General features: G+C 64.5%; 60 protein-coding genes (2 of these 60 only partly in view). 32 read left to right on the plus strand and 28 right to left on the minus strand.

Going from position 1 to position 54,563, the window contains the following annotated elements:
* Window positions 1-487, plus strand: partial view of a 2OG-Fe(II) oxygenase gene (locus KUW62_RS04990; RefSeq protein ID WP_224814416.1) — the 3' portion only. Its footprint begins 293 nt before the window's first position; only the last 487 of its 780 coding nucleotides appear in the window; its start codon lies beyond the left edge, outside the window; it ends in the stop codon at window positions 485-487.
* 252 nt (window positions 488-739) lie between these two features.
* Complete coding sequence (locus KUW62_RS19065; protein WP_370632846.1) at window positions 740-883, plus strand: hypothetical protein; 144 nt, start codon at window positions 740-742, stop codon at window positions 881-883.
* A 1-nt stretch (window position 884) separates the two neighbouring features.
* Here the strand turns inward: KUW62_RS19065 and gap are convergent, their stop codons facing one another.
* Window positions 885-1,889 (minus strand): type I glyceraldehyde-3-phosphate dehydrogenase, encoded by a 1,005-nt coding sequence (gene gap, locus KUW62_RS05000; RefSeq protein WP_224814417.1) that lies wholly within the window; start codon window positions 1,887-1,889, stop codon window positions 885-887.
* A 213-nt stretch (window positions 1,890-2,102) separates the two neighbouring features.
* Between gap and KUW62_RS05005 the strand changes: the two genes are divergently transcribed.
* The gene (locus KUW62_RS05005) at window positions 2,103-3,077 is read left to right on the plus strand and encodes a DUF808 domain-containing protein (RefSeq protein WP_224814418.1); all 975 of its coding nucleotides are present in this window, start codon (window positions 2,103-2,105) and stop codon (window positions 3,075-3,077) included.
* A gap of 308 nt (window positions 3,078-3,385) precedes the next feature.
* On the opposite strand, the gene tkt is transcribed toward KUW62_RS05005, so the two are convergent.
* Complete coding sequence (tkt, locus tag KUW62_RS05010; RefSeq protein WP_224817036.1) at window positions 3,386-5,404, minus strand: transketolase; 2,019 nt, start codon at window positions 5,402-5,404, stop codon at window positions 3,386-3,388.
* A gap of 308 nt (window positions 5,405-5,712) precedes the next feature.
* Here tkt and KUW62_RS05015 point away from each other — a divergent pair, with 308 nt between their 5' ends.
* Both KUW62_RS05015 and KUW62_RS05020 read left to right on the plus strand, forming a co-directional pair.
* A complete protein-coding gene (locus tag KUW62_RS05015; RefSeq protein ID WP_224814419.1) occupies window positions 5,713-6,579 on the plus strand; it encodes a hypothetical protein in 867 nt (288 codons plus the stop codon).
* Window positions 6,572-6,979, plus strand: coding sequence for a cell division protein ZapA (locus tag KUW62_RS05020; RefSeq protein WP_224814420.1), 408 nt, complete (start codon window positions 6,572-6,574; stop codon window positions 6,977-6,979). Before KUW62_RS05015 ends, KUW62_RS05020 begins: the two co-directional genes overlap by 8 nt.
* Window positions 6,980-7,027: 48 nt before the next feature.
* Here the strand turns inward: KUW62_RS05020 and KUW62_RS05025 are convergent, their stop codons facing one another.
* Complete coding sequence (locus KUW62_RS05025; RefSeq protein WP_224814421.1) at window positions 7,028-7,705, minus strand: SDR family oxidoreductase; 678 nt, start codon at window positions 7,703-7,705, stop codon at window positions 7,028-7,030.
* A gap of 136 nt (window positions 7,706-7,841) precedes the next feature.
* On the opposite strand from KUW62_RS05025, the gene KUW62_RS05030 reads away from it, so the two are divergent.
* Together KUW62_RS05030 and KUW62_RS05035 are read left to right on the plus strand one after the other, a co-directional pair.
* Window positions 7,842-8,444, plus strand: coding sequence for a biotin transporter BioY (locus tag KUW62_RS05030; RefSeq protein WP_224814422.1), 603 nt, complete (start codon window positions 7,842-7,844; stop codon window positions 8,442-8,444).
* 92 nt (window positions 8,445-8,536) lie between these two features.
* Window positions 8,537-9,109 carry a hypothetical protein gene (locus KUW62_RS05035; RefSeq protein ID WP_224814423.1) on the plus strand — a complete coding sequence of 191 codons (573 nt, stop codon included), beginning with the start codon at window positions 8,537-8,539 and terminating at the stop codon, window positions 9,107-9,109.
* Window positions 9,110-9,115: 6 nt separating this feature from the next.
* Here the strand turns inward: KUW62_RS05035 and KUW62_RS05040 are convergent, their stop codons facing one another.
* Window positions 9,116-9,730 carry a DUF2199 domain-containing protein gene (locus KUW62_RS05040; protein ID WP_224814424.1) on the minus strand — a complete coding sequence of 205 codons (615 nt, stop codon included), beginning with the start codon at window positions 9,728-9,730 and terminating at the stop codon, window positions 9,116-9,118.
* Entirely contained in the window at window positions 9,727-11,205 is a 1,479-nt protein-coding gene (gene purF / locus KUW62_RS05045; RefSeq protein ID WP_224814425.1) for an amidophosphoribosyltransferase, read from the minus strand. The genes KUW62_RS05040 and purF overlap by 4 nt, the downstream gene beginning before the upstream one ends.
* A 160-nt stretch (window positions 11,206-11,365) precedes the next feature.
* On the opposite strand from purF, the gene KUW62_RS05050 reads away from it, so the two are divergent.
* Window positions 11,366-11,821 (plus strand): hypothetical protein, encoded by a 456-nt coding sequence (locus KUW62_RS05050; RefSeq protein WP_224814426.1) that lies wholly within the window; start codon window positions 11,366-11,368, stop codon window positions 11,819-11,821.
* A 5-nt stretch (window positions 11,822-11,826) separates the two neighbouring features.
* Here KUW62_RS05050 and KUW62_RS05055 read toward each other — a convergent pair whose 3' ends face one another.
* Entirely contained in the window at window positions 11,827-12,033 is a 207-nt protein-coding gene (locus tag KUW62_RS05055) for a hypothetical protein (protein WP_224814427.1), read from the minus strand.
* Window positions 12,034-12,190: 157 nt separating this feature from the next.
* On the opposite strand from KUW62_RS05055, the gene KUW62_RS05060 reads away from it, so the two are divergent.
* Complete coding sequence (locus KUW62_RS05060; RefSeq protein ID WP_224814428.1) at window positions 12,191-13,363, plus strand: alpha/beta fold hydrolase; 1,173 nt, start codon at window positions 12,191-12,193, stop codon at window positions 13,361-13,363.
* A gap of 3 nt (window positions 13,364-13,366) precedes the next feature.
* Here KUW62_RS05060 and KUW62_RS05065 read toward each other — a convergent pair whose 3' ends face one another.
* The 12 genes from KUW62_RS05065 to pyrC form a co-directional block, all read right to left on the minus strand.
* A complete protein-coding gene (locus KUW62_RS05065; protein ID WP_224814429.1) occupies window positions 13,367-13,945 on the minus strand; it encodes a CvpA family protein in 579 nt (192 codons plus the stop codon).
* 36 nt (window positions 13,946-13,981) lie between these two features.
* Window positions 13,982-15,349 (minus strand): DNA repair protein RadA, encoded by a 1,368-nt coding sequence (gene radA / locus KUW62_RS05070; RefSeq protein WP_224814430.1) that lies wholly within the window; start codon window positions 15,347-15,349, stop codon window positions 13,982-13,984.
* A gap of 105 nt (window positions 15,350-15,454) precedes the next feature.
* Window positions 15,455-15,904, minus strand: coding sequence for a paraquat-inducible protein A (locus KUW62_RS05075; RefSeq protein WP_224814431.1), 450 nt, complete (start codon window positions 15,902-15,904; stop codon window positions 15,455-15,457).
* Window positions 15,905-15,965: 61 nt separating this feature from the next.
* Window positions 15,966-16,334: a hypothetical protein gene (locus KUW62_RS05080; protein WP_224814432.1), complete on the minus strand. Its 369-nt coding sequence runs from the start codon at window positions 16,332-16,334 to the stop codon at window positions 15,966-15,968.
* 14 nt (window positions 16,335-16,348) lie between these two features.
* Window positions 16,349-16,783 (minus strand): hypothetical protein, encoded by a 435-nt coding sequence (locus KUW62_RS05085; RefSeq protein WP_224814433.1) that lies wholly within the window; start codon window positions 16,781-16,783, stop codon window positions 16,349-16,351.
* A gap of 51 nt (window positions 16,784-16,834) precedes the next feature.
* Window positions 16,835-17,581: an ABC transporter ATP-binding protein gene (locus KUW62_RS05090; RefSeq protein ID WP_224814434.1), complete on the minus strand. Its 747-nt coding sequence runs from the start codon at window positions 17,579-17,581 to the stop codon at window positions 16,835-16,837.
* A 112-nt stretch (window positions 17,582-17,693) separates the two neighbouring features.
* Window positions 17,694-18,476 (minus strand): ABC transporter permease, encoded by a 783-nt coding sequence (locus KUW62_RS05095; RefSeq protein ID WP_224814435.1) that lies wholly within the window; start codon window positions 18,474-18,476, stop codon window positions 17,694-17,696.
* Window positions 18,473-19,504, minus strand: a complete 1,032-nt coding sequence (alr, locus tag KUW62_RS05100) for an alanine racemase (protein WP_224814436.1) — start codon at window positions 19,502-19,504, stop codon at window positions 18,473-18,475. The genes KUW62_RS05095 and alr overlap by 4 nt, the downstream gene beginning before the upstream one ends.
* A gap of 54 nt (window positions 19,505-19,558) precedes the next feature.
* Entirely contained in the window at window positions 19,559-19,966 is a 408-nt protein-coding gene (locus KUW62_RS05105) for a VOC family protein (RefSeq protein WP_224814437.1), read from the minus strand.
* Window positions 19,967-20,014: 48 nt separating this feature from the next.
* Window positions 20,015-21,520, minus strand: a complete 1,506-nt coding sequence (locus KUW62_RS05110; RefSeq protein ID WP_224814438.1) for a replicative DNA helicase — start codon at window positions 21,518-21,520, stop codon at window positions 20,015-20,017.
* Window positions 21,521-21,807: 287 nt separating this feature from the next.
* The gene (locus KUW62_RS05115; protein ID WP_224817037.1) at window positions 21,808-22,488 is read right to left on the minus strand and encodes an orotate phosphoribosyltransferase; all 681 of its coding nucleotides are present in this window, start codon (window positions 22,486-22,488) and stop codon (window positions 21,808-21,810) included.
* An 80-nt stretch (window positions 22,489-22,568) separates the two neighbouring features.
* Window positions 22,569-23,612, minus strand: a complete 1,044-nt coding sequence (gene pyrC / locus KUW62_RS05120) for a dihydroorotase (protein WP_224814439.1) — start codon at window positions 23,610-23,612, stop codon at window positions 22,569-22,571.
* A gap of 281 nt (window positions 23,613-23,893) precedes the next feature.
* Here pyrC and KUW62_RS05125 point away from each other — a divergent pair, with 281 nt between their 5' ends.
* The 10 genes from KUW62_RS05125 to ureG all read left to right on the plus strand — a co-directional run bounded on the left by KUW62_RS05125 (window position 23,894) and on the right by ureG (window position 30,843).
* On the plus strand, window positions 23,894-24,697 hold the full coding sequence (locus tag KUW62_RS05125; protein WP_224814440.1) for an urease accessory protein UreD: 804 nt from the start codon (window positions 23,894-23,896) through the stop codon (window positions 24,695-24,697).
* Window positions 24,698-24,705: 8 nt separating this feature from the next.
* Window positions 24,706-25,023: an urease subunit gamma gene (locus KUW62_RS05130; RefSeq protein WP_224814441.1), complete on the plus strand. Its 318-nt coding sequence runs from the start codon at window positions 24,706-24,708 to the stop codon at window positions 25,021-25,023.
* Window positions 25,020-25,325, plus strand: a complete 306-nt coding sequence (locus KUW62_RS05135; RefSeq protein ID WP_224814442.1) for an urease subunit beta — start codon at window positions 25,020-25,022, stop codon at window positions 25,323-25,325. Before KUW62_RS05130 ends, KUW62_RS05135 begins: the two co-directional genes overlap by 4 nt.
* The gene (locus tag KUW62_RS05140; protein WP_224814443.1) at window positions 25,322-25,684 is read left to right on the plus strand and encodes a lysozyme inhibitor LprI family protein; all 363 of its coding nucleotides are present in this window, start codon (window positions 25,322-25,324) and stop codon (window positions 25,682-25,684) included. The genes KUW62_RS05135 and KUW62_RS05140 overlap by 4 nt, the downstream gene beginning before the upstream one ends.
* Window positions 25,685-25,719: 35 nt before the next feature.
* Window positions 25,720-26,535: a cyclase family protein gene (locus tag KUW62_RS05145; protein ID WP_224814444.1), complete on the plus strand. Its 816-nt coding sequence runs from the start codon at window positions 25,720-25,722 to the stop codon at window positions 26,533-26,535.
* Window positions 26,535-26,930: a carboxymuconolactone decarboxylase family protein gene (locus KUW62_RS05150; RefSeq protein WP_224814445.1), complete on the plus strand. Its 396-nt coding sequence runs from the start codon at window positions 26,535-26,537 to the stop codon at window positions 26,928-26,930. Before KUW62_RS05145 ends, KUW62_RS05150 begins: the two co-directional genes overlap by 1 nt.
* A gap of 321 nt (window positions 26,931-27,251) precedes the next feature.
* A complete protein-coding gene (ureC, locus tag KUW62_RS05155; RefSeq protein ID WP_224814446.1) occupies window positions 27,252-28,961 on the plus strand; it encodes an urease subunit alpha in 1,710 nt (569 codons plus the stop codon).
* A gap of 34 nt (window positions 28,962-28,995) precedes the next feature.
* Entirely contained in the window at window positions 28,996-29,454 is a 459-nt protein-coding gene (locus KUW62_RS05160; protein ID WP_224814447.1) for an urease accessory protein UreE, read from the plus strand.
* Window positions 29,451-30,092: an urease accessory protein UreF gene (locus KUW62_RS05165; protein WP_224814448.1), complete on the plus strand. Its 642-nt coding sequence runs from the start codon at window positions 29,451-29,453 to the stop codon at window positions 30,090-30,092. Before KUW62_RS05160 ends, KUW62_RS05165 begins: the two co-directional genes overlap by 4 nt.
* A 136-nt stretch (window positions 30,093-30,228) precedes the next feature.
* Window positions 30,229-30,843 (plus strand): urease accessory protein UreG, encoded by a 615-nt coding sequence (gene ureG / locus KUW62_RS05170; protein ID WP_224814449.1) that lies wholly within the window; start codon window positions 30,229-30,231, stop codon window positions 30,841-30,843.
* On the opposite strand, the gene KUW62_RS05175 is transcribed toward ureG, so the two are convergent.
* Window positions 30,840-31,700 (minus strand): hypothetical protein, encoded by an 861-nt coding sequence (locus KUW62_RS05175; RefSeq protein WP_224814450.1) that lies wholly within the window; start codon window positions 31,698-31,700, stop codon window positions 30,840-30,842. The two genes, ureG and KUW62_RS05175, sit on opposite strands and share 4 nt — an antisense overlap.
* A 196-nt stretch (window positions 31,701-31,896) precedes the next feature.
* Between KUW62_RS05175 and KUW62_RS05180 the strand changes: the two genes are divergently transcribed.
* From KUW62_RS05180 to KUW62_RS05225, 10 genes are all read left to right on the plus strand, one after another.
* Complete coding sequence (locus KUW62_RS05180; RefSeq protein WP_224814451.1) at window positions 31,897-32,826, plus strand: MoxR family ATPase; 930 nt, start codon at window positions 31,897-31,899, stop codon at window positions 32,824-32,826.
* 177 nt (window positions 32,827-33,003) lie between these two features.
* Complete coding sequence (locus KUW62_RS05185) at window positions 33,004-33,936, plus strand: hypothetical protein (RefSeq protein ID WP_224814452.1); 933 nt, start codon at window positions 33,004-33,006, stop codon at window positions 33,934-33,936.
* A 72-nt stretch (window positions 33,937-34,008) separates the two neighbouring features.
* Window positions 34,009-35,268: a VWA domain-containing protein gene (locus KUW62_RS05190; protein ID WP_224814453.1), complete on the plus strand. Its 1,260-nt coding sequence runs from the start codon at window positions 34,009-34,011 to the stop codon at window positions 35,266-35,268.
* 98 nt (window positions 35,269-35,366) lie between these two features.
* Complete coding sequence (locus KUW62_RS05195) at window positions 35,367-37,196, plus strand: OmpA family protein (RefSeq protein ID WP_224814454.1); 1,830 nt, start codon at window positions 35,367-35,369, stop codon at window positions 37,194-37,196.
* 124 nt (window positions 37,197-37,320) lie between these two features.
* On the plus strand, window positions 37,321-38,280 hold the full coding sequence (locus KUW62_RS05200; protein WP_224814455.1) for an XdhC family protein: 960 nt from the start codon (window positions 37,321-37,323) through the stop codon (window positions 38,278-38,280).
* Window positions 38,277-39,266 (plus strand): molybdopterin-binding protein, encoded by a 990-nt coding sequence (locus tag KUW62_RS05205; protein WP_224814456.1) that lies wholly within the window; start codon window positions 38,277-38,279, stop codon window positions 39,264-39,266. The genes KUW62_RS05200 and KUW62_RS05205 overlap by 4 nt, the downstream gene beginning before the upstream one ends.
* A gap of 165 nt (window positions 39,267-39,431) precedes the next feature.
* Entirely contained in the window at window positions 39,432-39,917 is a 486-nt protein-coding gene (locus KUW62_RS05210) for a (2Fe-2S)-binding protein (RefSeq protein WP_224814457.1), read from the plus strand.
* A 136-nt stretch (window positions 39,918-40,053) separates the two neighbouring features.
* Entirely contained in the window at window positions 40,054-42,420 is a 2,367-nt protein-coding gene (locus KUW62_RS05215) for a xanthine dehydrogenase family protein molybdopterin-binding subunit (RefSeq protein WP_224814458.1), read from the plus strand.
* Window positions 42,421-42,504: 84 nt separating this feature from the next.
* A complete protein-coding gene (locus KUW62_RS05220) occupies window positions 42,505-43,290 on the plus strand; it encodes a xanthine dehydrogenase family protein subunit M (RefSeq protein ID WP_224814459.1) in 786 nt (261 codons plus the stop codon).
* Between the two features lie 70 nt (window positions 43,291-43,360).
* Complete coding sequence (locus KUW62_RS05225) at window positions 43,361-43,906, plus strand: sugar O-acetyltransferase (RefSeq protein ID WP_224814460.1); 546 nt, start codon at window positions 43,361-43,363, stop codon at window positions 43,904-43,906.
* A gap of 74 nt (window positions 43,907-43,980) precedes the next feature.
* Here the strand turns inward: KUW62_RS05225 and infC are convergent, their stop codons facing one another.
* On the minus strand, window positions 43,981-44,526 hold the full coding sequence (gene infC, locus KUW62_RS05230; protein WP_224817038.1) for a translation initiation factor IF-3: 546 nt from the start codon (window positions 44,524-44,526) through the stop codon (window positions 43,981-43,983).
* Between the two features lie 186 nt (window positions 44,527-44,712).
* Here infC and KUW62_RS05235 point away from each other — a divergent pair, with 186 nt between their 5' ends.
* Window positions 44,713-45,588: a translation initiation factor 3 gene (locus tag KUW62_RS05235; RefSeq protein WP_224814461.1), complete on the plus strand. Its 876-nt coding sequence runs from the start codon at window positions 44,713-44,715 to the stop codon at window positions 45,586-45,588.
* Window positions 45,589-45,682: 94 nt separating this feature from the next.
* On the opposite strand, the gene KUW62_RS05240 is transcribed toward KUW62_RS05235, so the two are convergent.
* The 6 genes from KUW62_RS05240 to cysG all read right to left on the minus strand — a co-directional run bounded on the left by KUW62_RS05240 (window position 45,683) and on the right by cysG (window position 51,116).
* Entirely contained in the window at window positions 45,683-46,540 is an 858-nt protein-coding gene (locus KUW62_RS05240) for a ferredoxin--NADP reductase (RefSeq protein ID WP_224814462.1), read from the minus strand.
* Between the two features lie 82 nt (window positions 46,541-46,622).
* A complete protein-coding gene (locus tag KUW62_RS05245) occupies window positions 46,623-47,039 on the minus strand; it encodes a DUF934 domain-containing protein (protein ID WP_224814463.1) in 417 nt (138 codons plus the stop codon).
* 15 nt (window positions 47,040-47,054) lie between these two features.
* Entirely contained in the window at window positions 47,055-47,768 is a 714-nt protein-coding gene (locus tag KUW62_RS05250; protein ID WP_224814464.1) for a phosphoadenylyl-sulfate reductase, read from the minus strand.
* Window positions 47,758-49,422, minus strand: a complete 1,665-nt coding sequence (locus KUW62_RS05255; RefSeq protein ID WP_224814465.1) for a nitrite/sulfite reductase — start codon at window positions 49,420-49,422, stop codon at window positions 47,758-47,760. The genes KUW62_RS05250 and KUW62_RS05255 overlap by 11 nt, the downstream gene beginning before the upstream one ends.
* A 3-nt stretch (window positions 49,423-49,425) precedes the next feature.
* On the minus strand, window positions 49,426-49,722 hold the full coding sequence (locus KUW62_RS05260) for a DUF2849 domain-containing protein (protein WP_224814466.1): 297 nt from the start codon (window positions 49,720-49,722) through the stop codon (window positions 49,426-49,428).
* Window positions 49,722-51,116 carry a siroheme synthase CysG gene (cysG, locus tag KUW62_RS05265; protein WP_224814467.1) on the minus strand — a complete coding sequence of 465 codons (1,395 nt, stop codon included), beginning with the start codon at window positions 51,114-51,116 and terminating at the stop codon, window positions 49,722-49,724. The genes KUW62_RS05260 and cysG overlap by 1 nt, the downstream gene beginning before the upstream one ends.
* Before the next feature lie 142 nt (window positions 51,117-51,258).
* On the opposite strand from cysG, the gene KUW62_RS05270 reads away from it, so the two are divergent.
* Window positions 51,259-51,735, plus strand: coding sequence for an Lrp/AsnC family transcriptional regulator (locus KUW62_RS05270; protein WP_224814468.1), 477 nt, complete (start codon window positions 51,259-51,261; stop codon window positions 51,733-51,735).
* Here the strand turns inward: KUW62_RS05270 and KUW62_RS05275 are convergent.
* Window positions 51,692-52,924 (minus strand): bifunctional alpha/beta hydrolase/OsmC family protein, encoded by a 1,233-nt coding sequence (locus KUW62_RS05275; RefSeq protein ID WP_224814469.1) that lies wholly within the window; start codon window positions 52,922-52,924, stop codon window positions 51,692-51,694. The two genes, KUW62_RS05270 and KUW62_RS05275, sit on opposite strands and share 44 nt — an antisense overlap.
* A gap of 182 nt (window positions 52,925-53,106) precedes the next feature.
* A complete protein-coding gene (gene dddP, locus KUW62_RS05280) occupies window positions 53,107-54,438 on the minus strand; it encodes a dimethylsulfonioproprionate lyase DddP (RefSeq protein WP_224814470.1) in 1,332 nt (443 codons plus the stop codon).
* 80 nt (window positions 54,439-54,518) lie between these two features.
* On the opposite strand from dddP, the gene KUW62_RS05285 reads away from it, so the two are divergent.
* A protein-coding gene (locus tag KUW62_RS05285; RefSeq protein ID WP_224814471.1) for a DUF3445 domain-containing protein crosses the window boundary here: on the plus strand, window positions 54,519-54,563 show its beginning. Its footprint extends 750 nt past the window's final position; the window shows 45 of its 795 coding nt (coding positions 1-45); the start codon lies at window positions 54,519-54,521; its stop codon lies beyond the right edge, outside the window.

Here is a 54,563-nt window from a genome sequence, read left to right on the forward strand (position 1 = left end):
CGCGCCGAACTCGCCGCTGAGGCAGCTCTACGATGCGCCCGCCTTCCGGGACTTCGTGAAACGCGTGACGGGGCAGGCGGAGGTGCACCCCTATGCCGATCCGCTGTCTTCGATCAACATCCACTATGCCGAACGCGGGCAGGAGCTTGGGTGGCATTTCGACAATTCGTCCTTCGCGATCACGCTGCTGATCCAGAAACCCGAGGCGGGAAGCCGGTTCGAGTTCCTGCGCGACCTGCGCGATGCCGATGCCGGAGAGCTGAATTATGACGGCGTGCGCGCGCTGCTGGACGGGGCGGTCGCGCCGGACGTGTTGAGCATGGAGCCCGGAACGCTGGTCCTGTTCCGGGGCCGCAACTCGATCCATAGGGTCAGCCCGAATGAGAGCGACACGACGCGAATGCTGGCCGTGCTCGCCTACAACGCCGAACCCGGCGTGGCGCTGTCGGAAAGTGCGCGGATGACGTTCTACGGACGGCTTCGCTAGGGGGTGTCGAGATGCTGACAGGGCGATGCGATTGCGGGAAGGTCCGGTTTACGGTCAAAGGCGCGCGCGCGGCGGTCACGATCTGCCATTGCGGGCAATGCCGCCGGACCAGTGGAAATGTATGGGCCTCCACCCACGCCCCGTTTGCTGCACTGACCTTCGAGACGGATGAGGGCCTAGACATGGTACGCATCTTCCGATTTCGCCAAGCGTGGCTTCTGCTCGGGCTGCGGGTCGAGCCTGTTTTACCGGATGAATGACGAAGAGGGCATCGGGATCGCCGCCGGCTGCCTGGATGCGCCGACCGGCCTTCACACCGGCAAGCATATCTTTGTCAGGGACAAGGGCGATTACTACGACATCGCTGACTATGCGCCACAGATCGAGACCTATTAAATCAGTGCACCAGGCGCCCCATGGCGCCCGCCACATCGGCCATGCGCACCGAAAAGCCCCATTCATTGTCGTACCAGGCCAGAACGCGCACGGTGCGCCCACCGACGACCTTGGTCTGGTCCGGGGCAAAGATGCTGGAATGCGGCGTGTGGTTGAAGTCGATCGAGACTTTCGGTTCCGGATCATAGGCCAAAACCGCGCCCATATGGCCGTTTGCGGCCTCGGCCACGACCTCGTTCACATCGGCAGCGGTCACGTCGCGCGCGGCCTCGAACGTCAGATCCACGGCGGAGACGTTGGGCGTGGGCACGCGCAGGGCGGTGCCGTCGAGCTTGCCTTCCATCTCGGGCATCACCTCCGACAGGGCCTTGGCCGCGCCGGTGGAGGTCGGGATCATCGCCATGGCGGCAGCGCGCGCACGGTAGAGGTCCTTGTGGCGACGGTCGAGCGTCGGCTGGTCGCCGGTGTAGCTGTGGATCGTGGTCATGATCCCGCGTTCGATCCCGATCGCCTCGTTCAGCACTTTCGCCAACGGGGCGAGGCAATTCGTGGTGCATGACCCGTTGGAGATCATCCGATCCTCGGCCCGCAGGTCGCGGTGGTTCACGCCATAAACAATCGTGCGATCCACATTCTTGGCGGGGGCGGAGATCAGGACTTTCTTCGCGCCCCGTTCCAGGTGAATGGCGCTCTTGTGTCCATCGTTGAACTTGCCGGTGCATTCGAGGACCACATCGCAGCCCTCCCAATCCAGCTCCTCCGGTTCATAGGTCGAAAACACCTTCATCGGCCCGCGCCCCAGATCCATCGTATCACCCTCGACCCGGACCTCGCCGGGGAAGCGGCCATGGACGCTGTCGTAGCGCAGCAGGTGGGCGTTGGTCTCGATCGGGCCCGTTGCGTTGATCTTGACGACCTGCACATCGTTGCGCGCGCTTTCCGCGATATGGGCAAGCGTGGCGCGCCCGATCCGCCCGAAGCCGTTGATCCCGAGGGTTATGGTCATGTCATGGGTCCCGTCGCTGCGCCATTTGCCGATCTGGATAGGCAAGTGTGGCGCGCCTGTGAACCCGAAAGCGGCGTGATTTCCGTATGTTAGCGGAACCGGTGGCGCAAACATGCATTGGTTGCGCTAACGGCGCGCGGAACCTGCGACGGGTGGACGTGGTTGGCTCAAGATGTATATGCCCAATCCAAGGCAGATCTCGGAGGCGAGCGGATGAGCGGATTATTGGCCCTGTTGGACGATGTGGCAGCCATCGCGAAGGTTGCGGCAGCCTCCGTCGACGATGTGATCGGGCAGGCGGCCAAGGCGGGCGCGAAGGCCGCGGGCGCGGTCATCGACGATGCCGCGGTGACGCCGAAATACGTCCACGGCTTCGCCGCCAAGCGCGAATTGCCCATCGTGTGGAAGATCGCGCGCGCGTCCATCTTCAACAAGCTGGTGATCCTGTTGCCGCTGGCCATGCTGCTGTCGGTCTTTGCGCCTTGGCTGATCCCGGTCTTCCTGATCTTCGGGGGCGCGTATCTGTGTTTCGAAGGGGCGGAGAAGGTCTGGCACTGGTTGAGGCCCCATCCCGATCCGGTCGAAGAACTGGCCAAGAAGAAGATGTCGGCCGAGGACAGCGCCCATCTGGAAGAGCAGCGGGTGCGCGGGGCGATCAAGACCGACTTCATCCTGTCCGCAGAGATCATGACGATCGCTTTGGCCGCGCTGGAGACGGATTCGCTGTGGTTCCGCGCCGCCGCCCTCGCCGTGGTGGCGATCGGGATCACCATCCTGGTCTACGGGGCCGTTGCGGTGATCGTGAAGGCGGACGACGTGGGGCTTCACATGGCGTCCAACGGGCGGCTCGGGGCGACCCAGAAGATCGGCGAGTTGATCGTGCGCGGCATGCCCGGTTTCCTGAAGGGGCTGACTATCGTGGGCACCGCAGCGATGCTCTGGGTCGGCGGCTCCATCATCGTGCACGCGGTGGCGGAGATCGGATGGCACGGGCCGGAGGATTGGATCCATGACGTCGCCCAGAATATCGCGGGCGAAAACGGGTTCGGCAACTGGCTGGTCAAGGCCGTGATCGACGGCATCGGCGGCCTGGTCCTGGGACTGCTGCTGATCCCGGTGGTGCAGAAGGTGATCGGCCCCCTTTTGCGCGCCGTGGGCCTCGGCGGCGAGGCGGAAGAGGCGCATTAAGGCGTCCCGACGCTCACCAAAACCGTTAACGAAAGGTTACCGAAGAGACGGTTTGCGTTTGGCATCAAAGGCTTGACCCACCTTATCACGCGTGAGCAAAACGCCGCTCCCGGTCTTCCATGTGCTGAAAATATCCCCGCCGGAGGCAATCCCGACCCGGGCCAAAAGCGCCGGACGCCTGCCCGCATGCAGCGACTGATCCGACGGGCCCCGCGGGCCTTGGCCCGCGCCGAGCCCAACGGAAGCCGGCCCGCGTCAGCGGTGCCGGCGCCGGGCGGGAGCCCCCCGAGCCCGGTCCGGGCGCTCCCCTATTTCAGAAGCGATTTCACCTTCTCGGCCACAGCCTCCGCCGTGATCCCGAAATGCGTGTAAAGATCCTCTGCCGGGGCCGATGCGCCGAAATCATGCATGCCGACGAAGCCAGCTTTTTCACGCTTGCCCCGCTCCCCGTAGAGCCAGCGGTCCCAACCGAAGCGGATCGCGGCCTCCACGGCGACGCGGACCGGGCCGCCGGGCAACACGCGCTTGCGGTAGGCTTCGTCCTGCGCCTCGAACAATTCCCAGCAGGGCATGGAGACGACCCGGCAACCGATCCCATCGGCCTGCAACAGGTCCCGCGCCGCCATGGCGATCGCCACTTCGCTGCCGGTTGCCATCAGGATCGCCTGGCGCTTGCCCTCGGCATCGGCCAGCACATAGGCCCCCTGCGCTGTCAGGTTCTTCGTCTTGTGCCCGGTGCGGACCGTCGGCAATCCCTGGCGCGACAAGGCCAGCGTCGAGGGTGTGGTGGTGGAGGTCAGCGCCAATTCCCACGCTTCCGCCGTTTCCACCGCGTCGGCGGGTCGGAACACGTTCATGTTGGGCGTGGCGCGCAGCATCGCCAGGTGCTCGACTGGCTGGTGGGTCGGGCCGTCCTCGCCCACGCCGATCGAATCGTGGGTCATCACATAGACCGGCGCGATCCCCATCAGGGCTGACAGGCGCATCGCGGGGCGGGCGTAGTCGGTGAACGTGAAAAAGGTCCCGCCATAGGGCTTCACGCCGCCATGGAGGGCCATGCCATTCATCGCCGCCGCCATGGCATGTTCGCGGATGCCATAGTGGATATGGCGGCCCTTGCGATCCTCCGGCGAGAACGTGCCAAGCCCGCCGGTATGGGTCAGGTTCGACCCGGTCAGATCAGCCGACCCGCCTAGTGTTTCGGGCACCACCGTGTTGATCACTTCCAGCGCCATCTGGGAGGCTTTGCGGGTCGCGACCTTCGGGCGTTCCTCGGACAACTGCTTTTTCAGGGCCTTGACCGTCGCGCTGAGTTTCTTTGGCATCTCGCCTGCAAAGGCGCGCTCGAACTCGGCTTTCTTGCCTGCGGACAGGGCCGCGAACCGGTCTTCCCAATCCTTGCGCGCGCCCACGCCGCGGGCGCCCACGCTTTCCCACCAGGATTTCAGCTCCGGCGGGATGGTGAAGGCGGGATAAGTCCAGCCATAGGCGGCCTTGGTATCGGAGACGAGGTCGGCATCGGTCAGCGCGCCGTGGCCCTTGGCGGTGTCCTGCGCGCTCGACCCGATGGCGATATGCGTTTTGCAGGCGATCATCGCGGGCCCGGCGGAGGCCTTGGCCTCCGTGATCGCGGCATCAATGGCCGCGGGATCGTGGCCGTCGCATTCGAACACGTCCCAACCGGAGGCCGCGAACCGCGCCATCTGGTCGGTCCGATCCGACAGCGACACTTCCCCGTCGATGGTGATGTTGTTGTTGTCCCAGAAGACCACAAGGCGGCTCAATTCCTGCCGTCCGGCCAGCGCGATCGCTTCCTGGCTGATCCCCTCCATCAGGCAGCCGTCGCCGGCGATGCAGTAGGTGTAGTGGTCGATGACCTTCTTGCCCCATTTGGCGCGCAAGAATTCCTCGGCCATCGCAAAGCCCACCGCATTGGCAATGCCCTGGCCCAAGGGGCCGGTGGTCGTCTCCACCCCCTTCACATGGCCGTATTCCGGGTGGCCCGCGGTGATCGCGCCCAACTGGCGGAAATTCTTGATCTGCTCCAGCGTCATGTCGGCGTAGCCCGTGAGGTGCAAAAGCGAATAAATCAGCATGGAGCCGTGGCCTGCGCTGAGGATGAAGCGGTCGCGGTTGGGCCAATCGGGGGCGGAGGCATCGAAGCTCAGGTGCTTGTCAAACAGCACCGTCGCCACATCCGCCATCCCCATCGGCATTCCGGAATGGCCGGAATTGGCGGCGGCCACGGCATCGAGCGTCAGGGTGCGAATACAGGCGGCGCGCGCCCAATGGTCGGGATTGGCGGCGGCGAGGGCGGCGATGTCCATGGAGAGGTGATCCTTGTTGGCAGCGAAAGGGCGCATGGGGCGCACGGCAGGGCTCGGCTGCGGTGATACCAAAGCAAACGGGGGGCGCAAGACGCCCAGGCGGCCCAAACACGCCGTTTTCGGCCATTTCCGCGCGGAAAACCTTGCAAATCGCGCCTGATTGGGTGCTCTTTAGGGAACGCGCCGGAGGCAGGGCGCGAAACGCCGCAGGGAAAGATCGGGGCAATGCCCGACATCCTGAGGGGGTGAATGGAAACCGAAAACGCCGCGCACCCGGTTGTGCGGTCAGGCGAGGGGGCAACGCCGTGATGGGTGACAGTGCCGAATTCGAGAAACTGACGGAACTGGAGGCGCGACTGGCGCGCGCGCTCGACCGGATCTCTGCAGGGATCGCGGCGGGTGCTGGTGGCGCGTCCCGCTCCGACGCGGGACAGGACGGGGGCGATCTGGCCGCCGCGGAAGAGGCCCGCGCAGAGGCCGAGGCCCGCGCCGCGGAGATGAGCGAACGGGTCGACGCGCTGGAGGCGCGGCTGGCCGAGACCCAGGACACCCTTGCCGAGACCCAGCAGGAACTGACCAAGGAGCGGGCCGAGGCAATGCCCTCGGTCGACATGGCGACGCTCAACGCGCTGGAAGGCCGCGCGGCGGAGGCGGAGGCACGGCGTGGCACGGTAGAGGCGGAGCTGGCCGCACGCACCGCCACGATTGCGGAGATGCGCGCCGCCCTGGATGCGGCGGCAGATGAACTGGAAGCCGCGCGCGCTCAGGCCCAGGCCGCCCCAGAGGTCAACGAAGATCACGAGGCCGCCATCGCGGTTCTGAACCGCCGGTTGGAGCGGGTGCGCGAAGAGCGTGATGCTGCACGCGCCGAATGCGATGCCGCCAAGGATGTCGCCGACGAATTGCGCGCCACCGGCGATGGCGACCCCGATGACCGGATGCTGGAGCTGCGCCGCGATCTGCGGGTGGCCCAGGCCCGGGCCGAGGATCTGGCCGCGCAGCTGGAAAAAGCGCGGACAGGTGACGCTGCCGACGGCGATGCGCGGGTCGAGGCGTTGCAAACGGAATTGCAGGCCCTGCGCGATCTGCGCGGCGTCGAGGCGGCTGAACTGGGCCGCATCGTGGCCGATCTGGAAGCCGGGATCGAGACAGCGGATGAGGTGAGCCATGCCTGAGGTCGAAATCGAGATTGGAAGCCGCGTCTTTTCCGTCGCGTGTCAGGAGGGGGAGGAGAACTTCCTGCGCTCCGCCGCCAAGATGCTGGACACCGAAGCGGCGGTGGTTCTGGGGCAGATCGGGCGGATGCCGCCCGAGCGGATGCTGTTGATGGCGGGCCTGATGCTGGCCGACAAGACGGCGGCGCTGGAGGACGATCTACGCGAATTGCAGGACAAGATCGCGGCCCAGGACAGGGCGCTCCGCTCCGCCGAGGAACGACTGGCCGACCGGGCGCGCCGGATCTCGGAATTGCAGGAGGCCGGCCCGCGCACGGAATTGCCGGACCAGTTGACCGATGGTCTGGCCGAGTTGACCGCACGGGCTGAGGCGTTGGCCGACGATCTGTCGCCCCGCTGAGATGCTCTAGGAATGAAGGGGAAGCCGCGCCCGCAAGGCGCGGCTTTTTCATGTGATGGAGCTGGCGAAGATCGGCGCCAAAAGGCGCGCGGCTTCGGCGTGGGGGTCGGCCAATTTCTCCCGATCCTCGCCGGGATAGAACCGTGCACGCACGGCCGTGGGCATGGGCTTGGGACGAACCAGATGCACGGCGGGGCCGGTCTTGACGCTTTCGGCCTGCCAGCATTCCACAAGCGCCCGTTGGGCGGCCTTCGACATCGCGTACGGGCCTGCGAATTTGGCATCCCATTGGTCGTCGAAGAATACGGCGGTGGGGGATGTCGACGGCGCGATCAGCGGCTCGATATTTGTCATCAGGCGCGAGAAGGCGCGGATATTCGTGGCGATGCCCTTGTCCAGGTCCTTGGGTTGTATGTGCGGCGCGGGCGTCAAGGCACTGACATGGATCGCTGCGTGGACCCAGATGTCGGCCCGCCCCCATCGGTCATGGACCGACCGGCACAGATGCGCGATGGCACCGTCATCGGTCAGGTCCATGGGCGCAAGGGTCGCGTGTCCGCCCGCGGCCTTGATGCGGTCGTCCAACTCCTCCAGCCCGCCGATGGTGCGGGCCACTGCGACGACATGTGCGCCTTGACCCGCAAGCCACAGGGCGGACGCCGCGCCGATCCCGCGCGAGGCGCCGGTGACAAGGGCAACGTGATCGGTAAGGGGTTTGTCTGTCATGGGCGGCCAGATGCCCGCTTGGCGTTCCGGATGCAAGACCCGCTTGCTTGACTTCCCCGGATCGGGCGGGAATACCGATGGCGACGGGCCGCACGCGCCCGGCGTCATTCAACGCGACACGAAGGAGCCTTTGGACATGGGCCGGACCGATACTCTACTTTCCGCAACGCTTGGGGATGAGGGCCTTCTGCGCAAGGCGCTTCTGGTTCTGGGCGGCACGATCCTGATTGCCTTGGCCGCACGCACATCCGTGCCGATGTTCCCGGTGCCGATGACCTTGCAGACTCTGGCGATCCTTGCGGTCGGCTTCACCTTCGGCTCGCGCCTGGGTGCCATCACGCTGATCGCGTATCTGGCCGAGGGCGCGGCGGGCCTTCCGGTCTTCTCCCCCACCACGGCGATGGGGCCTGCGGCCTTCTTCGGGCCCACGGGCGGTTTCCTGATCGGGTTCGTGTTCATGGCATGGGCGGCCGGTTGGGCGGCGGAGCGCGGTATTGCGCGCGGCTTTGTCGGCACGGCGCTGGCGGGCATCGTGATCTCCGCTTTGCTCTATATCCCCGGCCTCGCATGGCCGATGGGCCTTGCGTCTGCCGTTGGTGTGGAGGCCGGTTGGGCCGGGCAGGGCCTCGGCTTTTACTGGACGCATTTCGTGTCGGGCTTCCTCATCGGGGACGCGGTGAAAGCGGTTCTGGCCGCGCTTATCGTGACCGGCGGATGGGCCGCGCTGTCGCGCCGCTGAACGCTGCCGCCAAGTGCGGTTTTCCAGCCGTTGAAATTTCGCGACCGGTCCTCACCATGGGCCGGTCGTTTTCTGTTCGGAGGAGGTCCGCGATGCGCAATTTCGCGCTTGGCCTTTGCCTGTGCCTTACATCACCCGCAATTGCGGATGATCGCGTCGATGGCACCAGTCTGGGCCTTGGCCTGCGGGTAACGCAAAACGGCGTGCAGGTGCCGCTGGAGGCTCTGGACGGCGTTTACACCGCCAATCTTCTGCCCGCGCCCTTTGAATTCGTCTTCCCCGGACACTCACCCGAGCTTGTCGGGGTCGCCTTCGGAGTGCCGGGTCTGTTTGCGCTGATCGACGAGTTGCCCGAGGCGGGCCTTTTCGCCCCCGGTACCGGCTACGCGAGGGAGGCGGGGCCCGATGCCGCGCATTTCATGACCGACCCGCGCTGTGCCGGTGATGACTTGGGCGTCGGCATCAACTACCTCAACCCGGATCAGCGCGACGGGGACGGCTACCGCGTCGCTGCGATCCATGTCGATGGGGCATCCCGTGGCTGTCTTGCGGAGGGGCGTTTGCCCGAGGACACAAATCTTATGGGGCTGGTCAATCCAATCCATGTCGTGATCGGCACGGACGATGGGGAGGAAAGGTTGATCCTGCACTTCGTCGGCAGCTGAGCCGGTTCACGCCTTGAGGTGCTTGACCATGTCGCCGCAACCGAAATCCTCGTAAAGAGAGAGGATGTCCGTGGCACTCATCCCGTCCTGCTGGAAGGCATGGAACGGGTGCTTCTTGTCGGTGATCCAGTAAAGCGGCGTGCGCCCGTCCGAATAGGGGACAAGTGCGCCCGCGGTCAGAAGCGGGCCGGTCAGGCGAGGCAATTGCGTGTAAAGCCACGAGAACATCTCCCCCAGCTTGTCGGCCTCCCCCCGCGCTTGGGCGGAGCGGAAGCGGGCATGGTTGCCGGCCTTCAGCGAGCACCAGACGCCGATGAATACCTCCCGGTCAGTGCCCCTGACCGGGATCGGAAGGTAGGCGCGCAAAAGGTTGTCGCCGTCACGACGCGCGTAATTCTCGGTAAAGATCTCCGCCCCACCATTCTCGAACACCTCGTCGGGATCAGGCTCTGGCGGGTTCTTCCAACTGAAAGGTGCCTCGGGCCGGACGACGCCGGTGCCTGCGCGCAGCTCGACATTGCAACACGCGCAGCGATATTCGGGATCGGTCAGGCGGCGGGCAAGTTCTTCCTCCGGCACGACCTTCACGGACTTCTGGCGGCTGAAGAGCTTGCGGATCATTCCGCGGCCTCGACCATCTGGAACCCCTTCGCCAACTGGTCCTTGGGTTTGACGGGATAGACACCCGAGAAGCACGCATCACAATAGCTTGGCGATTGGGGATCGCGCCCTTCCGCCTCTCCGACCGCGCGGTAGAGGCCGTCGAGCGTGAGGAACCGCAGCGACGCGACGCCGAGGTGATCGCGCATCTCGTCCTCGGACATGGTGGCGGCGAGCAGCTTTTCGCGGTCGGGCGTGTCGACGCCGTAGAAGCACGGCCATGCGGTGGGGGGCGAGGCGATGCGGAAATGCACCTCTGCCGCGCCCGCATCAAGGATCATCTCCTTGATCTTGCGGCTGGTTGTGCCGCGCACGACGCTGTCATCGACCAGGATCACGCGCTTGCCGCGAATAAGGGCGCGGTTCACATTGAGTTTCAGGCGGACCCCCATGTTGCGGATTTCCGCGGTGGGTTCGATGAAGGTCCGACCCATGTAATTGTTGCGGATGATCCCCATGGCGTAGGGGATGCCGCTTTGCAGGGAATAGCCGATGGCGGCAGGCGTGCCGCTGTCCGGGACGGGGCAGACCAGATCGGCGTCGACCGGCGCTTCCTTCGCCAGTTCACGGCCGATATTTTCCCGCGTTTCATAGACGGAACGCCCGCCCAACTGGCTGTCGGGGCGGCTGAAATAGACATGTTCGAAGATGCAGAAGCGCGACTTGGCGGGGCGGAAGGGAAAGTGGCTTTCGACGCCATCGGGCGTGATGACCACCATCTCTCCGGCCTCGATCTCGCGGACGAATTCCGCGCCGATGATGTCGAGTGCGCAGGTCTCCGACGCCAGCGCCCATCCGTCGCCCACCCGGCCCAGAACCAGCGGGCGCACACCCAGACGGTCGCGGCAGCCGATCAGCTTTGTGCGGGTCATCGCCACAACCGAAAACGCGCCTTCGACCTTGCGCAGGGCCTCTTCCATGCGGTCAGGGATGTTCTGGCCCATGGAGCGTGCCATCAGGTGGATGATGCATTCGCTGTCGGAAGTGCTTTGAAAGATCGAGCCGCGTTCGATCAATTCGCGGCGCAGGGCGTTGGCGTTGGTGATGTTGCCGTTATGGGCAATTGCCGCACCACCCATGGAAAACTCGCCGAAAAACGGCTGGACGTCCCGGATCGCGGTCTGGCCCTTGGAGCCGGTGGTGGAATAGCGCACATGCCCGATGCCGATCCGGCCCGGCAATTGCGCCATCATGCTTTGCGAGGTGAAATTGTCCCGCACGAGGCCCATGCGGCGCTGCTGGTTGAATCCGGTATCGGGATGGTGAGTGACGATCCCGCCCGCTTCCTGTCCGCGATGTTGGAGAGCGTGCAAACCGAGGGCTACGAAATTGGCGGCGTCCGCCACGCCGATCACCCCGAATACCCCACATTCCTCACGCAGCTTGTCGTCGTCCCCGGCGTCGAACGGGTGGCGGGGGAACTGTGTCTCGTCCATCGGGCGAATCTCCGGGGCGTGGCAACATCCTTCACATAAGGTGCGGGGGGCGTGGTGTCATCAAACGATCATACTTCGCGTGGCAGAACGCCGCGCAATGGACCGGCACGTCGATTTCAGGTAGGCTGCCCGCAAAACAAGAACACGATTGGAGAGGCATATGCGGTTGGTCATGTTTCTGGCGGGCGCCGCCATGGCAGGCAGTTATTTCGTCACCTGGGTCGAGCCGCCCTTCGCGGGACAGGAATTCTCCCCTGCCGCCGTGATCGGCGACACCTACCAGGAGATCATCGACAGCGGCACGTGGCAGGCGCGGGTGTTCCTGGCGGGCTTCGCCCTGGCCGCCCTGACGGCACTTGTGGCGATCCTGGGCCGGGCGTCGGGCCTGCTGGCCATCCTCGCCGGCGCATCGCCCCTTGCGCTTGGGGTGCATTACTACCTGCAGGCCGAGGACATAGGCAGCGATATCGGCCTGCCATTCCAGGTGTCGTTACAAGACCTCGGACAGGCCTGGGAATTGGTGGGCGATTTCGTCCGCGCAGGCCTGTGGATGTACCTTGGCGGCGCGCTTCTGCTGCTGCTTTTGGGTATGACGCGCAGCTTCGGCAGCCGATAGGTTGCTCAGACCAGGCCGGGAAGCGCAAGGATCTGCATCACTCCAAGAAGGCAGCACGGCAGAAGCAGAGTGATCTTCGGGCCGGAGCGGCGGGGTGCGTTTGTGCGGCCAAACATCTCCGCCGCGGCCTGGGCGCGGGCCCGACGTCCGATGGCCATGTAATGGGCGGTGTCGATGGATCCATCGGCGCGGGTTTTGATTGTGTCGGTCATGTCAGTGCCTCCGTTTGATCGTGATGTCCAAAGTCTGAGACAGGTCGGATCACGGCGCTTGAAGCCGGTCTGAAGATATCCTGAAGGACATCGTGATTTGTCCTCAAGGGCGTCCAAAGGCCTTGAGACGGCGCAGAATTTCGCGTCAGGATCGGTCATGCGGTATGAATTCGGACCATGCGAGTTGGACGTTGCAGGCCATCGCCTGGTCGTTGGTGGCATGCCCGTGCATGTGGAGCCGCAGGTCTTCGACCTGATCGCGGCCCTGGCGAAGGCGGCCCCCGATCTGCTGAGTTACGACGACATGATCGCGCAGGTCTGGAAGGGGCGGATCGTGTCGGAAGCGACGTTGAGCGCGCGGATCAGCGCCGCTCGCGCCGCCCTTGGGGACACGGGCAAAGCGCAGGCGGTGCTCAGGACAGTGCCGCGGCGGGGCGTGCAATTGGTGCTTCCGGTAAACAGGCACGGCGGCCTGCCGAAACCCGATGCGCCGATGTCAGACCGGCAGGTGATCCGCTACATCGCCTCAGCCGACGGCACGTCGATCGCATATGCGACGTCGGGGCAGGAGGGCCCGGTGCTGGTGCGGGGCGGGCATTGGCTGTCCCATCTGGAACATGATTGGTCTAACCCGGTCTGGCGCCCGTGGTTGGAGCGGCTGGGCCACGGGCGGCGGTTGGTCCGATATGATCCTCGGGGGTCGGGCCTGTCCCAGCGGGGTGTCGCGGCCCTGACGCAATCGCAGTTTGTCGATGATCTGGCCTGCGTTTTGGATGCAACGACCGAAGGCCCGGTGGATGTCTTCGCGGTCTCGCAAAGCGTGCCTGTGGTGTTGAGTTACGCGGCGCGGCATCCGGGGCGGATTCGGCGGATGGTTCTGGTCAACGGGTTTGTCGAGGGGTCCATCTTGCGCGGCGATGTGGACGCGACGCAGGCGATGGTGTCGATGATCCGGGCGGGGTGGGGCGATCCGGCGAGCCCGTTCGTGCAGGCCTTCACCAAGGTGTTCCTGCCCGATGCCGATCTGGCAGAGACCAACAGCATCGCCTCCATGCAGGCCGTGTCGGCCAGTGCCGAAGAAGCGGCTAACCTGCGATTGGCCATCGGTGCATTTGATGCCTCTGCCATACTGGAACAGGTCCTCGCGCCCGCGCTTGTCCTGTCGTCCCAGGGCGACGCGATCCATCCCAGGGCGCAGAGCCTGACGCTCGCACGTCGCCTGCCGAATGCGGAGTTTCAGTCGCTGGAGACGTCAAACCATATCATCCCGCCGTCCGATCCTGCCTTCGGACAGATGATGGATGCGGTGGACCTGTTCCTCGCGGACTAGGTGCTATTCCGAGGCGGGCGCGGCGTCACTTCCCGGCTCTTCCCCGACAAGCGTGTTGTAGCGTTCCAGAATCCAGCCGGGCATGTCCGTGGGGATCTGCGCCTCAATCTGTTCTTGCATGGAAGCGAAGACAGCGGCGGAGCGGCTTTCGGAAATGGCCGGGATCGGTTCGTCGCCCACCACGCGGTCATAGGCGATCAGCGCCACGACGACGAGCAGAACACCACGCGCCACGCCGAAGAGGAAACCAAGGCCCGCGTCGATCCCGCCAAGTGCGGACCGTTGCACGACCGAAGAGAAGAGCGGCGTGAACAGGGACACGACCACAAGGGCCACGACGAATACGATGGCAAAGCTTGCCAGTATGCCCAATTCCCGGCTGTCGCCGATGAAATCGCCGAGATAGGGGATCTCGGTTATCAGCGGCAGGGCGTTGGGCGCGAAAAGGAAAGCCACGACGGCGGCGGCGATCCATCCCAGGATCGACATGACCTCACGCACGAAACCCCTTGCATAGGCAAGGATGGCCGAGATCACGATGACCCCGCCGACGACCCCGTCGAAAATGGTGAATCCGTCCATGTCTGCCCTCAGCCCTCTTGCATCGCATCGCGCGCGTTATCCTGCCCCGAAGACCTCTCCCACGAAAGCAGGGAGATCCGCCATCGACTGCACCTTGACACCTGCATTGTCGGCGATCCGGCAGCCCGAGGGGGCGATTGCGGTGGAAAAACCAAGTTTCACCGCTTCTTTCAACCGATTTTCCGCCTGAGACACCGGACGCAGCGCGCCCGAGAGCGATAGTTCCCCGAAAACCACGGTTTCGCGGGGCAAAGCTGCGTCCTCACGCGCCGAAAGCAGCGCGGCGGCAACGGCCAGATCGGCGGCGGGTTCCGAGATGCGCATGCCGCCCGCGATGTTGAGGTAGACGTCCAGGCCCTGGAACGAGATGCCGGCGCGCGCCTCCAGCACAGCAAGGATCATGCTGAGCCGCGAGCCATCCCACCCCACAACCGCGCGGCGCGGCTGGCTGAGGTTGGAGGGCGCGACAAGGGCCTGGAATTCGACCAGGACGGGGCGCGTGCCTTCGATGCCCGCGAAGACGACGGAGCCCGGTGCGGGTTCCTCCCGGTCGCTGAGAAACAGGGCGGAGGGGTTGGCGACTTCGGCCAGGCCACGGCCCGTCATCTCGAACACGCCGATCTCGTCCGCCGGGCCGAACCGGTTCTTGACCGAGCGCAGGATGCGGAATTGGTGCCCGCGCTCGCCTTCGAAATACAGCACCGTATCGACCATGTGCTCCACCACGCGAGGGCCCGCGATCTGGCCTTCCTTGGTGACGTGCCCCACCAGCATGACGGAAGTGCCACGCCGCTTGGCGAAGGTCGTGAGTTCATGAGACGACGCGCGAACCTGGCTGACGGAACCGGGCGCGCTGTCCACGGTGTCGAGCCACATCGTCTGGATCGAATCGATGATGGCAAGGTCGGGCTGCTCTGCCTCCAGCGTGGTGAGGATGTCGCGCAAGTTGGTTTCAGCCGCCAGCATCACGGCGCTGTCGCTGAGGCCCAGACGCTCGGCGCGCATCCGGACCTGCGCCGTGGCTTCCTCGCCCGAGACGTAAACGACCTTCAGCCCCTGCCGGGCAAAGGCGGCGGCGGCTTGCAGGAGAAGTGTGGATTTGCCGATGCCGGGATCGCCCCCCACCAAGGTGGCCGACGCAGGCACCAGACCGCCGCCAAGGACGCGGTCCAACTCCGCAACGCCGGAGGATTGGCGGGGCGGCGGTGTCTCTTTCGTGCGCAGATCCTTGAGGACCATCTTTTTGCCCTTGGCCGAGCCGAGGGCGGCCTTGCCCGGACCTGCGCCGAGGGGGGCCTCTTCGCGGATCGTGTTCCATTCCCCGCAATCGTCGCAGCGGCCGGACCATTTCTTGTGGACGGCCCCGCAGGACGAGCAAGTGAATTGAGTGACGGGTTTGGCCATATCGGGGGTTTAGCGATGCGCGTGGGGAAGGGGAATAGGGGTCGGGTTAAGGGACGTGCGGAATTCTTGATCAATGGAAATGGGGATCGCGGCTCGATGATGCGCCTACCGCTGCGTGACGGCGCGTTTCGTGAGGATGGAGATAGTCAGCGAGGCCAGAACGCAAGCGGTGAAGAGCCACAGGCCCCATGCCGTCTCCACCCGCCCGACGGACAGCCCCTTGGCAAGCGTGACATAGACCGCGATCAGGAACACGTCCGCCATGGCCAGCTTACCCGCGATTTCCAGTGCGGGCAGCAGGCGGGTGGGCGCGCGGGAAAGCTGCACGAGCGAGAGGCAGATCGTCTTTCCCGTCGGCGCCACCAGCGCAAGGAGCGCGACAAGGCTTGCCAGCGCGACCTCTCCATCCTCCCACAACGCGCCGATGCCCGACAGAATGGAGATTTCCGACAGGTTAAAGAACGGCAGCAGGCCCGCGCGCATGAGGGGCGCGAACCACGACACCGGAAACAGGACCAGAAGGCAGAGATTGGCGGCAATCAGGGCGCGGGGCATGGCGGGGCCTTGTGTGGTTCGAGCCTGCACGATGTGGGAGCGACAGGGTCGGGCGCAAGGCCTAAAGAACTTGGCGGAGTAGGATCACGGCGGCGCCGATGAGCAAGGTCAGGGCGACGCGCAGGATCGGGAATGCCCGGGTATCGTTCAAGTCCGAGAGGGTCGCTTGGATGCCGTAGGCCAAACCGGCGGGAAAGATCACCGCGATCAGTGCCACGACCGATGGCAGGCCCACCAATGCGCCGATCAGCACGATGACGACGAGCAGGATCATGACCGGTACAAGATTGCCCAGAAGCTCCGTCACCGCCGCGACATGGCGGTTCGGCTCTAATTGCCAAAGGCGGCGCAGCCACGCGACGCCACTCAGGCACGCAAACACCCACAGAAGAGTGGCCAGCGCCTCGATCATCGCGATGGGGGTTGGCATGGGAAGGCCTTTCGTCAGGTAGGTGCGGAAACTGTGAGAGCGAAGATGATGCCGAGGGCGACGGCCAGGGCAAGCACGGCCAAGGCGGCGACGTCGATCCAGCGCGGCTGCATCCGGGTCTTCAACAGGCTGCGGATCCAGGTGACGGCGAGCCACGAGATTGCGAACAAGACGATGAAGAACCAGGTGCCGGAGTGGCGTGCCGCGTCGGAGACAAGGGCCCGGGCCAGTAGATCGACGAGGCCGACGGATAGCGCCAGTCCGGCGGAGGTCAGCAGTGTCCAGTGAAGGGCACGCAAATGGGGAAAGCGACGCAGCTTAAGGATCGCGCCCAGTCCGATCAGGATCGGGATCAGCCGCATCAGGATGACCAGCGCTCCGATCAAGGCGATTTGCGGTCCACTTGTGGCGGCGACGAAGTCGATGGAGGGGGTGATATCGGCGTCCATGGCCCTCGTTTGGCGGGCGCGCGGCGTGCGTGCAAGGGCAAAGCCGTGGGCTCAGCGCAGTGTCTCGATCGGACCGTCCGCATGGCCGCCGATGAATTGCCTGAGATAGGGATCGTCCGCATCGTCCATGTCCGACACGGCGCCGTACCAGCGGATCTTGCCGTCATGGAGCATGGCCACGCGTGATGCGATCGCCCGGACCGAGGACATGTCGTGGGTGATCGTGATCGTGGTGGCCCCCATCTCGGACACGATTTCGGAGATCAGGTCGTTGATGACATTGGACATGATCGGGTCGAGGCCGGTCGTGGGCTCGTCGAAGAAGATGATCTCGGGCTCTGCCGCGATGGCGCGTGCCAGGCCCGCGCGTTTCTGCATCCCGCCCGAGAGTTCGGATGGGTAGAGATCGGCGGTGTCGGCCGACAGGCCCACGCGCTTGAGCTTCTCCACGGCGACCTCCCGCGCGTCGGCGCGGGACAGCTTCTGCGGCCCGCGCAGAAGGCGGAAGGCGACGTTTTGCCAGACGTTCAGGGAATCGAACAAGGCAGCCCCCTGAAACAGCATCCCGAACTGGTCGAGGTAATCCGCGGACCCGGGGGGCTGCCCGTCGATCGCGATCGTGCCGTGATCGAGTCGGATCAAGCCCAGGATGCATTTCAGGAGCACCGATTTGCCGGTGCCAGAGCCGCCGATCACGACGAGGCTTTCACCGTCGTCCACGTCCAGCGTGATCCCGCGCAGGACACGCTTGGTGCCGAAGCTCTTGCTCAGGTCGTGGAGGGCGATCTTGGCTATCATCGGATGTCTTGGTCAGCGGAGCGGGGCAAGCCCGCATTTTCTTGCGTGATTGGTTGGGGGCCAGCCCCCAAACCCCCGAGGTATTTTCGAAGCAAAGAGGGGCGGGGCGGTATCATGCGGAGAAGAACGCTTCCGTCAGCAGGTAATTGGCGGCGAGGATCAGGATGGAGGCGGAGACGACCGCTTGCGTTGTGGCCCGCCCCACACCGCGCGCGCCGCGCCCGGAATTCATGCCGTGAAAGCAGCCCATCAAGGCCACTATGAAGCCGAAGGCGGCGCCCTTGATGAGGCCGGAGGTGATGTCCCAAAGCTCCAGGAAATCGCGCGTGTTGGCGAGGTAGGCCGCCTCGTTGAAGCCGAGCCGCGAGGTGGAGACGAGGTAGCCACCGAAGATACCGATGCTGTCGCCCACGGCGACGAGGATGGGCAGCGATACGGTGGCCGCGACAAGGCGTGGCACCGTCAGGTATTTCATCGGGTCGGTGGAAAGCGTGCGGAGCGCGTCGATCTGTTCCGTGACTTTCATCGTGGCGATTTCGGCCGCGATGGCAGAGGCGACCCGGCCCGCCACCATCAGGCCACCCAGAACGGGGCCCAGTTCACGGGTTATGCCGATTGCGACGATCTGGGGGACCACGGCCTCCGCGTTGAACCGCGCACCGCCCGCGTAGATCTGCAGCGCCAGCGCGCCACCGGTGAAGAGCGCGGTGAGGCCGACGACGGGCAGGGAGAGCCAGCCAATGGTCAGGAATTGCTGTGCCGTTTCGCGGAGGTAGATGGGTGGAACGACAGTGTGGCGCAGCGCGGACAGGGCGAAGATCGCAACCTGTCCGATCCGCGCCAGCAGCGTCAGGATCGTGCGCCCAAGCGCGCCGAAGGGGGCAAGGCGCGTCATGGCTGGATCACCTTCCGGGTGTAGCGCCCGCCGAGCGATGTCAGGATCTCGTACCCGATGGTCCCTGCGGCCTCGGCCAATTGATCGACCGTTTGGTGCGGACCGAGAATGTCGAGTGCCTTTGGCGGGTCCGCGCAATCCGTGACATCCACGGTGAGCAAATCCATCGAGACGCGCCCGACAAGGGGGCAGGGCGTATCGCCCGCCCACAGTTTGGCGCGCGCGGACATGGCGCGGATCAAGCCATCGGCGTACCCGGCCGATAGCGTTGCAATCCTGCGGGATGTGTCCGCGACATACGACGCGCCGTATCCCACGCTCTCCCCGGATGCCACATCCCGGACCTGGATCACGGGGAGGGACAGGCGCACGACGGGGCGCGCCGCTGCGAAAGGCAGGCCACCGTAGAGGCCCACGCCGGGGCGCGTCATGTCGAAATGGTAGTCTGGACCAAGCAGCGTGCCGCCGGTTGCAGCGAGTGATCGGGGCGTGTCGGTCGCGTCCGTCATGTCCCTGAAGGCAACCAGTTGCGCGGCATTCTGGGGGTGATCGGGTTCGTCGGCGCAGGCGAGGTGAGAGATCAAGAGCGTCGCGTCGCGCGCGTCCCCTCGGATGGACGCCCAATCGGCCGGTTCCATGCCAAGCCGGTTCATGCCGGTATCGAGTTGGATGCCGTAGGGCGCGTCGGGCAAGGATGACAGGTGCAGGGCAAGTTGCTCGGGCGCGTTCAGCATCGGGGTGAGCCGTGCATCGCGGAGGACGTCCGTGTCGCCCGTCATATGCCCGGAAAAGACATTGATCGTGGGGCCGGGTCCGAGACTCCTGCGGAGTGTCGCACCTTCTTCCGCAGTCGCGACGAAAAACGTCCGCGTGCCGGCCTTGGCGAGGGTTTGGGCCATTAGGGCGGCCCCCAGCCCGTAGCCGTCGGCCTTCACCACGGCCGCCGTCTCGCCCCCATGCATCGCCGCGAGGGCGCGGTAATTGGCGACAAGCGCGCCAAGGTCGATGGTGAGGGTTCCGGAGGCCATGGGGCGGGGATGGGCTTTGCAGGCCGCGTGGTCAAGGGGGCGTGGGTGAGGTTGCTACGGTTTCAGGACGCGGACGCCTTTGTCGGGATGGCTGCGATAATGGACGAGGCGTGACGCGAGATCGCCGATATGCAGCTCCAGTTTGTGCCCGTCGGGGTCGAGGAAATAGAGCGAGGCACCTTCCGAGCGATTCACCTTCCACAGGGCCGCACGGGCGCTGATACGGGCGGCGAGGGCGTCAAAATCGGCCTTGCCGCACGAGAGCGCGATGTGCGTGTCATCGGCGCGCGTGGTCACATGATCGGCGCGTTCGAGGCACAACCAGATGCCACCCAGATCAAGGTATACGCTGCCGGGCGCATCGGTAACTTGCCGCGCACCAAGCACGTCGCGGTAGAAGTCCAGCGCGCGGGGCAGGTCACTGACCGCAAGCGTGATGTGGTTGAGGCCGGTGATGGGCATGGCGGCAGGGAAAACGGATATGCACGGCGCGTCAAGCTGCGTGCGCGATCAGAACCCCTGACCGTCGCCCTGCCACGGTTTGGCGAGATTGCCGAAACGGGTGAATTTGCCCTCGAAGCTCAGTTCCACCGCCCCGACCGGGCCGTGGCGCTGCTTGCCGATGATGACTTCCGCCTTGCCGTGAAGGCTTTCCATGTCCTGCTGCCACTTGGTCATGGCTTCAAGGTTCTCCTCGCCCGGTTTTTCCCGCTCTTTGTAATATTCGCCGCGATAGACGAACATCACGACGTCCGCGTCCTGTTCAATCGACCCGGATTCGCGCAGGTCGCTGAGTTGCGGGCGCTTGTCCTCGCGGCTCTCCACTTGGCGGGAGAGCTGGGAAAGCGCGATGACCGGGATGTCCAATTCCTTCGCGATGGCCTTGAGACCCTGGGTGATCTCGGACACTTCGTTGACGCGGTTGTCGGATCTGCCGGAGCCCTTGAGGAGCTGAAGGTAGTCCACGATCAGCAGATCGAGACCCTTGGGCGAGCGCTTCAGGCGGCGGGCGCGGGCGGCGACCTGCGCGATGGGCAAGGCGGGCGTGTCGTCGATATAGAGCGGGCAGCGTTCCAGATCGCCCGCGGCCTTGAGGTAGCGCTGGAATTCCTGCTCGTTCAGGTCGCCTTTACGGATCAGCTCCGACGGGATTTCAGCGGCCTCGGACAGGATACGCTGGGCCAACTGCGCCGATGACATCTCCAAGGAGAAGAAGCCCACGACGCCGCCGTCAACTGTACCCGTGGTGCCGTCTTCCTTCACGCCCTCGCGGTAGGCCTTGGCCACGTTGAACGCGATGTTGGTGGCAAGCGACGTCTTACCCATCGACGGGCGCCCGGCGAGGATCAGCAGATCGGATTCGTGCAGCCCGCCAAGCATCCGGTCGAGATCCGTCAGCCCGGTCGAGACGCCTGCCAGCTGACCCTGGCGGTTGTAGGCGGCATTGGCCATCTGCACCGCGTCGTGCAGCGCAGAAAGGAAACTTTGGAAGCCCTTGTTGCTCGACCCGGTAGAGGCGAGCGCGAAAAGCTCGCTTTCTGCTTCGACGATCTGGTCATCGGGGGCCACGTCGTCGCGCATGGCGCGGGCGCGGTCGGTGACGCGGTTGCCGAGGTCGATCAACTCCCGCCGGATCGCAAGGTCATGGATCAACTGGCCGTAATCGCGCGCGGCAGACGTGGCGATTGCGGAGAGTTGCAGCTTCACGAGATATTCCGCGCCGCCAAGTTCTTTCAGGCCGGGAATATCGGAGGCGAAGGTCTTGAGCGTGGTGGCGTCGGTTTGCAGGCCCTTGGCGATGCGGGCGGCGGCCATGGAAAAAATCTCGGCATGGACCGGGTCGTGGAAATGGTCAGGTTTCACGAGATCATCGACCCGGTCGAGCACGTCGTTGGAGCTGAGGATCGCGCCAAGCAGCTGTTGTTCGGCTTCGATGTTATGGGGCAGGACGGGGGCCGCGTCCTCCGCCGAAGGATCGGTCGGTAGGTTCGGATTGAATGCGGCGACTTCGTTCATCTGCTCCCCCAAGCGTGTGGTCCGGTTGCCCGCGTCGGGGCACTGCTCTGATGGCCCGCCCTCGGGGTCTGGTAGGACCGGGGCGCTGTTGATCCGGCGGGTATAACGCGACGGCCTGCGGCGGCGTCAATCTGGATATCCTGTGGGTAAGTCAGGACAAGTAAGGGCAAGGTGGCGAGGCGCAGATATTGCGCTTCAAGAGTGCAATTCGTCAAGATGTTGCTGTCAGGCCCGGTTTACGTGACGCATCGGACACGGAAAAAGATATTTGTGGAGGACGGGACGCGTCAACTCAGCCCGCGATCCGCGCGCCAGCCTTCGGGGTCTTGGAGGAATCGCTCCACCTCGGCGATCGTGTCTTCGGTGAAGTCGCCACCGCGCCGCGCCTCGGCGATGACATCGGCCCATGTCGTGAGCCAATGCAGCTCAATCCCGTTGTCGCGCAGCGTCGGGATCGCTTGGTCGAAAATGCCGTAATAGAAGATGACGGCGGTGTGGTTGCACATAGCACCGGTCTTGCGGATTGCGTCCACGAAGCTGAGTTTGGAACCGCCATCGGTGGTCAGATCCTCGACCAGAAGCACGCGCTCCCCCTCGCGCATGTCGCCTTCGATCTGGGCGGTGCGGCCATGGCCCTTGGGCTTCTTGCGGACATAGGACATCGGCAGGGCCATGCGTTCCGCCACCAGGGCCGCGAAGGGAATGCCCGCCGTCTCACCGCCCGCGATGTTGTCAAATGCCTCCAGCCCCGCCGCGCGCATCACCTTACAGGCGAGAAAATCCATGAGCGTGGAGCGGACGCGGGGAAACGCGATGGGTTTGCGGCAGTCGATATAGGTCGGCGCCTGTTTGCCGGATGTGTGGGTGAAGAGCGTGTCGGTGTTGAAATGGACCGCCTTGATATCCAGCAGCATCCGGGCGGTCATCGCCGCCATCGTGGTATCATCGGGATAGGTGGAGGGGATCATTGCGTCGTCCTGATGTGGCGCGCCGGGCATGCGCTGCGCAGCCTCCGGCGGGGATATTTTCGGCACATGGAAGACAGGGGTCAGTCCACAACGTGCCAGTGAAGCGCGTGGCCCGGATCGAACAGGGTGAGCGGGCCATCGGGGGTGTCGTATTTTGCCTTGTAGATCGCGGGGGCGTCGCGTTTTTCGAGGGTGAGCGTCGCCGTGTTGGGTGCGAGGCCGTAGCGCGCGGGACCGTTGAGCGAGGTGAACGCCTCAAGCCTGTCGAGCGCGCCTTCCTCCTCGAACACATGGGCGAGGCAGGACATCGTGTTGGGGGCCGAAAACACGCCCGCACAGCCACAGGCGGTTTCCTTGGCCGCGTCCAGATGCGGCGCGCTGTCGGTGCCAAGAAAGAAGCGGGGATGGCCGGATGTGGCAGCACGGCGCAGCGCCTGCTGGTGCTCGGCGCGCTTCACGATGGGCAGGCAATAATAGTGGGGCCGAATCCCACCGACAAGCATGTGATTGCGGTTGATCATCAGGTGGTGCGTCGTGATCGTTCCCGCGATGTCGCCCGCCGCCTCTCGAACGTAATCGACGCCGTGGGAGGTGGTGATATGTTCGAGCGTCACTTTCAGCTCCGGGATATCGCGAAGCAGCGGATCAAGCACTGTGTCGATGAACACCTGTTCGCGGTCGAAGATGTCGACATCGTGGGTCGTGACCTCGCCGTGGATACAGAGCGGGAGGCCGATTTCGGCCATGCGTTCAAGGACCGGGTAGACACTCTTGAGATCGGTCACGCCCGATTGCGAGTTGGTCGTGGCCCCGGCGGGGTAGAGTTTGACGGCGGTGATCAAACCATCGGCATGGGCGGCCTGGACATCGTCGGGCTCCGTCCGCTCGGTCAGGTAGAGGGTCATGAGCGGGGTGAAATCCGCCCCGTCGGGCAGGGCGGCTTCGATCCGGTCACGGTAGGCGAGCGCATCTTCGGCGGTAACAACGGGCGGCACGAGGTTCGGCATGACGATCGCACGGGCGAAATGGCGGGCGGTTTCGGGCAGGACGCTCCGCATCATGGCGCCGTCGCGCAGGTGAAGGTGCCAGTCGTCGGGGCGGCGGATCGTGATACGTGTCGTCATGGCACCCGCGCTACACCCTTGCGCCGTGCGGAACAAGATGTGGGCTGTGGTGGGATCGCGGGACTGTAGTATCAGGTGATGGTTAAAGGTGTGCTGTCGCACCGGAGTTGCGGCACCAGGACAGACATGTGCATTGCCGCCGAAGTTCGTCCAAGACGGACTCGGATCGCGCATTGGTTGCGTCCGGAAAATGCCCGCGAAATAGGCAGTTGCACGCGAAAATATCGGGATCGGGCGAGTTCGCTTGCCCCCTTCGCCGCGTCGCGCCTACGCTCAGGGCAATGTTTGACGCTGCCGCACTCCCATCCCATCAGCGGGTGAAGGGCCGGGCCTTGGCCCGACTGGAAGACGGGCTTCTGCGCGATCTCAGGCAGGAAGGCTCCGCCAAGGTGATGTTGCCCCGCGTCTTCGGGCGCGCGCCGGAGGTCGTGTTCCTCAATACGGCGGGCGGGATCACCGGGGGCGACCGGCTGGATTATGCACTGGATGTCACCTCTGGCGCAGCATTGGGCACGACGCAGACGGCGGAACGGCTTTATCGGAGCCATGGTCCTGCGGGAACCGTGACGACGCGCCTGACGCTGGGCCCGGGGGCGAAGCTGGCCTGGCTGCCGCAGGAACTGATCCTCTATGACGGCGGGCGGCTCGACCGGCGGCTGGAGATCGACATGGCCGAAGATGCGGACCTCGTCATGCTGGAGACGCTGGTTTTGGGCCGTGCCGCGATGGGGGAGCGGGTGCGCGACCTCTCGCTCAGGGATTGGCGCGAAGTGCGCCGTAGCGGGCGGACCGTGATGGTCGAAGCCGTTCGGATCGGGACGGAGGATCTGGCAAGTGACAGCCCGGCGGGGCTGGGCGGGGCGGTGGCCTTGGCCACGCTGACATGCATCGCGCCTGACGCAGAGGATCGGTTGGACCGGGTGCGCGCCGCCCTTCCCCGAACGATCCGCTGCGCCGCAAGTGCGTGGGACGGCCGGCTGACCGCGCGGTTTATGGCGCACGATGCCCATCCGCTGCGCCGGGCCGTGGCCCGCGTGGCACATGTTCTGACCGGGGCACCGCTGCCCCGGGTTTGGCAAATCTAGGAAAGCAAATGAACCTGACGCCGAGAGAGAAGGATAAGCTGCTGATCAGCCTCGCCGCCATGGTGGCCCGAGGACGGCTGGAGCGGGGGTGCAAGCTCAACCACCCCGAGGCGATCGCGCTGATTACGGATTTCGTCGTGGAAGGCGCGCGCGACGGGCGTTCGGTTGCCGACCTCATGCAGGCGGGCGCCCACGTGATCCGCGCCGAGCAATGCATGGCGGGCGTACCGGAGATGATCCACGACGTACAGGTGGAGGCAACCTTCCCGGACGGCACGAAACTCGTCACAGTCCACCATCCGATCCGCCAGGGAGAGCGCGCATGATCCCCGGTGAGGTAATGCCCGCCCCGGGCGAGATCGAGTTGAACGCGGGTGCTGCGGCCATCCGGGTCGACGTTGCCAATACCGGCGACCGTCCGGTCCAGATCGGCAGTCACTACCATTTCGGAGAGGCCAACGCGGCCTTGTCGTTTGACCGAGAGGCTGCGCGGGGAATGCGGCTCGATATTCCGTCCGGCACCGCGGTGCGGTTCGAACCGGGCCAGACGCGTGAGGTGCAGCTTGTTCCCTATGGTGGAGCGCGGCGGGTCTTCGGCTTCAACCAGCAGATCATGGGGGATTTATGAAGATTGCATTTGCCATCGCCCTGTTGTGGACCGCCCCGGCGATTGCACAGGAGCTTGATTGCTCCGACCGCTCTGCGTTGCCGCAGATTGCGCTGACGGAATGTGCGGCGCGGGACAATCAATTCTGGGACCGGCTCTTGAATGACGCCTACCAGCAGGTGATTGCGCGGTCCGATGCCGCGCGGGAGGAGAACCTGCGGGCCGCGCAACGGGCATGGATCACCTTTCGTGATCTGACCTGCCAAATGGAGGCAGCCGACTACGAAGGGGGGTCGATCCAGCCGATGATCCTGCAAGCCTGCCTTGCCCGTCTGACCGAACGCAGGGCGCGCGATCTTGAAACGTATCTGGGACGCTGACGCGCCGGAGGGCGCAAAATCTGGGAGGAAAGCTGATGTGTGATATTTGCGTGATGAATGCGGTGAAGGACCGAATGCTGTCGCGGCGAAACTTCTTCAAGGGAACGGCGGCTGCGGCGGTGGGCGCGGCGGCGACGGGCGGCATCACCGCCACACCGGCGCTTGCAGACGGCCATAGCGGGGTGGTGGATCTGACTCACACGCTTTCAGCCGAATTCCCGACCTATTTCGGAGAGCCCGGCTTCGGCGCGGAGCAGGTCTGGAACTTTGCGGATGCGGGCTTCAACCTGTTCAATCTGACGATCAACGAGCATACCGGCACCCATATCGACGCGCCGCTGCATTTCAGTGCCGACGGTCTGAGCGTTGATGAAATCCCCGTGGGCGATCTGGTGGCCCCGCTTTGCGTGATCGACATTGCGGCGCGTGCCGCGGAGGATGCCGATACGCAAGTCACGCCCGATGATGTGCAGGCCTGGGTCGACGCCAATGGCGCCATCCCCGACGGGGCTTGCGTGGCGATGCATTCCGGTTGGGCCGCGAAAGTGGACAGTGATGCGTTCCGGGGCTTCGATGGCGAGGCGCAGCACTATCCCGGTTTCCATATCGAGGCGACGCAGATGTTGCTGGAGACGGGGGCACGGTCGATCGCTGTGGACACGCTTTCGCTCGATCACGGGATCTCGGCGGATTTCGCGACGCATTACGCGTGGTTGCCCACCGGTCGTTTCGGGATCGAAAACATCGCAGGCCTCGACCAGGTCCCGGCAAGTGGGGCGACCATCATCGTCGGCGCACCCAAGCATCGTGGCGGCTCGGGCGGTCCGGCGCGCATCTTCGCGATGGTCTGATGGGGACCGCAGCGCTTTTGACAGACGAGGAGGTCAGCGCCGAGGCGCTGGCCGTTTTCGACGACATCCGGGCTGTGCGGGGAACTGACTACATCAACAATTTCTGGCGCGCGCTTGCCCATGATCCGGCGTTGCTCAAAGCGACGTGGGAGCGGTTGAAGGTTGTCATGGCCCCGGGCGCATTGGATCCGCTGGTGAAGGAGATGCTCTACGTCGCGGTGAGCACGGCAAACGGATGTTCGTACTGCGTGCATTCCCACACGGCGGGGGCGCGGGCCAAAGGGATGAGCGACGAGATGCACGCAGAGCTTCTGGCCGTGATCGGCATGGCGATGCAGACGAATGGGATCGTGACGGGGCTGCAAGTGCCGGTGGATGAGGTGTTTGAGGCGTGAGCAACGTCGGTCCAAGAGAACTGAGGGCTGCCCCCGACCGCGGGTGGGGGAGAAGCCCCCGCCCGGGGGGGCGGTCGGGGGCTGCCCGGCCTGACGACCGGGCGGAGCGTTTGGTTAGCGTGTCACCACAAGCAAAAGCTCTGTCCTATGCTGTGAAGGATCGGCGCAAGCAGCGTCGCTGCGATTGCCGCAATCCCCAGCAAAATTTGAGTCAGGTTCATGTCGAAGTCTCCTTTCTTGATGACATTCGACACCCCATTATTCACATGCCTGCCAACGTAATCATGCACCGACTTTTGCGTTGAAATTAGAGGACAACCCATGCCCACCCAAATCCCCCGCAATGACTACGCCGCCATGTATGGCCCCACGACCGGCGATCGGGTGCGGTTGGCCGATACTGACTTGATCATCGAGGTTGAGCGCGACCTCACGACCTACGGGGAGGAGGTGAAGTTCGGCGGCGGCAAGGTGATCCGCGACGGGATGGGGCAAAGCCAAGTTACGCGCGAAGGGGGGGCGGTGGATACGGTCATAACCAACGCGCTGATCGTGGACTATTCGGGCATCTACAAGGCCGATATCGGCCTCAAGGACGGGCGTATCCACAAGATCGGCAAGGCCGGCAACCCCGACACGCAGGACGGCGTTGACATCATTATCGGCCCCGGCACCGAGGCCATCGCGGGGGAGGGGCGCATCCTGACAGCGGGGGGCTTCGACGCGCATATCCACTTCATCTGCCCGCAGCAGATCGAGGATGCGCTTCATTCCGGGATCACGACGATGCTCGGCGGCGGAACGGGGCCAGCCCATGGTACGCTCGCCACCACATGCACGCCGGGGCCGTGGCATATCGGGCGGATGTTGCAATCGCTCGATGCCTTCCCGATGAATTTCGGCTTGTCCTGCAAGGGCAACGCGAGCCAGCCCGAAGCATTGGTGGAAATGATCAATGCGGGCGCCTGTGCGATGAAGCTGCATGAGGATTGGGGTACGACGCCCGGCGCGATTGATTGCTGTCTGTCTGTCGCGGATGAGATGGACGTGCAGGTGATGATCCACACGGATACGCTCAATGAGTCCGGGTTCGTGGAGAACACGCTAGCCGCCATCGGCGACCGGACCATCCACGCCTTCCATACCGAGGGCGCGGGCGGGGGCCACGCGCCGGACATCATGAAGGTGGTGGGGTATGAGAATATCCTGCCGTCGTCGACCAACCCCACGATGCCCTACACGGTCAACACACTCGAGGAGCATTTGGACATGCTCATGGTGTGCCACCACCTCGACAAGTCGATCCCCGAGGACGTGGCCTTCGCCGAAAGTCGCATCCGGAAGGAGACCATCGCGGCCGAGGATATCCTGCACGACATGGGCGCGTTCTCCGTCATGGCGTCGGACTCCCAGGCGATGGGCCGCGTGGGAGAGGTCATCATCCGCACATGGCAGACGGCGGACAAGATGCGCAAGCAACGCGGGCGGCTGGAGGAGGAGACCGGCGACAACGACAACGTCCGCGTAAAACGCTACATCGCCAAATACACGATTAACCCCGCGCTGGTCCACGGGATGAGCCCGGAGATCGGCAGTATTGAGGAGGGCAAACGCGCCGATCTGGTGCTGTGGAACCCGGCGTTCTTCGGCGTGAAGCCGGAGATGTCGTTGATCGGTGGCACCATCGTGATGGCGCAGATGGGCGATCCGAACGCGTCGATCCCCACGCCCCAGCCGGTCTATAGCAGGCCCATGTTCGGCGCTTTCGGTCGCGCCGTCGAACGCTCCGCGATCCTTTTCGTGAGCCAGGCCGCGCAGGCGGACGGCATCGGCGAGAAATTGGGACTGACCAAGGCGACACGCGCCGTGGAGGGCACGCGGGGCGTGCGCAAATCCGACATGATCCATAACGCCGCGGTTCCGGAGGTTCACGTGGACCCGGAGACTTACGAGGTGCGCGCGAACGGGGAGTTACTGACCTGCGAACCGGCCACGTCACTGCCCATGGCCCAGCGGTATTTCATGTATTAGGCGGACATCCGGTTCGGGCAAAAAGGGGTGAGCGATGAACCACGGAACGGCAAATGCGGTGATCCGCGCGGGCGACTGGCAGGACAGCGCGCGGGCGCGGATCGTGCTGGATTACGAGGGCAGGTTCCTGCGGCGCAAGCGTTTGATCGCGGAGGATGGCGGGTCCGTGCTTGTGGACCTTGCGCAGACCGTCTCACTCGAGCCGGGCGACGCGCTGCAGACCGAGGCGGGCCTGATCGAAGTCGCCGCTGCGCCCGAGCCCCTTCTGCGGATCACCGGCGATCTCGTGCGTTTGGCCTGGCATATCGGCAACCGCCATACGCCGTGCGCCGTGGCCGACGATCATCTGCTGATCCGCGACGATCACGTGCTGGCGGAGATGCTGACGCAATTGGGCGCGCGGGTGGAGCGACTCGATGCGCCGTTCCGCCCCGAAGGCGGTGCCTACGGCCATGGCAGGACCCACGGTCACGATCACGGGCATTCCCATTGACGGAACCCGATGGCCTACTTCGCCTGTCGCAATGGCTGTCCCCTGCATTCCCGGTATCCTCCTACGCGTATTCCCACGGGCTGGAGGCTGAGATGGCTACCGGACGGGTGACGGATGCAGCGGGTGCGCAGGCGTGGATATCGGGTGTCCTGCGTGCCGGTGCGGGACGCACAGATGCGATCCTTCTGGGGGCTTGCCTGGACGAGGAAGCGGACTTCGACGCATTGGCCGACCTTGCCCGTGCCCTCGCGGGATCGTCGGAACGGTGGATCGAAACCCGCGACCAGGGCGCGGCCCTTGCCGCTACGCTTGCGCAGCTTGGCGAAGGGGACGGTGCGGCCAGGGCCTATCCCATCGTTCTCGGTAGCGCGGCGCGCGGATTGGCGCTGGAGCCGAGGCTCGTTGTTGCGATGTATCTTCAAGCCTTCGCGGCCACGCTCGTCTCCGCCGCAGTGCGGTTCGTGCCCCTGGGGCAGGCGGTGGGGCAGGGCATCCTAGCCGATCTGCGCCCTGTGATCGAGGACGTGACCGCGCGGGCCCTGGAAGACGGGCTTGACGGGATCGGGCAGGCGGCGTTCGGGGCCGATCTGGCAGCGATGGAGCATGAAGGGCTGGATGTACGGATCTTTCGGACATGATGTGCTTTCAACGGCGGAATGGCGCTTGCTGGTCCGGCGGGAGCGAGGGGCCAGCCCCTCGCGCTCCCCGAGGTATTTTTGAAGCAAAGAGGGCAGGGGCGCATTTGAGAGAGATTTTCGAGAAAAAGGAGCGGATATGGGATCGGTGAACGGGCCATTGCGCGTCGGGATCGGCGGCCCGGTCGGAGCGGGCAAGACGACGCTGACGGCGGAACTGGCCAAGGCGATGGCGGATCGCTATTCGGTGGCGGTGATCACCAACGATATCTACACGCGCGAAGACGCGGAGTTTCTGCTACGGGCCCAGGTCCTGCCGGCGGACAGGATCAAGGGCGTGGAGACGGGAGGGTGTCCCCACACTGCGATCCGGGAGGATGCCTCCATCAATCTTGCGGCGGTGGCGGAGTTCCGGACGCGCATCCCGGACCTGGACGTCATCTTCATCGAAAGCGGTGGCGATAATCTTGCGGCAACCTTTTCCCCCGAATTGGCCGATCTGAGCCTCTACGTCATCGACACCGCAGCCGGGCAGGACATTCCGCGCAAACGGGGGCCGGGGGTTGCGAGATCGGATTTCCTGATCGTCAACAAAGTCGATCTGGCCCCCCATGTGGGCGTGGATGTGGCCCTCTTAGAGGCCGATACGCGTGCGGCGCGGGGCGGACGACCGTTCGTGCTGGCCAGCCTGCGTGACGGTCGTGGCGTCGAGGAGGTTGTGGCGTTTATCGAGGCGGAGGGCGGTTTGGCCTAGGTCGCCCGCGCGGCGTCGCGGATGCGAGAGGCCAGATTGTCATGGCCTGCACGCTCCGCCGCCATCGCCAACCGCGCGAGATAGGCCGGGTCGCGGCGCAGATGCTTGCGCAAGATCTCACGGATCAGAGCAGGCGTCAGATCTCCACGGGCGAGGTGGCGCAGCAGGGGGGCGAGCACGGCACCGTTCTGCATCGCGCGATCCAGCGCGTCGCCGACATGGGGCAGGTCGACGCGCGTGGTGCCGGGTGCCCGGAACAGGGCGGCCTGTGCAGCTTCCATGGCGCTTGCACTGTCGAAAAGGACAAAGGATTGATCGGCGCCCGCCATCGCGTCCGGCCCGAGGGGCGGCGGATCGTCGGGGTTGTCGAGACGGTCGCCGATAAACCGTGTCTCGAACGGCGCGTGGCGCGGCCCGATTGCCGCGACGGGGCGGCTCAACATCACGCTTGCGCCGGGCACGTATTGGGCCGCGCGGGCCGCCGCATGGCCGCAATCGGGTCCGGAGCCGAGGATCAGGACACGCGCGAAACTCTCAAAAAATCCTTGATCCGCAAGGGTTTGGAGAAATGCGGCCACCTGCGCCCCTCGAAACCAGGTGCGGCCTGCTGCCATCAGGGTGAGAAGCGAAAACTCATGGGCCAGCACCGCATCGAACCCCATGGGAAGGCCCGCATCGCCGTCGCTCCAGATCCGGTCCAGGCGGTCGAAGCTGAGGACCAGCGTGTCGCCTTCCTGCACGAACAGTGCGGTGTGGCGTCGGTCAAGCCGTTGGAAGAAACCATGCGCGGCGCCGATCCGCGATAATCTTTGGAGGCAGGCGCGGCGGGGGTCGAGAACGGCAGAGGTGTCGGGCATCGGGGACGGTTACTCGGTACGGGTCAGTCGGCAAAATGCATGGCGGGTGTGCCATGGGTCCGGGTTTCGGCGAAGAGTGTGGCGAGGATTGGATGCTCGCTCGTCGATTTGTGGAGAGTGTGTAAACAGATGGTTAACAATCGACCACCCCGCGCGTGTTCGGGGCGGGTTGACCCGGGCGGGGTGTCGGGCCTTGATGGCCGAACCTGAGGGAGGGGCCGGGGTGAGTTTCGATACGATAGAAGACCTGCAATCTGCGCTGGACGGCCAAGATTACGTGTGCGGGCGGGCGCTTGCGACTGTCGCGTTCCTGTCGCTTCGTCTCGGGCGGCCGCTGTTTCTGGAAGGCGAGGCCGGGACCGGCAAGACAGAGATCGCCAAGGCGATTGCGGCGGCATTGGGGCGGCGGTTGATCCGGCTGCAATGCTACGAGGGGCTTGATGCGTCCAGCGCGGTCTACGAATGGAACTTCGCCGCACAGATGGTGGCGATCCGCACGGCGGAGGCGGCGGGCGGGGCTGGCAGGCAGGCCCTTCAGGCGCATCTCTTCAGCGAGGATTACCTGATTGAGCGCCCGTTGCTGGAGGCGATGCGACCCGATCCCGCCGGTCCCCCGGTTCTGCTGATCGACGAGGTCGACCGCACGGACGAGCCGTTCGAGGCGTTCCTGCTCGAAGCTCTGTCAGATTTCCAGGTCACGATCCCGGAACTCGGCACGATTGCCACGCCCGAGCCGCCGATCGTGATCCTGACCTCGAACCGGACCCGCGAAGTGCACGACGCGCTCAAGCGCCGGTGCCTTTATCACTGGGTCGATTACCCGGATCTGGACCGCGAATTGGCGATTCTGCGTGCCCGGGTGCCGGAGGCCGCCGAGACGCTGAGCCGAGAAGTCGTCGCCTTCGTGCAACGCCTGCGCACCGAGGATCTGTTCAAGCGCCCCGGCGTGGCCGAAACGCTGGATTGGGCCAAATGCCTTCTGGCGCTCGACGTGATCGAACTGAGCCCGGAGGTCATCGCCGACACGCTTGGCGCGATCCTGAAATACCAGGATGATATACAGAAATTGCAGGGGTCCGAGGCGAAACGCATCCTCGATGACCTTCGCTCAGACGCGCTGGCGTGACGGCGTATCCCAGACCCTGGCCAGCAGGTCGGATTGCGTGAACGAAGCCAAAGACAGTCAGGATACCCACGGGGCGGGCTGACAGACTTAAACAACGCACCCGCAGCGGAGGTTTTCTTTGACAGGCAAGTGGCCCGCGCCCTTTACTGTCGCAAAACGACCAGAGGGGACATTTCCATGCGTATCGGTTTGGCAAGCATTGCGATTTTTGCATCCGTATTTTCAACCGGTGCTGTTCTTGGCACCAATGCCCAGGCGCAGCTCTATAATCCATGCCCGTACCAGAACGACGGCGATTGTGATGAGCCCAATGGGTTGAACCTGTGTGAATGGGGTACGGATGCGAATGATTGCTCTAATCCCAATTCCAACCACGCCAATGGGCCGGGCTTCTTTGCGGGTATCTACGCCAACGGCACGCCCGCGCCGGCACCTGCGCCGGCGCCGGTGGCTTGTCCCTACAACAACGATGGCGATTGTGATGAACCAAACGGGCTGAACCTGTGCGCATGGGGAACGGATGCCAACGATTGCTCCAACCCCAATTCGAACCACGGCAACGGCCCCGGATTCTTCGCCGGGCTCTATGCCAGCGGGACGCCTGCGCCCGCGCCGCAGCCCGCGCCGCCGCCCAGTGGCGGGTCGATGACCGCCGTCAGCCCCGGGGCGTTCGTCCACGGTGGCGGGGGCGGGTATTCCGGTTGCCCGAACTACACGATCGGGCGGACGGCCTTCGGTCAGGCGACGATGTATGCGGGTCAGGGAAGCTACCGGGTGCCGCGTATCACGGCAGGCGGGCGTTTCCCGCTGACCAATTGTTTCCCCGGCACGGGGTGGCGCGGCTTCACCATCACGCGGCCCGATTTCCGGTTCTTCTACCAGGGCAATTCGCCGACCGGGCGGCTGACCTTCGCATTGACGTCCGGTGCGGTAGACACTGTCTTGCTGATCAACACGCCCGATGGCCAGTGGTTCTTCAACGACGATTCCAACGGGACCTTCAACTCGACGCTGACCTTCTCGCCCGTGTTGCAGGGGCAGTACGACATATGGGCGGGGGCCTACAACAACTCCTCCAACAACCCTGCCGATCTGGTGATCTTCGAATAGTCACGACGCAATCACGACGGCGCAGCGCCCCCGACCTTGACCGCAGGGCCGGGGGTGTTTTCTGTGGCGGGAATGGAATATGCGCCGCTTGAGCTGCCCGACAATCCGCAGCTGACCACGAACATCACCCATTTCGCGCGCGCCCTGCGCGTGGCGGGCCTGCCTGCCGGTACGGGGCGCGTGGCCGATGCGGTGCGCGCCGTGGCGGCGGCGGGATTCTCGGACCGGGCGGATTTCTACTACACCTTGCGGGCGTGTTTTACTGCGCGGCCCGAACATCGGGCGATCTTCGACCAGGTCTTCCGGCTTTACTGGCGGGACCCGCGATACCTCGAACACATGATGTCGATGTTGACCCCCGCCGTGCGCGGTGTGGCAGAGGAGCGCCAGACCAAGGCAGGCGAAAAACGCGCGGCTGAAGCGTTGTTGCATGGCGTTGCCCGGGACGTGCCGGACCTGCCGGAAGACGCGGGCGAGGGGACGGAGATCGAGGTCGATGCGACCCTGACAATGTCGCGGGAGGAAAAGCTCAAAACGCTGGATTTCGAGCAGATGTCCGTGGCCGAGATGGCGGAGGCGAAGCGGTTGATCGCCCAGATGACCCTGTCCGTACCGCCACTACTAAGCCGCCGGATGCAGGCATCGGCCCATGGCGCGCGGCCCGATTGGCGGCGCACGATGCGCAGTGCGATGGCACGCGGCGGGGACGTCCTTGATTTCGCGCGCAAGGACCGAAAAACGCGCTGGCCGTCCCTGGTTGCGATCTGCGACATCTCGGGTTCCATGAGCAGCTATTCCCGCGCGGTTTTGCAGTTCCTCCATGCTGTCGCGAACCACAACGGAGCGGGCTGGGCGGAGGTGCATGCCTTCACGTTCGGCACGCGGCTCACGAACATCACCCGCCACATGGGCGCGCGTGACGTGGATGCGGCGCTGGCCGCGGCGGGGGCGGAGGCGCAGGATTGGGAGGGCGGCACGCGGATCGGCGCGTGCCTTGAGGCGTTCAATCGCGATTGGTCGCGCCGGGTTCTGGGACAGGGTGCGGTCGTGCTTCTGATTACCGATGGTCTGGATCGGGACGAGCCGGAGCGGCTGGAGGCCGCGATGGAGCGCCTTGCACTCTCGTCGCGTCGGGTGATCTGGATCAATCCGCTGCTGCGGTGGGACGGTTTCGCGCCCAAGGCGGCGGGCATCCGCGCGATGCTGCCCCATGTATCGAGCTTCCGTGCGGGCCACAATATCGCGGCTCTCGAAGGTCTGGCCAGCGCCGTCGCACGACCTGACGATCCGGGCGAAAAAACACGCCTGATGGCGGCTTTGCGCGCGGGATAGGCGGCAATCGGCCCATTTGGTGCGCCGGGTGCGACGGGCTGGAACTTTCGCCCGATCCCAACGTTCCTTCCAACAACGTTAACGTTTTGGAGGCCACGATGCGCCGTTCCCTTGCTACCACCACCGCCCTTGTCGCCAGCCTGTCGCTTGCGGTGCCCATGCCCGTTTTGGCGCAGGACGCGGAGGTTGCTCCCTGTCCCGAAGACCTGAGCGCGGAGGCTTGCGCCGCTTTGCAGTCCGAGGCCGGTATCGTGGCCGATGATGTGGTCGAGGAAGGCGTCGTCGAGGACGCGATTGTCGAGGAGGCACCGGTCGAGGAAACGGTTGAGGAAGCCGTGGTAGAAGAGGCACCCGTCGAAGCGGCGCCTTCGGAGGACACGGCGGCCGAGGAGCAGCCGGTTGAAGAGGTGGCGCCCGCCGCCGAAGCGGTCGAAGAAGCGGCCCCCGAGGTGGAAGCGGTCGAAGAGGTCGCGCCGGAAGAAATTGTAGAGGAAGCGCCGGAAGTCGTCGAAGAAGCACCCGCTGAGGAAGTGCCGGATGCGGGTGGGGAGGCCGAGGCAGAGGTGGAGGCGGACGTCGAGTTGGAGCTTGACGCCGAGCCCGAGGCGGAGACAGAGATCGAAGCTGACGCGACCGAGGAGGCCGATGTAGAGACAGCCGCCGAAGCCGAGACGGAGGTAGAAGCGGCGTCGGACGTTGAGGCCGAAACCGCACCCGAAGTCGAAGCGGACGCTGAGGCCGAAGCTGCGACCGACATGGACGCGGAGACCGAGACCGCCTCGGACGCTGACGCCGAAAGCGCCGGTGAAGCGACGGAAGAGGCCGAGGCCGATGTCAATCCGGAAACCCCCGACGCCCCGTCGAGCGCGGAGACGGAAGCCGCAAGCGGCACCGCGACCGAAACGATGGCCGGCACCGAAGAGAGTGAGGGCGAAGCAGTCGAGGAAGTGACCGAAGTCGTCACCGAGGAAACCAGCCGACGTCCGGACGAGGAATTCTCCGCCGAGGCGGCCCCGACCGCGGACGGCGGCAATAGTGGCCTTTCGACCCTTGAAGCCGCGCTTTTGGGCGCAGCAGGTGGTGTCGTCATCGGCGCGCTCTTGAACGGAGACCGTGAAGTGGTCAGCCGCGCGCCCGACCGGATCGTGGTCCAAGACCCGAACGGAAACTTCCAGGTCCTGCGCGACGACGACGCGATCCTGCGCCAGCCGGGCTCCGAAGTGACGACGCAGCGGTTTCAGGACGGCTCGACCCGGACAATCGTCTTGCAACCCGATGGAAGCCGTATCGTAACCATCCGCTCGCCGGAACTGCGCGTGCTGCGCCGGTCGATCATCGGCACGGACGGACGGGAAATCGTGTTGTTCGACGATACGCAATCGGTTGCCGCCGTGGATATCAGCTCGTTGCCCGCCCCCCAACGCGCCGAGACGACCGCGTTACAGGAAACCGACACCGAAGCCCTGCGCGCAGCCCTGTTGCAAGCATCGGCCATTGATCGCGGCTTCTCCCTCGCTCAAGTGCGGGAGATCGAACGGGTGCGTTACCTCGCCCCGGCGATCGAGGTCGATAACATCACCTTCGAAAGCGGTTCCGCTGCCGTGCGCCAGAGTGAGGCGGAGGAGTTGCTGCAATTGGGTACCCTCATGGCCGAACTGATCGCCGAGAACCCAGGCGAAGTCTTCCTGATCGAGGGTCACACGGACGCCGTCGGCTCCGCCGTATCGAACCTGACCCTGTCGGATCGCCGTGCGGAAAGCGTGGCACTGGCGCTGTCGGAGTTCTTCGGCGTTCCCGCGGCAAACATGGTCCTCCAAGGCTATGGCGAGACCGACCTCAAGGTTCAGACGCTGGACGATGAGCGGGCCAATCGCCGTGTCGTCGTCCGCCGCATCACGCCGCTCTTGCAGACCGCGCGAGCGAACTGACCCGATCGAAGATCGACTATGATTGCACCCCGGCAGGCCTGCCGGGGTGTTTTTCGCGGCCCGGTCCCGATCCGCCTTGCGCGTAGACCCGTGCGCGGTACGCTTGCAGGGGGGAGGCTGCGACATGGATGATCTGGAGAGGATGCCGGAGCTGGCTTTGGACTGGCACCGAAGCGGCAAGGGGGCTGTGCTTGCCACGGTGGTCGAGACTTGGGGCTCCGCGCCGCGCGGGGTCGGCTCGCAACTCGTCATCTCCGACGACGGCGACATGGAGGGCTCCGTCTCGGGCGGATGCGTCGAAGGCGCGGTGGTGGTCGAAGCGATGGAGATGGCGGGCGGCAGCCAAGGCCGAATGCTGGAATTCGGTGTCTCGGACGACGAGGCCTTTGCGGTCGGGCTTGCCTGCGGTGGCCGCATCAAGGTCTGGGTGGAGCCGGTCGCGGCCATTGGAGAGAAGCATCTGGCCGAACTGGTAGACGCCCGTGCAGCGCGTCGCCCCGTCGCCTATTGCGTGGATTTGGAAACGGGCGCGCGGGGGCTTGTGGGGCCCGACGCCTATCCTGACCGGTTTCGCGCAGATGCATCGGGCATGGAGGACGAAACATTCGTGCATGTCCACAACCCGCCCCTGCGCATGATCGTGGTGGGGGCCGTCCATATTGCACAGGCGCTTTTGCCGATGGCCCGCATGGCGGGATACGACCCGGTTCTCGTGGACCCGCGGCCCGCATTCGGTGCCGAGGCGCGTTTCCCCGGGCAGCGGATCGTGGACGATTGGCCGGATGAGGCGCTCGATGCCATCGGGCTTGATGGGCGCACATGTGTCGTGACCCTGACCCATGACCCGAAACTGGACGATCCCGCAATTGCACGCACGATCCGCTCGGACGCGTTCTATCTCGGTTGCCTCGGCTCGAAGCGGACGCACGCTAAACGCGCGGCGCGGTTGGAAGAGGCCGGTTTCTCGGACACCGAGGTCGCGCGCATCCACGCGCCGGTGGGCTTGGATATCGGCGCGAAGGGGCCGGGCGAAATCGCCGTGTCGATCATGGCACAGATCGTCCAACGCCTGCGGCAGGCATGAGGTTCGGATCGGTTCCGGTGGTCGAGGCCCAGGGCACGATCCTCGCCCATTCGATTGACCCGGGCGGTGCATCATCGCTCGATTTCTCCAAGGGCGTGTTGCTGAGCGCGGATCACGTTGCGGCGCTGGTCGGGCGTGGCGTGGCGGAGGTGACGGTCGCACGCCTCGACCCCGGCGATCTGCACGAGGACGCGGCGGCGGCGCGGATCGCGGATGCGCTTTGCGGATCGGGGCTCGTCGCGAGCGGGGCCGCAACAGGTCGGGTCAATTTAAGGGCGAGCGCCGCCGGGATCGTGGAGGTCGACCCGGACGCGATCAACACGATCAACCGCATCAACCCGGCGATTACCGTGGCGACCGTGGCGGAATGGGCGCGGCTCAATGCGCGCGGCCTTGCCGTGACCGTCAAGATCATCCCTTTCGCCGCGCCTGAAGTCGATGTGGCGCGCGCCTGTGCGGCAGGTCACGGTGCGGTGCATTTGCGGGGGCCGACCTTGGGGCACGCCAGTCTTATCGAAACGCGCACCGGTGAGGCGGACCCGCCCGAAAAGGGGCGGCAGTCGGTCAAAGGACGGCTCGATCGCCTGTCGGTGGCATTGGGGGAGCGGGTGATCGTCCCGCATCGCATCGCCGAAATCGCGTTCGCTCTGACCCATGCACCGGGCGAACTTCTGCTGATCCTGACCGGCTCGGCCACGTCCGACACCCTCGATATCGCGCCCCAGGCGGTCCGCGCGGCGGGTGGAGAGGTGCTTCATTACGGCATGCCCGTGGATCCCGGCAACCTGCTGGTCCTCGGCCGGATCGGGACGCGGCCGGTGATCGGCCTGCCGGGATGCGCGCGGTCGCCTGCTTTGAACGGGGCAGATTGGGTGATGGAGCGCGTGATTTGCGGGGTGCCACTTAACCGGATCGACATTCCGGGCATGGGGGTTGGTGGCCTGTTGAAGGAAATCCCCTCCCGCCCCCGCCCGCGGGAGGGTTGAGGCGGCATTTCTGAATTATTGTGCCGGTTATTCTGCGCGCGCAAAATATGCTGCGATTGCAGCATGGGGAAATCGGTGGCAAGTGCCTGAAAATCAGCCGGAAATTCCTGTTTGTGAATCCCCCGATCCATGGTTGGATGATGCCAATAACCAAGGGAGGATTTCATGACCCAGGTGACGATGACCGTGAACGGGAAACCCGCTTCCGGTGACGTTGAAGGGCGCACGTTGCTCAGCGAATTCCTGCGCGACGGCCTGCGGATGACCGGGACCCATGTCGGCTGCGACACCAGCCAATGCGGCGCTTGCGTGGTCCATGTGAATGGCGAGGCGGTGAAAAGCTGTACCGCGCTGGCATTGGATCTGGACGGGGCGGAGGTGACGACGATCGAAGGCATGGCCAATGCCGATGGCTCACTGGGGACGATCCAGCAGGCGTTCCAAGACCATCACGGGCTGCAATGCGGCTTCTGCACGCCGGGCATGGTGATGTCAGCCGCGGCCCTCCTGAAAGACAATCCGAAACCATCCGAGCAGGAGGTGCGCGAGTACCTCGAAGGCAATATCTGCCGCTGCACGGGGTACCACAACATCGTCAAGGCGATCATGGCGGCAAGCGGTCAGGACGTGCCTGCGGTTGCGGCGGAATAATTCGGGGCCGGCCCCTCCGGGATGTGGGCCGGACTCTTCGCGTTTTCGACGAACAAGGATGGGGTTGGGATGCCCTGTCGCCCGGACCTGCTCCCTATGGTGGTGAGCGGCGGGTAACAGCATAAGGGAGAACGACATGCCCAAGGATCATGGCATCGGAGCAAGCTCTAAGCGGCGGGAGGATGTGCGGTTTCTGACCGGGCAGGGCCGCTATACGGATGACATCAACCTTCACGGTCAGGCCTATGTGCATTTCCTGCGCTCGGACGTCGCCCATGGTCGGCTGAACAGCGTCGATACCAGCGCGGCGGCCGAGATGCCGGGTGTGGTGCGTATCTTCACCGGGGCCGACTTCGAAGGCGTGGGCGGTGTGCCGTGCGGCTGGCAGGTGACAGACAAGCACGGCGAGCCGATGCAGGAGCCGGCGCATCCGATCCTTGCCCAAGGCAAGGTGCGTTATGTCGGTGATGCGATTGCCGCCGTAGTGGCCGAGACCCCCGGCCAGGCCCGCGACGCGGCGGAGGCCATCGAGCTTGATATCGAAGAGCTTCCGGCGGTGATCGACATGAAGGCCGCTGTCGCGGACGGCGCCACCAAGGTGCACGACGATCTGACCTCGAACCTCTGCTACGATTGGGGGTTCGTCGAGGAAAACAAGGGCGCGGTGGACGAAGCGTTCGCCAATGCGGCCCATGTCACGACGCTGGAGCTGGTCAACAACCGGCTCAGCCCCAACCCGATGGAGCCCCGTGTGGCGGTCGGCGATTACGCAACTGGTACGGATGAGTCGACGCTCTACACCACCAGTCAGAATCCGCACGTGATCCGCCTCCTCATGGGCGCATTCGTCCTTGGTATTCCCGAGCACAAGCTGCGCGTTGTGGCGCCGGATGTGGGCGGGGGCTTCGGCTCCAAGATTTTCCACTATGTCGAAGAAGCGTTCGTGACCTTCGCCGCCAAGCAATGCCGCCGCCCGGTGAAATGGACATCGTCGCGGAGCGAGGCGTTCATCACCGACGCCCATGGCCGCGACCACGTGACGAAGATCGAACTGGCGTTGGATGCGGACAATAATTTCACCGGCATCCGGACGGAAACCTACGCGAATATGGGCGCGTATCTGTCGACCTTCGCGCCCTCGATCCCGACCTGGCTGCACGGCACGCTGATGGCAGGGAACTACAAGACCCCCAACATCTATGTGAACGTGAAAGCCGTGTTCACCAATACTGTTCCCGTAGACGCCTATCGCGGCGCAGGCCGTCCCGAGGCGACGTTCCAGTTGGAGCGCGTGATCGACAAGGCGGCGCGCGAATTGGGCGTCGACCCGATCGAGCTGCGACGGAAGAACTTCATCACCGAATTCCCCTACGCCACGCCCGTGGCCGTGGAATACGACACCGGTGACTATGAAGGCACGATGTCGAAGCTGCTGGAGATGATCGACCGCGATGGGTTCGAGGCCCGCCGCGCCGAGAGTGAAGCCAACGGCAAACTGCGCGGCCTCGGCGTGAACTGCTACATCGAGGCCTGCGGCATCGCGCCCTCGGCCCTTGTGGGCCAGCTTGGCGCGCGGGCTGGTTTGTATGAGTCCGCCACCGTACGTGTGAACGCCACGGGCGGCCTGGTCGTCATGACCGGCTCTCACAGCCACGGGCAGGGGCATGAGACGTCCTTCGCGCAGGTCGTGGCCGACATGATCGGCATCCCCGAGGATCAGGTCGAGATCGTCCATGGCGACACGGCGAATACGCCGATGGGCATGGGCACCTATGGCTCCCGCTCCATCGCGGTGGGGGGCTCGGCCATGGTGCGGGCAACCGAGAAGATCATCGCCAAGGCCAAGAAGATCGCGGCGCACTTGATGGAAGCTGCCGATGGGGATATCGAACTCAAGGACGGACAGTTCTCCGTGGCGGGCACCGACAAGTCAGTGGCTTGGGGCGACGTGACCCTTGCCGCCTACGTGCCTCACAATTACCCGCTGGAGGAGATCGAGCCGGGGTTGGAGGAGACGGCCTTCTACGACCCCAACAACTTCACCTATCCCGCCGGTGCCTATGCCTGCGAGGTGGAGGTCGATCCCGACACCGGCAAGGTGCAGATCATGTCCTTCGCGGCGGCCGATGATTTCGGCAATGTCATCAACCCGATGATCGTGGAAGGCCAGGTCCATGGCGGTTTGGCGCAGGGGATCGGTCAGGCGCTTCTGGAAAACGTCAGCTACGACGAAAACGGCCAGCTTCTTTCGGCCAGTTACATGGATTACACCATGCCACGCGCCGACGACGTGCCAATGTTCGCCGTGGATCATTCCAGCCAGACGCCGTGCACCCACAACCCGCTTGGTGTGAAAGGGTGTGGCGAGGCAGGGGCCATCGGCTCTCCCCCATCGGTGGTGAACGCGGTGGTCGATGCGCTGCAACGGGCGGGCCACACGAATGTCACCCATATCGACATGCCGCTGACGCCCGCGCGCGTCTGGGCGGCGATGCAGGGCTAGGGGAAAGGAGCGGCGGGCCAGCCCCCCGCACCCCCCGGGATATTTGGAGCACATGGAAGGGGAGGCCCCTTCGCGGAGGACAAGATGTACAATTTCGAATTCACCAAACCCACGACCATCGCCGATGCGGTATCGGCGCTCGCGCAGGAGGAGGCGCAGGCGCTGGGTGGGGGGCAGACTTTGCTCCCCACCATGAAACAACGCCTGGCGCAGATGGAAACCCTCGTGTCGCTGAACGGGATTTCCGAAATGCAGGGGGTCTGCATCGGGGATGACGGCGCATTATGCATCGGCGGCGCGACACCCCATGCAGTCGTCGCGGCAGACAGCCATTACCCGGGACTGGCGAGCCTTGCGGGGCGCATCGGCGACCCGGCGGTGCGCAACCGTGGCACGATCGGCGGCAGCCTAGCGAACAACGACCCATCCGCCTGTTATCCGGCGGCCGCGCTCGCCTCCGGCGCCACGATCAAGACCAATGCGCGGGACATCGCCGCCGACGATTTCTTCCAGGGCATGTTCGATACGGCCCTTGAAGATGGAGAGATCATCACGGAAGTCCGCTTCCCGATCCCCGAAGCCGCAAATTACCAGAAATTCGTGCAACCGGCCTCGCGCTTCGCGCTGGTGGGCGTGTTCGTGGCGAAGTTCGCGGATGGGGTACGGGTGGCTGTGACCGGCGCCAGCTCGGACGGCGTGTTCCGTTGGGCGGAGGCGGAGGCGGCCCTGTCGTCCGACTTCTCCAAAGGGGCGGTCGACGGCTTGAACGTGCCCTCGGGTGACATGATCAGTGACCTGCACGGGACGGGCGAATACCGGGCGCATCTAGTGAAGGTGATGACCGGACGGGCCGTGGCCGCGGCCGCCTGAAAAGGTTAACGACGTTAATGATACCGCCGGGGCCATGCGGGCCCGGGCGGTTTTTCTTCGGAGGTCGGAGATGTCGGAGCGGCGGAAGATGGAGGCCGGGGATTGGTATTCCTGTCTCGACCCCGAACTTGGCGCCTTGCGCAATGCGGCGCGCGCGGCCTGTTTCGAACATCGCACGGCCCCGCCGCGCGCCCTTGCCGCGATCTCTCCGGCGCTTGCGTCGCTCTTCGGGTCGGTCGGTGACAATGCGTTGATCGAGGCTCCGTTTCACTGCGCCTACGGGATCAACATTCACTTGGGGCGCAACGTGTATATCAACGCGAATTGCGTGATCCTTGATACCGGTCGGGTGACGATCGGGGATGGTACGATGATCGGCCCCGCGGTGCAGATCTATTGCGCGGATCACCACCGGGACGTGGATCTGCGCCGCGACGGGGTGGAACGCGCACTGCCCGTGTCAATCGGCACGGATGTCTGGATCGGGGGCGGCGCGATCCTCTTGCCCGGTGTGACGGTGGGCGATCAGGCCATCATCGGGGCGGGCGCGGTTGTGACGCGCGATGTTCCACCCGGCGCGCGGGTCGTTGGCAACCCGGCGCGTCGATTGCCCTGACGCGACCGGCTCCCCGTACGAAAAAAGCGCGCCCGCGGGGGACCCGCCTTCATCACCGTGATCGAGCCGATTGGCTACTTCGCTGTCGGGTTGATCATCATCACCATCTGGCGGCCTTCCATCTTGGGCATGGATTCGATCTTTCCGATGCCCTCGATCCGTTCCACCACCTTTTCCAGCATTTCCCGGCCAAGGTTCTGGTGTGCCATCTCACGCCCCCGGAAACGCAGGGTGACTTTCACCTTGTCGCCACCTTCGAGGAACTTGATCGCGTCCGTCACCTTTCGGTTGAAGTCATGATCGTCCGTGCCGGGACGCATCTTCACTTCCTTGATGTCGATGGTCTTTTGCTTCTTGCGCGCTTCGGCCTCGCGCTTCTGCGTCTCGTATTTGAATTTGCCGAAATCCATGATCTTGCACACGGGCGGGTCGGCATTGGGCGAAATCTCAACCAGGTCGAGGTCCGCGTCTGCGGCCAGGTCCATGGCGCGCGCGGGGGTGACGACACCCAGATTTTCACCTTCGGCGCCGATCAGGCGCACTTGGTCGGAGCGAATGCGATCGTTTACGCGCGGGCCGGTATCTCGTTGCGGCGGCGCGTTGTGGGGTCTGCGGGCTATGGCGTTTGTCCTTTTGTAGCCTGAAGTTGACGCAAACAAGGTATCGCTCCCGCCCGTGTTCTTCAAGGTGGATATGGCCGAAATCCCCGCTCAAGGGGAATGTCCTCGCAATTGCAGCATTGCGTGAGCCGTGTCGGCGCGGTAAGCGGGCCGGGTAAATTCGAAAGACCCAATGGGGGATCCAAGATGAGCAGAGCTCTTATTATCATCGTTATTCTCGCGGCACTCGGCATCGGGGGCTATTTCCTGACCCGCGAAGACGCGCCGAGCGTTGAAGAAGCCGTTGAAGCGGTCGGCGAAGCCGCGGGCGACGCAGCAGACGCGGCCACCGAAGCGGCGGGCGACGCGGCCGAGGCGGCGGGCGATGTGGTGGAAGGCGCGACGGAAGCCGTCGAAGGCGCAGTCGAGGCCGCAGGCGAAGTCGTGAACGATGTGGTCGAGGCCGCCGAGGGTGTGGCCGAGGATGCAGCCGAAGCCGTCGAGGGTGCGGTTGAGGAAGTGACCGGTGCCGCGGACGAGGCCACCGATGAAGCCGCAGAGGCTGCCGCAGCTGCGGAAGAAGAAGCCACCGAGGCCGCCGCTGCCGTCGAGGAAGAGGCCGCTGAGGCCGCCGCCGCCGCAGAAGATGCCGCCGCTGCTGCCGAGGAAGAGGCTGCCGAAGCCGCTGCCGCCGCCGAAGCCGAAGCTGCCGAGGCCGCCGCTGCCGTTGAGGAAGAGGCCACCGAGGCCGCCGCAGCCGCAGAAGACGCAGCCGCCGCTGCCGAGGAGGAGGTGAACGCGGCTGCCGCGGACGCCGAAGCCGCCGCTGAGGAAGCCGTGGACGAAGCCGCCGCTGCCGCCGCTGAGGGGACGGAAGCCGCCGCCGAGGGCCTGAACCTTGCCTCGGTCTTCTCCGAAGACGGGTTCGACTTCGACCAAGCCATGACCGCCGTGGAAAACGCTGACATCTCCGCCCCGGTCCGCCTTGCGGTGACCACCGCACTGGAAGGCGCGCGGGACAATCCCGACCTTCTGGGCGCGGCGCTGGAGCAGGCCCGCGCGGCACTTGGCATCGACGAGTAAATCAGCCGACACATCGAAAACGGAAACCCCCGCTGTTCAAGCGGGGGTTTTTCTTTTGTCAGAGCGCCTTGCGATGCGTCGTTAATGCGATCCTTTAATCGAGGAACGCTTTTTCCACGACGAATTGCGCCGGTTTGGAATTGGCCCCTTCCTCAAGCCCGTAGCCTTCCAGCATCTCCTTGATTTCGAGGTTGAAGGCGAGGTTCCCGCAGACCATGGCGCGGTCCGTTTCAGGGCTGAGCGCCGGAACCCCGAGATCGGCATAGCATTCGCCCGAGCGCATCAGGTCCGTGATCCGGCCCATCTTCGGGCTCTCTTCCCGCGTGGTGGTGGGGTAATAGCGCAATTTGTCCGCAAAGCCTTCGCCCATCAGCTCCGCAAGCAGTTCATCGGTGCGGATGCTTTCGATCAGGTCGCGGCCATAGGTCAATTCACCCACTTCGCGACAGGTGTGGGTGATAATGACCTCGTCGTAATCCTCGTAGGTTTGCGGTTCGCGCAGCAGCGAAGCGAATGGGGCGAAACCGGTGCCGGTCGCGAACAGCCAAAGCCGTTTGCCGGGCAAAAGCGCGTCGTGGACCAGGGTGCCGACCGGCTTGGGGCGCAGGATGATCTGATCGCCGGGCTGGATATGCTGCAGCCTTGAGGTCAGTGGCCCGTCGGGCACCTTGATGGAGTAGAATTCCAGCTCTTCGTCCCAGGATGGCGAAGCGATGGAATAGGCGCGCAGAAGCGGTTTCTGTTTGCCGGTCGTGGGATCCGGGTCGCCCATCAGGCCGATCATTACGAATTCGCCCGAACGGAACCGCAAGGAGGCAGGCCGCGTACAGCGAAAGCTGAAGAGCCGGTCGGTGTAGTGCTTCACCTCGGTGACGGTCTGGGCATCGGGCAGGGTCGGGGTCGCCTTCACGGGCGCGGCGTCGGTCTGGGTCAAAGTGCTGTGCTCGGTCATGTCATCTGTCAGGTGCGGTTTACACCTGCCTCAAATAGATACGCATTGATCTGGGTCAGGGAAAGGGCGTTCGCCGCCCGCGTCAGGCGCGCAAGCGAGCCTGATAATCGTGGGCGCGCCATTCGGACCGTGCCAGCCATTGATCCTCGGGCTGGCGAGCGGCGAGGGCTTCGTCGATCTCCACCTCGTCGAAGCCGGATCTGCGTGCCATGGCGTATTGGTCCGCAAGGACGTGGCCGCGCGCGCGCAGACGGCCTTTGAAGCCCATCTGGCGGAGTTGGCGCGCCAGGGTGAAGCCGCGTCCATCGGCGAAGCTGGGGAAATCGACACGGATCAGGTCGAGGCCGCCGAGATGGCTTTGCAGGGGTGAGATATCATCGCTGCTTGCCACATCCACGGCGGGCACATTGGCCGCAACCCCTTCGGCGAGCGGCACAATTTCACCCGACCAATCGTCGTTGGCGAAGCCCGCATCGGTCACGAGAATAGAATTGGTCATGGGATCAACCTTCCTTCAAGCCGCGCCGCGGAGCGTTTGGCCACGGGCGAAATGTATACCGCATTCCGTCTTCCGCTGCCCGCGCCAGCGCCCGGCGCGGGGATCTTCACCAGCCTCGGCTGGGGTCGTGCAAGGCTGGCACCCAATGGAGGGGAAGCCCTGTGCGACCAGCGGATGACGCGGCAGGTCGTGCTGTGTGATGTAGTCGGCGATTTGCGGGCTTGTCCAATTCGCGAGCGGATTGATCTTGATCCGCCGGTCGCTTTTCTCGAACAGCGGCAAGGATTGACGCGCGCCGCCATGGATGCGTTTGCGGCCTGTGATCCAGCCGCCGAATCCTTCAAGCGCGCGTTCCAGTGGCTCCGTCTTGCGCAAGCTGCAGCAGGCGTCGGGGTCGAAATGGTGCAGGATGCCGTCCACGTCTCGTTCCAGTAGCGCCGCGCGGTTGGGTTTGATCACGCGCACATCGGTCAGGCCAAGCGCCTCCGCCACCTCACGCTGATAGGTGAGCGTGGCTTCGAACAGCATCTCCGTGTCGATGAACAGGATCGGCGTCGCGCGGTCGATCTCGCTGATCATATGCAGCAGGACTACGCTGTCCGCGCCGAAGCTGGACACCATGGCGACCGGCCCGATGGATATGTCATCGAGCGCGTGGCGCAGCAGGGTGGGCGCGTCGCTTTCGCGATGCAGAAGCGAGCGGCGTTCGGCGAGTTCCTTAAGCGGCATTGGCTTTTGCCTCCTCCGGGTAGAGCGCGGCCTTGAAGGGGGCAGCGCCCAATCGGCGATAGGTGTCGAGGAAGGTTTCCGCGGGCGAGGTGCGGAGATCGAGGTAGGCGCGCACAACGCGCTCGATGGCGTCGGTCACGTCGTCATAGGCAAAGCCGGGTCCGGCGCGCTCCCCGATCACGGCATCGGGGCCACCGTCGCCGCCCAACGTGATCTGATAGTTTTCCACCCCCGCCCGGTCGAGGCCAAGGATGCCGATATGGCCGACATGGTGATGGCCGCAGGCGTTGATGCAGCCTGAGATCTTGATCTTCAGCGGCCCGACCTCGTGTTCCAGCTTAAGCGCATCAAACCGTTCGGCAATTTCCTGCGCGACAGGAATGGAACGCGCGGTGGCCAGCGCGCAGTAATCCATGCCGGGGCAGGCGATGATGTCCGAGATCAGGCCGACATTTGCCGTCGCCAAACCAACCTCGGCCAGGGCCGCATGAACCGCGCGAAGGTGGCGCTTGGGCAGGTGCGGCAGGATCACGTTCTGCTCATGGGAAATGCGCAGTTCGTTGTGGGCATATTGCTCGGCAAGGTCCGCCAAAACACGCATCTGATGGCTCGTCGCGTCGCCCGGCGTCGCGCCATGGGCTTTCGTGGAGACGGTCAGAATCGTGTAATCCGGGTGCCGATGTGCCACCGTGTTGGTGTCCACGAAGCTGCGGAACACCGGATCGTGCTGGTAGTGGGTCGGGAAGGCGCCTTGCCCGGCTGCGAAGGTGGGCGCGGCGAAGTCCGCCTCGATCCGTTTGAGCATGTCCATATCGGCGCCATTGAACGCGGCTTTGCGGGTCGCGAATTCGGCGTTCACACGGCGGCGGATTTCGTCGATGCCATTTTCATGGACCGTGATCTTGATACGTGCCTTGTATTTGTTGTCGCGCCGCCCGAGCAGGTTGTAGACCGCGACCGTCGCTTCCAGATATGGCAACAGATCGGGCAAGGCCACGAAATCGTTGAGGATTTTGCCGATCATCGGCGTGCGCCCAAGGCCGCCGCCAACAAGGACGGTCGCGCCAAGCTGGCCCTCACGCTCCACCAGCCGCAGGCCGATATCGTGGGCAGCCGTGACGGCGCGGTCTTGGTCGGAGCCTGTCACTGCAATCTTGAACTTGCGGCCGAGGAACTGGAATTCCGGATGGTCGGTCGACCATTGGCGGATCAATTCGGCGATAGGGCGGGGATCGGCGACCTCTTCGGCGGCGGCGCCGGCGAAATGGTCAGCGGTGACATTGCGGATCGTATTGCCGGAGGTCTGGATGGCGTGCATTCCGACCTCACCCAGCGCGTCGAGCATGTCGGGCACGTCGCGCAATTCGGGCCAGTTGTACTGGATGTTCTGGCGCGTGGTGAAGTGGCCATAGCCCTTGTCCCAACGATCCGCGATCTTCGCCAATTGCCGCATTTGTGCAGCGTTCAGAGTGCCATAGGGGATGGCAACGCGCAGCATATAGGCGTGCAACTGAAGATAGAGTCCGTTCATCAGGCGCAGCGGCTTGAACTCATACTCGGTCAGCGAGCCGTCGATGCGGCGCTCGACCTGCGCGCGGAATTGGGCGTTGCGCTCTGACAGGAAATCACGGTCGAAATCGGTGTAGGCGTACATGGCTCAGACCTCCTGCTTTCCGTGCGCGTAATTGGAGGGACCACGCGTGCGAAACGCCTCGCGAAAATGGACAGGTTCAGGGCCTTTGGGGCCGGTTCTTGCATCGGCGAGGTAGGGGCCCACCACCTCGTGGGCGAGCGCTTGGGCTTCCAGCAGGCGGATATCGGCGGTCGCTTGGTCCTCGATCAAATCGGCTTCTTCATGGCGGCGGGTCCAGTCGCCATGCTTGGTCAGGTAGACGACGTCACCCTCAAGTAGGGCATTTGCGGTGACGACCTTGGGGGTGAATTGACGGGGCATCAGGCGAATTCCTCTTGCAGGGCAGGGAGTTGGGTCGCGGCTTGGCGGGGCGAGAGGCCGAGCATCAGGATGACCGGGCCGGTTGTGTCTGCCGCGTCGATATCGGCGGGCAGAGTGGAGAGATGGCTGGCGATGATGCGCACGTCGGTGCGAGACGCATTCTCGACCGCCGTGACGGGCGTGTCTGGCGCTGCGCCGTGCATCAGCATACGGCCTTGGATGAACCGCGCACCCTTCGCGCCCATGTAGATCGCGGCGACCTGGCCGGGCTTCGTCAGGTTGCGCCAATCGTGTTCCGCAAAACCCTTCACATCGTGACCGGTCAGGAACCGCATGGCGGAGTTGCGGCCGCGCTTGGTCAAGCTCTGTCCAAGCTGCGCGGCGGCGGCATTGGCGGCGGTGATGCCCGGGACGATGGACCATTCGATGCCGTGTTCGTCGAGCACGTCGAGTTCTTCGTCCAGACGCCCATAGACACCGGGATCGCCGGATTTGAGGCGCACGACCTGCGCACCTTTCGCGGCATGTTCAACCATCAGCACCCCGATATCCTCCTGCCGGGTGGACGGGCCGAAGCCTTGCTTACCGACGTCCAGAAGCGTGGCTTCCCGGCGGGCGAGTTCTAAGATTTCCGGCGCGACGAGGCGGTCATGGATCACAACATCGGCCTCGTCCAACAGCTTGCGGGCTTTGAGCGTGAGCAATTCAGGGTCGCCGGGGCCTGCGCCCACAAGGGCGACATGGCCTGCGCGGTCTTCCGCGCTGATGTGGTCCACCAGCAGATCGCCAAGCGCCTGTTCGACGCCGGGTTCACCCGCGTTTGCAAGGGCTTCGGGGCCGATCTTGAAGTAGTAGGATTGCCAGAAGTCGCGGCGCTTGCGGCCCCTGGGCAGCACGTTGACGGCGGACCGGAACCCTTTGCCGATGCGCGCAAGGATGCCGAGCGACGGGGGCAGTGCGGCCTCAAGGTCCGCTTTGATCTTGCGCGCCAGCACCGGGGCCGCGCCTTCGGTGCCGATGGCGACGGTGACGGGGTCACGGTCCACGATGGCGGGGGTGATGAAGGCCGAGCCGTCGAGGTTGTCGACGATGTTGACGAGCGCGCCGTCGGCGCGGGCGAGGCTGGCGATGCGGGCGTCTTCCGCGTCGTCCTCGGTCGCGGCATAGGCGAGCGAGGCGCAGAGTGCGTCGCCGGGCGCGAAAGCACGTTTAACGAGGCGCAGTTTGTGCTCAGCATCCCATGCGATGATCTCGGGCGCCGCGTCTTCGGCGAACACTGTGACCTTCGCCTCGGTCTTCAGGATCAAGCGCAGTTTGGCCAGCGCCGCATCGCCGCCACCGGCCAAAACAACCCGGCGGTCGCGGAGATCGAGAAAGATCGGGAAGTGTCGCATGGCGCGGAACCTTTGAAGCGTGTGTTCCCAGCAAGATAGAATTATTTCCCCCGGATTGGCAGATCGGGCTTGCTGAAAGGGACATCTGTTCTGTATTGCGCCGAGGCAGGAACCAACGTTCGCCAATGCAAGGATCACCCGAATGACCGTTCAAATCGACGCGCTGGACCGGAAAATCCTCGTGGCCTTGCAGGAGGATGCAAGCCGATCCCTGGACGAGATTGCCAAGATCGTGGGGTCATCCAAGACGCCCGTCTGGACGCGGATTCGGAAGATGCGGGAGGCGGGCATCATTGGCCAGCAGACGGTTATGCTGGACGCGGAGGCCTTGGGGTTAGAGGCTTGTTTTTTCGTGCTTATCCGCACGTCCGAGCATGAGGCGGAGTGGCAGAACAAGTTCCTCCGCACGCTACGGGAACGTGCGGAGGTGATGGAGGCGCACCGGCTGGCGGGCGACATTGATTACATCCTGAAAGTGCGCGTGGCCAACGCGCGGGCCTATGACGAATTCTACCAGGCGCTGATCTCGGAAGTGCGGATCTACAACGTCACGGCCCTTCTGAGCATGGAAGAGATCAAATCAACGCCGCTTCTGCCATTGGCTTCAGTTCCGTCTTGATATGCGCGCCCGCTTCCAGCGAACGGTGGACGGGGCATTTATCGGCAATCTCCAACAGACGCTCGCGCTGTTCGTCGTCCAGCGCGCCCTTGAGTGTGATCTTCCGCGTGAATTGATCGAGCGGGCCGATATCGACGCCCGCATCCTGTGCGTGGACGCGGTTGTGGGTGACATCGACGCTGACATGATCGAGCGGCCATTTCTTGCGGCGCGCATACATGCGAATGGTCATCGAGGTGCAGGCGCCGAGACCGGCGGCGAGGAATTGGTACGGCGTCAGGCCCTGATCGGTGCCGCCATAGCTTTCGGGCTCATCGGCCACGACATGGTGCTTCGGCCCGGCATGGACATCTTGCCGGAAGCCAGCCGGGTCAACCTCATCCACGCGGGTGACGCCCTCGGGCGCGCCGATTGGTGGGGCAGGGGGTTTGAGGTCGAGGTATTTGCCGGCCCATGATGCGATCACATCAGCGGCGTATTCCGCATCCTCTGCCCGGCTCACCAAATGGTCGGCGTCGTCGAGGGTGACGAAGCTCTTGGGGTGTTTCGCGGCAAGGAAGATGCGGGTCGCATTCTCGATCCCCACAACCGCGTCGCGGGGCGCGTGCAGAACCAGAAGCGCACTGCCTAGGGCCGCGATGTCCGGCGCGAGCTTGGAGGCTTTCACATCCTCCACGAACCCGGCCCCGATGCGGATCGGACGACCGCCCAGGATCACGTCGCCCGCGCCTTCATTGACGATGGCATCTAGCGCGTCGTTGAAATTGTGGGTGACATGCTCGGGGTCGAACGGCGCGCCGATGGTCACGACGGCTTTCGTAGACGCGATCCGGCCAGCCGCGCGCAGAACAGCCGCGCCACCAAGCGAATGCCCGATAATGAGCGACGGCGCCATGTCCCGGGCGGCCAATGCGTCGGCGGCGGCGATCAGATCGCCGACATTGGAGGTGAAGGACGTGTTCTCGAACTCACCCTTGGAATGGCCGAGCCCGGTGAAGTCGAATCGCAAGACGGCAATACCCTGCGCCGCCAGCCGCGCCGCGATCCGGCGGGAGGCCGCGATATCCTTGCCGCAGGTGAAGCAATGGGCGATCAGCGCCGTGGCGAGGTGCGGACCGTCCGGCAGGTCCAGGCGGGCGGCAAGAGGCTCTCCGGAATGGCCGGGGAAGGTGAAGCGTTCGGTTGGCATGGTCGGTGTCCCTTTAACTGGTACGACCATGTGGGCGAAGGACCGCCTGCCGCAAGTCATGTGACAATGTCTTCACGCGCGCGTGCAGTCGCGTGCTCAGGTCGTGACCGATTGAGCGCCGCCCCCGTGCGCAGATGGAGGGTGGCGGTGCGCCCGTGCGGCAGTGGTTCGTCGGCCTGCGCCTACGCATTCCCCATCAGGGCGGCATCAAACGGATAGGTCGTCAGGTTCTCGTACCCGTCCTCGGTGATCAGCACCTGATCTTCCAGCTTGATGCAGAAATCACCGCCCTCTTCGCCGATCAGGGCTTCGACGCACAGCATCATGCCCGGTTCCAACTCGTAATCGAAGGCGCTGTCGTGGTGGTGATCGGGGTAACCCACATGGGGCCATTCATCGCAAAGGCCCACGCCGTGCATCTGGCAGGAATATTTCCGTTGCCAGTACTTGTCGGCCAGTTTGTGGCCATTGTGGACCAGGTCGTTGATGGAGCGGCCCGGTTTCAGGCGATCCATGTTGACCGTGATATGCTCCACCCCGTGTTTCATCGCCTCGATCATGTCGGGGCGAGGTTTCTCGGGGCCGGTCCACCAGGTCCGTGAGATGTCGACGCACAGGCCGTAGCAGCCGATCAGGTCGGTATCGAGGGCGCTGATCTCGTTGGCTTGCAAGGTGCGTGGGCCGCATTCCTGGAACCAAGGATTGGTGCGGGGCCCTGAAGAAAAGAGCCGTGTCTCGATCCATTCACCGCCACGCTTGATGTTTTCGGAATGCAGGACCGCCCAGACCTCATCCTCTGTCCGGCCGGGCACGATGGCGTCTTCCATGGCCTTGAGGGATGCCTCGCACGCATGCACGGCGCAGCGCATGGCGAGAATCTCATCGGGGCCTTTAATCTTGCGGGCATGTTCGGTGATGAATTCCCCATCGCGGAGGTCGAAGCCGCGCGCTTCCAATGCGCGGGCGCCATGGAGCATGATCTTGTCGACGGCAAGGCGTGAGTTGCCGCCCGCATGGGCGGCCATGACCTCGGCCACCTGCCCGCTGAACTCCTCCGCCGCCACGTCGCCGCGATCGCCGGTGGAGAAATAGAACATCGAAGCGCCAGAGCGGACTTCGCGGACCAAGGGGTTATGATCGGCAAGAAACGGCGAGTTCTTGTATTCCCAGAGAACCATGTAACCGTCAGCGCAGACCAGGCAGGCACGGAAAGGATTGTGGGTGTTCCACAACTGCATGTTCGTGGTGTCCGTGGCGTAGCGAATATTGAGCGGGTCGAACATCAACACGCCGCCGGTCTCGGTTGCGGCCAGCTGCCCCACGAGCCGGTCGAGCCGGAATTGCCGCAAGCCTTGCAGGTTGGGCAATGTCAGGCCCGCCGCGTCCCATTCGGCGTAGGCCAGTGGCGTCGGCCCGATCTCGATACGGTCATTGTCGTTGAGCGTTCCGTCGGGCAGGTTCAGGCCGTGGGCGGGGTCGATCTTGCGGACGTTGCGGCGATAGGCTTGGTTCATACTCATCTCCCTTGCCAATTCAGCGTGGCGCAGGGAAACGGGCGCAATCGCGCCGGATTGCGGCATGGGATGCGTCGGAAATGGACCAAATCCTGCAAGATCAACTGCCCACAGCCCCTTGGATG

The organism is Hasllibacter sp. MH4015 (assembly GCF_020177575.1).
Taxonomy (GTDB): domain Bacteria; phylum Pseudomonadota; class Alphaproteobacteria; order Rhodobacterales; family Rhodobacteraceae; genus Gymnodinialimonas.

Bases quoted from the DNA above. Each gene is read 5' to 3' on its own strand.
- KUW62_RS05055 (WP_224814427.1), bottom strand. From the start codon at position 12,033: ATGACCGACACAATCAAAACCCGCGCCGATGGATCCATCGACACCGCC.
- KUW62_RS05065 (WP_224814429.1), bottom strand. From the start codon at position 13,945: ATGGACGGATTCACCATTTTCGACGGGGTCGTCGGCGGGGTCATCGTG.
- KUW62_RS05075 (WP_224814431.1), bottom strand. From the start codon at position 15,904: ATGCCCCGCGCCCTGATTGCCGCCAATCTCTGCCTTCTGGTCCTGTTT.
- KUW62_RS05110 (WP_224814438.1), bottom strand. From the start codon at position 21,520: ATGAACGAAGTCGCCGCATTCAATCCGAACCTACCGACCGATCCTTCG.
- KUW62_RS05255 (WP_224814465.1), bottom strand. From the start codon at position 49,422: ATGTACGCCTACACCGATTTCGACCGTGATTTCCTGTCAGAGCGCAAC.
- KUW62_RS05270 (WP_224814468.1), top strand. From the start codon at position 51,259: ATGACCGTTCAAATCGACGCGCTGGACCGGAAAATCCTCGTGGCCTTG.
- pyrC (WP_224814439.1), bottom strand. From the start codon at position 23,612: ATGACGACACGTATCACGATCCGCCGCCCCGACGACTGGCACCTTCAC.
- alr (WP_224814436.1), bottom strand. From the start codon at position 19,504: ATGGCCTCCGGAACCCTCACCATCGACCTTGGCGCGCTTGTCGCCAAT.
- KUW62_RS05095 (WP_224814435.1), bottom strand. From the start codon at position 18,476: ATGACGCGCCTTGCCCCCTTCGGCGCGCTTGGGCGCACGATCCTGACG.
- radA (WP_224814430.1), bottom strand. From the start codon at position 15,349: ATGGCCAAACCCGTCACTCAATTCACTTGCTCGTCCTGCGGGGCCGTC.
- KUW62_RS05060 (WP_224814428.1), top strand. From the start codon at position 12,191: ATGCGGTATGAATTCGGACCATGCGAGTTGGACGTTGCAGGCCATCGC.
- KUW62_RS05020 (WP_224814420.1), top strand. From the start codon at position 6,572: ATGCCTGAGGTCGAAATCGAGATTGGAAGCCGCGTCTTTTCCGTCGCG.
- KUW62_RS05245 (WP_224814463.1), bottom strand. From the start codon at position 47,039: ATGACCAATTCTATTCTCGTGACCGATGCGGGCTTCGCCAACGACGAT.
- KUW62_RS05125 (WP_224814440.1), top strand. From the start codon at position 23,894: ATGTTTGACGCTGCCGCACTCCCATCCCATCAGCGGGTGAAGGGCCGG.
- KUW62_RS05130 (WP_224814441.1), top strand. From the start codon at position 24,706: ATGAACCTGACGCCGAGAGAGAAGGATAAGCTGCTGATCAGCCTCGCC.
- KUW62_RS05190 (WP_224814453.1), top strand. From the start codon at position 34,009: ATGGAATATGCGCCGCTTGAGCTGCCCGACAATCCGCAGCTGACCACG.
- purF (WP_224814425.1), bottom strand. From the start codon at position 11,205: ATGGACGAGACACAGTTCCCCCGCCACCCGTTCGACGCCGGGGACGAC.
- KUW62_RS05240 (WP_224814462.1), bottom strand. From the start codon at position 46,540: ATGACCGAGCACAGCACTTTGACCCAGACCGACGCCGCGCCCGTGAAG.
- KUW62_RS05195 (WP_224814454.1), top strand. From the start codon at position 35,367: ATGCGCCGTTCCCTTGCTACCACCACCGCCCTTGTCGCCAGCCTGTCG.
- KUW62_RS05105 (WP_224814437.1), bottom strand. From the start codon at position 19,966: ATGCCCATCACCGGCCTCAACCACATCACGCTTGCGGTCAGTGACCTG.
- KUW62_RS05200 (WP_224814455.1), top strand. From the start codon at position 37,321: ATGGATGATCTGGAGAGGATGCCGGAGCTGGCTTTGGACTGGCACCGA.
- KUW62_RS05025 (WP_224814421.1), bottom strand. From the start codon at position 7,705: ATGACAGACAAACCCCTTACCGATCACGTTGCCCTTGTCACCGGCGCC.
- cysG (WP_224814467.1), bottom strand. From the start codon at position 51,116: ATGCGACACTTCCCGATCTTTCTCGATCTCCGCGACCGCCGGGTTGTT.
- KUW62_RS05080 (WP_224814432.1), bottom strand. From the start codon at position 16,334: ATGCCAACCCCCATCGCGATGATCGAGGCGCTGGCCACTCTTCTGTGG.
- KUW62_RS05250 (WP_224814464.1), bottom strand. From the start codon at position 47,768: ATGCCGCTTAAGGAACTCGCCGAACGCCGCTCGCTTCTGCATCGCGAA.
- KUW62_RS05005 (WP_224814418.1), top strand. From the start codon at position 2,103: ATGAGCGGATTATTGGCCCTGTTGGACGATGTGGCAGCCATCGCGAAG.
- KUW62_RS05135 (WP_224814442.1), top strand. From the start codon at position 25,020: ATGATCCCCGGTGAGGTAATGCCCGCCCCGGGCGAGATCGAGTTGAAC.
- KUW62_RS05215 (WP_224814458.1), top strand. From the start codon at position 40,054: ATGCCCAAGGATCATGGCATCGGAGCAAGCTCTAAGCGGCGGGAGGAT.
- KUW62_RS05175 (WP_224814450.1), bottom strand. From the start codon at position 31,700: ATGCCCGACACCTCTGCCGTTCTCGACCCCCGCCGCGCCTGCCTCCAA.
- KUW62_RS05150 (WP_224814445.1), top strand. From the start codon at position 26,535: ATGGGGACCGCAGCGCTTTTGACAGACGAGGAGGTCAGCGCCGAGGCG.
- ureC (WP_224814446.1), top strand. From the start codon at position 27,252: ATGCCCACCCAAATCCCCCGCAATGACTACGCCGCCATGTATGGCCCC.
- KUW62_RS05085 (WP_224814433.1), bottom strand. From the start codon at position 16,783: ATGGACGCCGATATCACCCCCTCCATCGACTTCGTCGCCGCCACAAGT.
- KUW62_RS05050 (WP_224814426.1), top strand. From the start codon at position 11,366: ATGCGGTTGGTCATGTTTCTGGCGGGCGCCGCCATGGCAGGCAGTTAT.
- KUW62_RS05015 (WP_224814419.1), top strand. From the start codon at position 5,713: ATGGGTGACAGTGCCGAATTCGAGAAACTGACGGAACTGGAGGCGCGA.
- KUW62_RS05115 (WP_224817037.1), bottom strand. From the start codon at position 22,488: ATGATCCCCTCCACCTATCCCGATGATACCACGATGGCGGCGATGACC.
- gap (WP_224814417.1), bottom strand. From the start codon at position 1,889: ATGACCATAACCCTCGGGATCAACGGCTTCGGGCGGATCGGGCGCGCC.
- KUW62_RS05030 (WP_224814422.1), top strand. From the start codon at position 7,842: ATGGGCCGGACCGATACTCTACTTTCCGCAACGCTTGGGGATGAGGGC.
- KUW62_RS05275 (WP_224814469.1), bottom strand. From the start codon at position 52,924: ATGCCAACCGAACGCTTCACCTTCCCCGGCCATTCCGGAGAGCCTCTT.
- dddP (WP_224814470.1), bottom strand. From the start codon at position 54,438: ATGAACCAAGCCTATCGCCGCAACGTCCGCAAGATCGACCCCGCCCAC.
- KUW62_RS05145 (WP_224814444.1), top strand. From the start codon at position 25,720: ATGTGTGATATTTGCGTGATGAATGCGGTGAAGGACCGAATGCTGTCG.
- KUW62_RS05160 (WP_224814447.1), top strand. From the start codon at position 28,996: ATGAACCACGGAACGGCAAATGCGGTGATCCGCGCGGGCGACTGGCAG.
- KUW62_RS05220 (WP_224814459.1), top strand. From the start codon at position 42,505: ATGTACAATTTCGAATTCACCAAACCCACGACCATCGCCGATGCGGTA.
- KUW62_RS05180 (WP_224814451.1), top strand. From the start codon at position 31,897: ATGGCCGAACCTGAGGGAGGGGCCGGGGTGAGTTTCGATACGATAGAA.
- KUW62_RS05090 (WP_224814434.1), bottom strand. From the start codon at position 17,581: ATGATAGCCAAGATCGCCCTCCACGACCTGAGCAAGAGCTTCGGCACC.
- KUW62_RS05040 (WP_224814424.1), bottom strand. From the start codon at position 9,730: ATGATCCGCAAGCTCTTCAGCCGCCAGAAGTCCGTGAAGGTCGTGCCG.
- KUW62_RS05225 (WP_224814460.1), top strand. From the start codon at position 43,361: ATGTCGGAGCGGCGGAAGATGGAGGCCGGGGATTGGTATTCCTGTCTC.
- KUW62_RS05205 (WP_224814456.1), top strand. From the start codon at position 38,277: ATGAGGTTCGGATCGGTTCCGGTGGTCGAGGCCCAGGGCACGATCCTC.
- KUW62_RS05035 (WP_224814423.1), top strand. From the start codon at position 8,537: ATGCGCAATTTCGCGCTTGGCCTTTGCCTGTGCCTTACATCACCCGCA.
- KUW62_RS05140 (WP_224814443.1), top strand. From the start codon at position 25,322: ATGAAGATTGCATTTGCCATCGCCCTGTTGTGGACCGCCCCGGCGATT.
- KUW62_RS05185 (WP_224814452.1), top strand. From the start codon at position 33,004: ATGCGTATCGGTTTGGCAAGCATTGCGATTTTTGCATCCGTATTTTCA.
- KUW62_RS05210 (WP_224814457.1), top strand. From the start codon at position 39,432: ATGACCCAGGTGACGATGACCGTGAACGGGAAACCCGCTTCCGGTGAC.
- KUW62_RS19065 (WP_370632846.1), top strand. From the start codon at position 740: ATGAATGACGAAGAGGGCATCGGGATCGCCGCCGGCTGCCTGGATGCG.
- KUW62_RS05235 (WP_224814461.1), top strand. From the start codon at position 44,713: ATGAGCAGAGCTCTTATTATCATCGTTATTCTCGCGGCACTCGGCATC.
- tkt (WP_224817036.1), bottom strand. From the start codon at position 5,404: ATGGACATCGCCGCCCTCGCCGCCGCCAATCCCGACCATTGGGCGCGC.
- KUW62_RS05260 (WP_224814466.1), bottom strand. From the start codon at position 49,722: ATGCCCCGTCAATTCACCCCCAAGGTCGTCACCGCAAATGCCCTACTT.
- ureG (WP_224814449.1), top strand. From the start codon at position 30,229: ATGGGATCGGTGAACGGGCCATTGCGCGTCGGGATCGGCGGCCCGGTC.